44 protein-coding genes and 1 rRNA gene (1 of these 45 only partly in view) are annotated in these 46,322 nt (G+C 53.0%); 4 read left to right on the top strand and 41 right to left on the bottom strand.

Features of this window, described 5'->3' with window-relative positions:
* The 30 genes from DFQ01_RS22550 to yabP form a co-directional block, all read right to left on the bottom strand.
* Nucleotides 1-241 (bottom strand): 16S ribosomal RNA (locus tag DFQ01_RS22550); the annotation flags it as partial.
* Between the two features lie 382 nt (nt 242-623).
* The gene (gene lysS, locus DFQ01_RS22545; protein ID WP_110046174.1) at nt 624-2,141 is read right to left on the bottom strand and encodes a lysine--tRNA ligase; all 1,518 of its coding nucleotides are present in this window, start codon (nt 2,139-2,141) and stop codon (nt 624-626) included.
* Between the two features lie 140 nt (nt 2,142-2,281).
* A complete protein-coding gene (gene greA, locus DFQ01_RS22540; protein ID WP_110046173.1) occupies nt 2,282-2,758 on the bottom strand; it encodes a transcription elongation factor GreA in 477 nt (158 codons plus the stop codon).
* A 211-nt stretch (nt 2,759-2,969) separates the two neighbouring features.
* Nucleotides 2,970-3,998 carry a tRNA dihydrouridine synthase DusB gene (gene dusB / locus DFQ01_RS22535; protein WP_110046172.1) on the bottom strand — a complete coding sequence of 343 codons (1,029 nt, stop codon included), beginning with the start codon at nt 3,996-3,998 and terminating at the stop codon, nt 2,970-2,972.
* Between the two features lie 277 nt (nt 3,999-4,275).
* Nucleotides 4,276-4,488: a helix-turn-helix domain-containing protein gene (locus DFQ01_RS22530; protein ID WP_110046171.1), complete on the bottom strand. Its 213-nt coding sequence runs from the start codon at nt 4,486-4,488 to the stop codon at nt 4,276-4,278.
* Nucleotides 4,470-4,997, bottom strand: a complete 528-nt coding sequence (gene folK, locus DFQ01_RS22525) for a 2-amino-4-hydroxy-6-hydroxymethyldihydropteridine diphosphokinase (protein WP_110046170.1) — start codon at nt 4,995-4,997, stop codon at nt 4,470-4,472. The genes DFQ01_RS22530 and folK overlap by 19 nt, the downstream gene beginning before the upstream one ends.
* Nucleotides 4,975-5,361, bottom strand: a complete 387-nt coding sequence (folB, locus tag DFQ01_RS22520; RefSeq protein WP_110046184.1) for a dihydroneopterin aldolase — start codon at nt 5,359-5,361, stop codon at nt 4,975-4,977. The genes folK and folB overlap by 23 nt, the downstream gene beginning before the upstream one ends.
* A 197-nt stretch (nt 5,362-5,558) precedes the next feature.
* Nucleotides 5,559-6,416 (bottom strand): dihydropteroate synthase, encoded by an 858-nt coding sequence (folP, locus tag DFQ01_RS22515; RefSeq protein WP_245946829.1) that lies wholly within the window; start codon nt 6,414-6,416, stop codon nt 5,559-5,561.
* 10 nt (nt 6,417-6,426) lie between these two features.
* Complete coding sequence (locus DFQ01_RS22510) at nt 6,427-7,305, bottom strand: aminotransferase class IV (RefSeq protein ID WP_110046169.1); 879 nt, start codon at nt 7,303-7,305, stop codon at nt 6,427-6,429.
* Nucleotides 7,302-7,883 carry an aminodeoxychorismate/anthranilate synthase component II gene (gene pabA / locus DFQ01_RS22505; protein WP_110046168.1) on the bottom strand — a complete coding sequence of 194 codons (582 nt, stop codon included), beginning with the start codon at nt 7,881-7,883 and terminating at the stop codon, nt 7,302-7,304. The genes DFQ01_RS22510 and pabA overlap by 4 nt, the downstream gene beginning before the upstream one ends.
* Nucleotides 7,884-7,897: 14 nt before the next feature.
* Nucleotides 7,898-9,466 carry an anthranilate synthase component I family protein gene (locus DFQ01_RS22500; protein WP_425452431.1) on the bottom strand — a complete coding sequence of 523 codons (1,569 nt, stop codon included), beginning with the start codon at nt 9,464-9,466 and terminating at the stop codon, nt 7,898-7,900.
* A gap of 169 nt (nt 9,467-9,635) precedes the next feature.
* On the bottom strand, nt 9,636-10,574 hold the full coding sequence (cysK, locus tag DFQ01_RS22495; protein WP_110046167.1) for a cysteine synthase A: 939 nt from the start codon (nt 10,572-10,574) through the stop codon (nt 9,636-9,638).
* Nucleotides 10,575-10,769: 195 nt separating this feature from the next.
* A complete protein-coding gene (locus DFQ01_RS22490) occupies nt 10,770-11,720 on the bottom strand; it encodes a peptidylprolyl isomerase (RefSeq protein ID WP_110046166.1) in 951 nt (316 codons plus the stop codon).
* 18 nt (nt 11,721-11,738) lie between these two features.
* Complete coding sequence (gene hslO / locus DFQ01_RS22485) at nt 11,739-12,638, bottom strand: Hsp33 family molecular chaperone HslO (protein ID WP_110046165.1); 900 nt, start codon at nt 12,636-12,638, stop codon at nt 11,739-11,741.
* 99 nt (nt 12,639-12,737) lie between these two features.
* The gene (locus DFQ01_RS22480) at nt 12,738-13,529 is read right to left on the bottom strand and encodes a type III pantothenate kinase (protein ID WP_110046164.1); all 792 of its coding nucleotides are present in this window, start codon (nt 13,527-13,529) and stop codon (nt 12,738-12,740) included.
* Nucleotides 13,530-13,532: 3 nt separating this feature from the next.
* On the bottom strand, nt 13,533-14,390 hold the full coding sequence (gene nadC / locus DFQ01_RS22475) for a carboxylating nicotinate-nucleotide diphosphorylase (RefSeq protein ID WP_110046163.1): 858 nt from the start codon (nt 14,388-14,390) through the stop codon (nt 13,533-13,535).
* Complete coding sequence (nadB, locus tag DFQ01_RS22470) at nt 14,383-15,996, bottom strand: L-aspartate oxidase (RefSeq protein WP_110046162.1); 1,614 nt, start codon at nt 15,994-15,996, stop codon at nt 14,383-14,385. The genes nadC and nadB overlap by 8 nt, the downstream gene beginning before the upstream one ends.
* A 36-nt stretch (nt 15,997-16,032) precedes the next feature.
* Complete coding sequence (nadA, locus tag DFQ01_RS22465) at nt 16,033-16,971, bottom strand: quinolinate synthase NadA (RefSeq protein ID WP_110046161.1); 939 nt, start codon at nt 16,969-16,971, stop codon at nt 16,033-16,035.
* Between the two features lie 412 nt (nt 16,972-17,383).
* Nucleotides 17,384-19,414 (bottom strand): ATP-dependent zinc metalloprotease FtsH, encoded by a 2,031-nt coding sequence (gene ftsH, locus DFQ01_RS22460; RefSeq protein ID WP_110046160.1) that lies wholly within the window; start codon nt 19,412-19,414, stop codon nt 17,384-17,386.
* Nucleotides 19,415-19,525: 111 nt separating this feature from the next.
* Complete coding sequence (hpt, locus tag DFQ01_RS22455) at nt 19,526-20,065, bottom strand: hypoxanthine phosphoribosyltransferase (RefSeq protein ID WP_110046159.1); 540 nt, start codon at nt 20,063-20,065, stop codon at nt 19,526-19,528.
* Nucleotides 20,066-20,289: 224 nt separating this feature from the next.
* The gene (gene tilS, locus DFQ01_RS22445; protein ID WP_110046157.1) at nt 20,290-21,738 is read right to left on the bottom strand and encodes a tRNA lysidine(34) synthetase TilS; all 1,449 of its coding nucleotides are present in this window, start codon (nt 21,736-21,738) and stop codon (nt 20,290-20,292) included.
* Between the two features lie 46 nt (nt 21,739-21,784).
* On the bottom strand, nt 21,785-22,717 hold the full coding sequence (locus DFQ01_RS22440) for a serine/threonine protein kinase (protein ID WP_110046156.1): 933 nt from the start codon (nt 22,715-22,717) through the stop codon (nt 21,785-21,787).
* Nucleotides 22,701-23,426, bottom strand: coding sequence for a vWA domain-containing protein (locus tag DFQ01_RS22435; protein WP_110046155.1), 726 nt, complete (start codon nt 23,424-23,426; stop codon nt 22,701-22,703). The genes DFQ01_RS22440 and DFQ01_RS22435 overlap by 17 nt, the downstream gene beginning before the upstream one ends.
* 156 nt (nt 23,427-23,582) lie before the next feature.
* Complete coding sequence (locus DFQ01_RS22430) at nt 23,583-25,052, bottom strand: S-layer homology domain-containing protein (RefSeq protein WP_110046154.1); 1,470 nt, start codon at nt 25,050-25,052, stop codon at nt 23,583-23,585.
* A 207-nt stretch (nt 25,053-25,259) separates the two neighbouring features.
* Nucleotides 25,260-25,859, bottom strand: coding sequence for a hypothetical protein (locus DFQ01_RS22425; protein ID WP_110046153.1), 600 nt, complete (start codon nt 25,857-25,859; stop codon nt 25,260-25,262).
* A 1-nt stretch (nt 25,860) separates the two neighbouring features.
* Nucleotides 25,861-28,338 carry a stage II sporulation protein E gene (gene spoIIE, locus DFQ01_RS22420; RefSeq protein ID WP_110046181.1) on the bottom strand — a complete coding sequence of 826 codons (2,478 nt, stop codon included), beginning with the start codon at nt 28,336-28,338 and terminating at the stop codon, nt 25,861-25,863.
* A 384-nt stretch (nt 28,339-28,722) separates the two neighbouring features.
* Entirely contained in the window at nt 28,723-29,205 is a 483-nt protein-coding gene (locus DFQ01_RS22415; RefSeq protein ID WP_110046152.1) for a S1 domain-containing RNA-binding protein, read from the bottom strand.
* A gap of 222 nt (nt 29,206-29,427) precedes the next feature.
* Entirely contained in the window at nt 29,428-29,739 is a 312-nt protein-coding gene (locus DFQ01_RS22410; protein WP_110046151.1) for a septum formation initiator family protein, read from the bottom strand.
* Between the two features lie 20 nt (nt 29,740-29,759).
* Nucleotides 29,760-30,380, bottom strand: a complete 621-nt coding sequence (yabQ, locus tag DFQ01_RS22405) for a spore cortex biosynthesis protein YabQ (RefSeq protein ID WP_110046150.1) — start codon at nt 30,378-30,380, stop codon at nt 29,760-29,762.
* Nucleotides 30,377-30,661 carry a sporulation protein YabP gene (gene yabP, locus DFQ01_RS22400; RefSeq protein ID WP_110046149.1) on the bottom strand — a complete coding sequence of 95 codons (285 nt, stop codon included), beginning with the start codon at nt 30,659-30,661 and terminating at the stop codon, nt 30,377-30,379. The genes yabQ and yabP overlap by 4 nt, the downstream gene beginning before the upstream one ends.
* 231 nt (nt 30,662-30,892) lie before the next feature.
* On the opposite strand from yabP, the gene DFQ01_RS22395 reads away from it, so the two are divergent.
* On the top strand, nt 30,893-31,537 hold the full coding sequence (locus tag DFQ01_RS22395) for a histidine phosphatase family protein (RefSeq protein ID WP_174812907.1): 645 nt from the start codon (nt 30,893-30,895) through the stop codon (nt 31,535-31,537).
* Between the two features lie 25 nt (nt 31,538-31,562).
* The gene (locus tag DFQ01_RS22390) at nt 31,563-32,171 is read left to right on the top strand and encodes a class I SAM-dependent methyltransferase (protein ID WP_245946827.1); all 609 of its coding nucleotides are present in this window, start codon (nt 31,563-31,565) and stop codon (nt 32,169-32,171) included.
* 150 nt (nt 32,172-32,321) lie between these two features.
* Here DFQ01_RS22390 and DFQ01_RS22385 read toward each other — a convergent pair whose 3' ends face one another.
* From DFQ01_RS22385 to DFQ01_RS22370, 4 genes are all read right to left on the bottom strand, one after another.
* Nucleotides 32,322-32,603, bottom strand: coding sequence for an RNA-binding S4 domain-containing protein (locus DFQ01_RS22385; protein WP_110046146.1), 282 nt, complete (start codon nt 32,601-32,603; stop codon nt 32,322-32,324).
* Nucleotides 32,604-32,606: 3 nt separating this feature from the next.
* Nucleotides 32,607-32,879 (bottom strand): HU family DNA-binding protein, encoded by a 273-nt coding sequence (locus DFQ01_RS22380; protein WP_006038139.1) that lies wholly within the window; start codon nt 32,877-32,879, stop codon nt 32,607-32,609.
* A gap of 190 nt (nt 32,880-33,069) precedes the next feature.
* Complete coding sequence (gene yabN / locus DFQ01_RS22375) at nt 33,070-34,569, bottom strand: bifunctional methyltransferase/pyrophosphohydrolase YabN (RefSeq protein ID WP_110046145.1); 1,500 nt, start codon at nt 34,567-34,569, stop codon at nt 33,070-33,072.
* A 13-nt stretch (nt 34,570-34,582) separates the two neighbouring features.
* Nucleotides 34,583-36,280, bottom strand: a complete 1,698-nt coding sequence (locus DFQ01_RS22370) for a polysaccharide biosynthesis protein (RefSeq protein ID WP_110046144.1) — start codon at nt 36,278-36,280, stop codon at nt 34,583-34,585.
* Between the two features lie 210 nt (nt 36,281-36,490).
* Between DFQ01_RS22370 and DFQ01_RS22365 the strand changes: the two genes are divergently transcribed.
* Both DFQ01_RS22365 and DFQ01_RS22360 read left to right on the top strand, forming a co-directional pair.
* A complete protein-coding gene (locus DFQ01_RS22365; RefSeq protein ID WP_110046143.1) occupies nt 36,491-37,090 on the top strand; it encodes a hypothetical protein in 600 nt (199 codons plus the stop codon).
* A 98-nt stretch (nt 37,091-37,188) separates the two neighbouring features.
* The gene (locus DFQ01_RS22360) at nt 37,189-37,917 is read left to right on the top strand and encodes a metal-dependent hydrolase (RefSeq protein ID WP_110046142.1); all 729 of its coding nucleotides are present in this window, start codon (nt 37,189-37,191) and stop codon (nt 37,915-37,917) included.
* Nucleotides 37,918-37,998: 81 nt separating this feature from the next.
* Here the strand turns inward: DFQ01_RS22360 and spoVT are convergent, their stop codons facing one another.
* The 7 genes from spoVT to uca all read right to left on the bottom strand — a co-directional run.
* Nucleotides 37,999-38,541: a stage V sporulation protein T gene (spoVT, locus tag DFQ01_RS22355; RefSeq protein WP_110046141.1), complete on the bottom strand. Its 543-nt coding sequence runs from the start codon at nt 38,539-38,541 to the stop codon at nt 37,999-38,001.
* A gap of 409 nt (nt 38,542-38,950) precedes the next feature.
* Nucleotides 38,951-40,693 carry a cobalt ECF transporter T component CbiQ gene (cbiQ, locus tag DFQ01_RS22350; RefSeq protein ID WP_146216914.1) on the bottom strand — a complete coding sequence of 581 codons (1,743 nt, stop codon included), beginning with the start codon at nt 40,691-40,693 and terminating at the stop codon, nt 38,951-38,953.
* Nucleotides 40,650-41,006, bottom strand: coding sequence for a PDGLE domain-containing protein (locus DFQ01_RS22345; protein ID WP_110046139.1), 357 nt, complete (start codon nt 41,004-41,006; stop codon nt 40,650-40,652). The genes cbiQ and DFQ01_RS22345 overlap by 44 nt, the downstream gene beginning before the upstream one ends.
* Nucleotides 40,978-41,637, bottom strand: a complete 660-nt coding sequence (locus tag DFQ01_RS22340; RefSeq protein ID WP_110046138.1) for an energy-coupling factor ABC transporter permease — start codon at nt 41,635-41,637, stop codon at nt 40,978-40,980. Before DFQ01_RS22340 ends, DFQ01_RS22345 begins: the two co-directional genes overlap by 29 nt.
* A 240-nt stretch (nt 41,638-41,877) precedes the next feature.
* Complete coding sequence (locus DFQ01_RS22335; protein ID WP_110046137.1) at nt 41,878-42,702, bottom strand: ABC transporter ATP-binding protein; 825 nt, start codon at nt 42,700-42,702, stop codon at nt 41,878-41,880.
* Between the two features lie 12 nt (nt 42,703-42,714).
* On the bottom strand, nt 42,715-44,559 hold the full coding sequence (gene atzF / locus DFQ01_RS22330; protein ID WP_110046136.1) for an allophanate hydrolase: 1,845 nt from the start codon (nt 44,557-44,559) through the stop codon (nt 42,715-42,717).
* On the bottom strand, nt 44,559-46,322 hold the 3' end of the coding sequence (uca, locus tag DFQ01_RS22325) for an urea carboxylase (RefSeq protein WP_110046135.1). The gene runs 1,929 nt beyond the window's last position; only the last 1,764 of its 3,693 coding nucleotides appear in the window; its start codon lies off the right edge, out of view; the stop codon is at nt 44,559-44,561. Before uca ends, atzF begins: the two co-directional genes overlap by 1 nt.

Genomic DNA, 46,322 nt, shown 5'->3' with positions numbered 1-46,322 from the left:
CCATCCACAGGTGACAGATTGCTCCGTCTTTCCCGATCTCCTCATGCGAGGAAATCGCGTATCCGGTATTAGCATTCGTTTCCGAATGTTATCCCGGTCCTGCAGGCAGGTTGCCTACGTGTTACTCACCCGTCCGCCGCTAAGCGTCAGAGGTGCAAGCACCTCATCAACTCCGCTCGACTTGCATGTATTAGGCACGCCGCCAGCGTTCGTCCTGAGCCAGGATCAAACTCTCCATAAAAGAAGTGCTTGTTTAGCTCATTTAAAACATTTAAACTGACAGTTTCGCTCGTTGTTCAGTTTTCAAAGAACAATATCATTTTTGACAACTTTTACATCTTACCAGATGTCAATCAGTGTGTCAAGTATTTCTTTTTGTTTCGTTTCAACAACGTTCATTATCGTATCACATGATCGTTTGTTGTGCAAGCTTTTTTTATATCTTATTTTCAAAGTTATTTACTTCGATTTCGATTTGCTTTAAGCTCGCCGGCGTCGTGTTTCTCGGCCGGAATTAGAATATACCATAGTCGAACAACCAATTGCAACCCCTAATTTCAATGAAGTCGAGATTTCATATAAAAAGCCGACTGCACAAGGCAGTCGGCTTCTATAATCAGTGTTTACTCACCTGCGCGGTGGCGCATATGAGGGAACAGCAATACGTCGCGAATCGACGGCTGGTTTGTCAGCAGCATGACGAGACGGTCAATACCGATACCTAGACCACCTGTAGGTGGCATACCGTACTCAAGCGCACGGATGAAGTCATCGTCCATCTCGTGTGCTTCGTCGTTGCCATGCTCACGCTCAAGAAGCTGCGCTTCGAAGCGTTCACGTTGGTCGATCGGATCATTAAGCTCCGTGAAAGCATTCGCATGCTCACGCGCTACAATGAACAACTCGAAACGATCCGTAAAGCGTGGATCTTGTTCGTTCTTTTTAGCCAGAGGCGATATTTCAACTGGATGTCCTGTAACAAACGTAGGCTGAATAAGCGTATGCTCGCAGAAATGCTCGAAGAATGCATTCAGGATGTGGCCTGTAGCCCAATGCTTCTCAACAGGCACCTTGTGCTCACGCGCAGCCGCATGTGCTTCTTCGTCCGTAATTTGCGATGCAAAATCAACGCCTGTCGCTTCCTTAACGAGATCCACCATCGACACACGGCGCCATGGCGTACCGAGGTCAACTTCATATTCTCCATAAGGAATAACCGTCGAACCAAGTACCTCTTGTGCGATATGCTTCACGAGATTCTCTGTGAGTGCCATGATGTCCTTGTAGTCAGCATATGCTTCGTACAGCTCGATCATCGTGAACTCTGGATTGTGGCGAGTCGAAATGCCCTCGTTACGATATACGCGGCCGATTTCATACACCTTCTCCAGACCGCCAACAATGAGACGCTTCAGATGAAGCTCGATCGCAATACGCATGTACAGCTGCATGTCCAGTGCATTGTGGTGTGTAATGAACGGACGTGCAGATGCTCCGCCTGCAATGCTGTGCAGTGTAGGCGTCTCAACCTCCAGGTAGCCAAGCGAATCCAGGTAACGACGCATCGATTGAATAATGCGCGAACGCGCAATAAACGTTTGTTGGACGTCAGGGTTCGTGATCAGATCGACATAGCGCTGGCGGTAGCGAAGCTCTACGTCCTTCAAACCATGATGTTTGTCTGGTAGCGGCAGAAGCGATTTCGTCAGAACGACGATTTCTTTGGCCTTAACAGACGTCTCGCCCGTGTTCGTCTTGAAGACAACACCACGCACACCAACAATATCGCCGATATCGAGCAGATCGAATGCCGCATATTGCGTCTCGGAGAGCGTGTCTTTACGCGCGTAGATTTGGATTTTGCCGGACAGGTCTTGGATATGTGCGAACGACGCTTTACCCATACCGCGTTTTTGCATGATGCGGCCAGCAAGCGCTACTTCGACATGCTGCTCCTCAAGTTGTTCTTTGCTTGCTTCCTCATTCGCCGTAATGATGTCTTTGGCAAAATGTGTCCGCTCGAACTTGCTGCCGAACGGGTCTACGCCAAGGGCGCGCAGCTCGTCCAGTTTGTCACGACGAATTTGCAAAAGTTCACTAAGCTCTTGTTGCTCTTGTTGTTGCTGTTGGTTCTGATCCAATGTAACCACTCCTAAACGGTTGACGCCGACGCTGCAGCCTGATCGGGGCAAGACGAGGAGGCGCAAATCTACACGCGAGCCTCACTTACGAACGAAAAAGCTTCCAAGGGAAGCTTTTTCGAAAGGGCCGTACGTAAACCTTATTTTTTGATTTCAAGAATTTTATATTGAATGATGCCGGCAGGGACGTTTACTTCGACAGTTGCGCCGACTTTTTTGCCCAGAATCGTCTTTCCTACCGGGCTTTCGTTGGAAATTTTGTTGTTAAGCGGATCGGATTCAGCCGTACCGACAATCGTATATTCCAAAACGTCGCCGAACTCCATGTCTTGCACGGATACCGTAGCACCAATGCTTACCGTGTCCGTATCGATATCGTCGTTGTTGATGATACGCGCGTTGCGCAGCATTTTCTCAAGTGTAATAATACGACCTTCGATAAAAGCCTGCTCGTTCTTCGCGTCCTCGTATTCCGAGTTCTCACTGATGTCACCGTAGCCAATGGCAACTTTGATCCGTTCAGCCACTTCACGGCGTTTCACCGATTTGAGGTTTTCAAGTTCCTCTTCCAACTTCTTCAGACCTTCTTGAGTCAGAATAACCTCTTTATCGCTCATCTTGTGATTCTCCTGTCGTGTGACATATTTTCATACACCTTCGTTTGCCTGTATGAATTCACCATTACTTAATATATTACGCAAAGCTGGCCCCATGACGCATCCGTTGGACACGTAATGAAGCGCTTGCTCGGGTTTATATTGCTTGATTATATTGCAGTATCACATCAAATGTCAATCAAAGCCAGCCCCTTGTGGGACATTCCTTGTCCTACTGTGCAGCCGCTTCGTCATCCGACCATTTAGCGGATATCGGCTTATGCGCATCCTCTGGAAGCGACTCGATATATTGGTTCAAAACCGCCACCATATTGTCGCGGCTCGTCTCCTCCATAATGTTGTCCTTGATGCGTGCCGATCCCGGCAAACCTTTCATATACCAAGCCATATGCTTGCGCATCTCGCGTACCGCAGTCGATTCACCCTTCAGGCTGCAAAGACGGTCCATGTGCAGAATCGCGATCTCCATCTTCTCCTTTGGCGTCGGATCCGGAAGCAGCTCGCCATGTGTCAAATAATGAACTGTACGATACAGCATCCACGGATTGCCGAGTGCGCCGCGTCCGATCATAACGCCGTCCACGCCTGTATGCTCGAGCATTCGCTTCGCATCCTCTGGCGAGAATACGTCTCCGTTGCCGATGACTGGAATGGATACGGCTTCTTTAACTTCTTTTATAATGTCCCAATTGGCTTTACCTGTATACAGCTGCTCACGAGTACGGCCGTGCACACTAACCGCGCTTCCGCCAGCACGTTCAACAGCGCGTGCATTCTCAACCGCGAAAATATGCTCATCATCCCAGCCAATGCGCATTTTCACCGTTACCGGCTTGTCGACCGCTTCTGTTACAGCAGAAACCATCTCATAAATCTTATTCGGATCAAGCAGCCAACGCGCCCCCGCGTCGCACTTCGTTACTTTCGGAACGGGGCAGCCCATATTGATGTCGATAATATCAGCATTCGTCTGTTTATCGACGATCCTCGCAGCTTCGACGAGCGATTTGCGGTCGCCACCGAAAATTTGCAAGCTAAGCGGCTTCTCGCGCTCATCGACAAAGAGCATCTCCAACGTTCTTTTGTTACCGTGCAGAATCGCTTTGTCGCTTACCATCTCTGCACAGACGAGTCCTGTTCCGAACTCCTTGGCAATAAGACGAAAGGCCGGGTTGCAAACGCCGGCCATCGGCGCAAGTACGACATTGTTCTTCATCTCGATGTTTCCGATTTTCAGCATGCTACTCGTAACTCCTTCCGTTATATTACGTGTTCAAAAAGTCGGGTTTTCAGCCCGAGAAGATTGCGAGAACCTGAAGGAGCTTATGCTTACGAAGCTGTTATTTGCTCGCAGGCTGTAACTTTGGAAGTATCGTAAATAACTTCTAGGAACGGAGTGTAGGCAACACCTACATGAGTACCGGACTTCGAAGGTGAACACAAGCTTCGATGTCGAAACGGCTTCCTTACTTACTTCGTGATCAAAAGACGACTTTTTGAACTACCTCTTATATTACCTAGGTGCCGCTAATACGAATTAACTCATTGTAGTCAATCCCGAGCGTATCCGCAATGTTTGTAAGCAGCTTCGGATCAGGCTTGCGTGTTCCCCGCTCCAACGAACCGAGTACTGCTACCGAAACCTCGAGCCGCTGTGCCAGCTCCTGCTGGGTAAATCCTTTCAACTTGCGAAAAGCGCGGATGCGCTGTGCTAACAGATCGTTATCCATCGCTTGATGCCTTCCTTTCCGTCCTGACAGGCCAATGTGGCAGACTGCTCTACCGCCGCGCGAAGCGGATGTGCCATCGTCAGCACGTCGCAAAGCGGCACCAATACAAAAGCTCTCTCCATCATACGGGGATGCGGCAGTATGAGCCGCTCCGTATCCATCGTAACCCCTTCATACAAGAGCAAATCAAGATCGACCGTCCGTGGACCAAAGCGGATATCACGCACACGGCCGAGGTGATGCTCAACATCAAATAATACACTCAGCAAATCATCCGGTGTAAGCGACGTACGAATGGCGACCGCCATGTTCAAAAATGCCGGTTGATCTGTGTAGCCGACCGGGTCGGTCTCATATATATCAGATACACGCTCGACCTGAATACCCTCTGCCGCTGAGAGTTGTTCAATCGCTTGCCGCAGCGTCTGCTCCCGGTCACCCAGGTTAGAGCCAAGCGCTACGTAAGCTTCATAAAGTCCCGCCTGATCAGACGGGAACGATTGTACCATGCTCATCCCGCTTTCTGCGAAGCTCGACCGTTACCCCATCGAAGTAAATTTCGAATGGCGGATTCGGTTTCGTGACACGAACCGTCACTTCATTGAGATTAGTATAAGACTGTAGAAGCCGCGTTGCAATGGCGCCAGCGAGCGCTTCGATCAACTTGAACGGCGGTCCTTCTACGATTTCTTTCGTTACAGCATGCAGCTCAGCGTAGTTAATAGTGGCATCCAAATCGTCTTCCATCGCAGCCCGCGACAGATCCAGCTTCAGCTCCAGCTCTACCTCGAACTTCTGCCCGAGCTTATTCTCTTCTGCGTATACGCCATGATACCCGAAAAAACGCATCGCTTTCAACGTCATTGTGTCCATCTTCATGTCTCCTAAAAGCAATTTGCTTGCTTCTTCGATTCTACTGCCCGTTAAGCAAATTGCTTGCATCGTAAGCATACACCTAGCAATTTGCTTGCTTCTTCGATTCTACTGCCCGTTAAGCAAATTGCTTGCATCATAAGCATACACTTAGCAATTTGCTTGCTTCCTCGATTCTACTGCCCGTTAAGTAATCCTTAGCCGCGCTGGCGGTCCCGGTAAACGATCGCATCGGTCATCATTGCTGTCCGCTTCATGGCCCGAACATCATGAACACGGACGATTCCGCATCCTTGTGCAATGCCAAGCGTTACAGTAGCGGCTGTACCTTCTACTCGATCATTCACCGGAACGCCTCCGAGTGCCTGGCCGATGAATCCTTTGCGCGAAGTGCCGAGAAGCACAGGATACCCAAGTGCGGCCAGGTCCGACAGCCTGCCCATCATCGCAATATTCTCCGCATAGTCCTTAGCGAAGCCGATCCCCGGATCGAGCCAAATCTGCTCATCGCGGACGCCCGCTTCATGTGCAATTCGAACGCTCTCCTGCAGGTCGGCAAGAACATCCGCAACAAAATCAGTATAGTCCCGCTCCGGTCGATTGTGGTTAACGATGACAGGGCAGCCGAATTCGGCTACAACCTTCGCCATCTCTGGACTGTACTGAAGCGCCCAAATATCGTTCACGATATGAGCACCTGCTTCTAAAGCATGACGTGCAGTCTCCGCCTTATAGGTGTCGATCGACAGTGCCATCTGCGGAAGCGCTTCTCGCAGCGCACGAATAACCGGCACGACCCGACTTATTTCTTCTTCCTCTGACACTGGCGTAAATCCCGGACGAGTCGACTCACCGCCTATATCGATAATATCTGCGCCTTCTTCAGCCATCTGTTTCGCCCGTTCTACGGCTGCCGATACGTTAGCGTAGCTCCCTCCATCCGAGAAGGAGTCTGGCGTTGCATTCAAAATGCCCATGATGAGCGTGCGTCTCCCGAGCTCAAGTGTAACTCCGCCGCTCAATTGGACGGTGCGCACGGCTGGTTGATGTTCAATGATGTTCACGCTAATCCTCCTTACTGCATTCCTGCCGATAGTTGGTCAACAATTGACGATGTATAGGACCAGCATGTCCGCTGCCAACGCGATGGATATTGCCATCCCAATCGGTCAGCGTGGTTATCGGAACAAGCTCTTGAATAGAGCTCGTCATCCATATCTCTTCCGCTCTCACAAGATCATCCCAGCCATAAAGCCCTTCCTCTACAGGATGACCCACAACGGCCGCCAGTTCCATCACACGTTCACGGGTAATGCCTGGCAGGATTCCGGCGTCGAGTGATGGTGTGCATACTTGATTGTTGCGGACAAAAAACAGATTGCTGACGATCCCCTCCGACAGATAGCCTTCCTTCGTCAGCAGAAGACCCTCCGCCCCTGTTGATGCGCCAGCATGCAGCAGCTCCTGCTTGGCGATTATATTATTCATATAGTGCAGCGACTTTAAGCGAATATCACCCTCCGGCGTATTCCTTACCGTCTTCAGCAATCGCAGCTCCCGTCCCTGCTCATAGACGGACGGCGGGGTTGCTGGCAGCTGCTTCACAAGCAGCCATACGTTCGGTTTGCCGTAGGCGCCCGTAGGCAGACCAAGTCCCTCATCGCCGGCCGATACGGTCATCCGTACATAAGCGTCCGGCAGATCGTTAGCTTCCATTACCTCTGCAAGCCAATCCCGAATTGCCTGCCCATCCGGTATGTAGTTGATCTGCAGCGCCTTGCAGCCATCCGTGAGCCGACGAAGATGCCGATCCAGCAGGTGCGGCAGCCCGTTGTATGTACGGAATGTCTCGAATAAGCCTAGACCGTACAAAAAGCCGTGGTCGAATACGCCGACCACAGCTTTCTCCGCATCTATAACGGAACCGTTGTACCCGACCTTCATCGCGTTGCGCCCGCTCGCAAAGAGAGGAAGTTGCGCAGCATGTTCAGGCCGTTCTCAGTAATAATCGATTCCGGGTGAAATTGTACGCCTTCAATCGGATACTCTTTGTGACGCAGACCCATAATCTCGCCTTCCGCCGTCTCTGCCGTAATCTCGAGGCAATCCGGAAGCGTCTCCCGCTTCACGATAAGCGAGTGGTAGCGAGTTGCAGTGAATGGGGATGGAATTCCTTCGAAAATCTTCTTGCCGTCATGCAAAATCTCAGATGTCTTGCCATGCATCAGCTTCTCCGCACGAACGACGTCACCGCCAAATGCTTGTCCAATCGATTGATGGCCTAAGCAGACGCCGAAGATCGGAATCTCACCTTTGAACCGATCGATGACTGCAAGGCTGATACCGGCTTCATTCGGCGAACAAGGCCCTGGGGAGATAAGAATGTGGTCTGGTGCAAGTGCAGCGATGTCGTCCAAACCGATCTCGTCATTACGTTTGACGATAATGTCTTCCCCCAGCTCACCCAAGTATTGCACCAGGTTGTACGTAAAAGAATCGTAGTTGTCGATAACAAGAATCATGTCGACTCCCCCTTCTATTCCACTTTGTCAAAGCGTTCGCTAAGTTGAATGGCTTTCCACTGTGCCTTCGCTTTGTTAAGGGATTCATAATATTCCCGCTCCGGAATAGAATCGATGACGATACCTGCTCCAGTCTGGATATGAACAACACCGTCTTGTACGGTCATCGTTCTAATAATTATATTAAATTCCATATTGCCACAGTAGTCAATCCATCCGAGGGAACCGGTATACGGTCCGCGGCGTGTTGGCTCCAGCTCTTCGATGATTTCCATCGTCCGAATCTTAGGCGCACCTGTAATCGTTCCGCCCGGGAAGGTCGCTGCAATGACATCGAATGCATCCTTGCCATCCGCAAGCTGACCATCGACCTGGGAGACCAGATGCATCACATGCGAGTAGCGTTCAATGACCATCAGTTCCTTCACATGCACCGATCCATACTTCGAGATCCGTCCAAGATCGTTGCGCTCCAGATCGACAAGCATAATATGCTCTGCCCGCTCCTTCTCCGATTCGAGAAGCTCCCGCTCCATCGCGGCATCCTCCTCGGCTGTCTGCCCGCGGCGGCGCGTGCCGGCAATAGGCCGCGTAGCCAGCAGTCCATTGCGCAGCTCGACGAGTAATTCGGGCGAGCCGGATACAAGCTGGAAGTCTGGGCTGCGCATGAAGCCCATGTACGGCGACGGGTTTACAAGCCTTAGCCACTCATAAAGTTCCTCAGCGGGCACCGCGGCCTTTTTACTCTGACGAAGCGATAAATTGACCTGGAACACATCACCTTGACCAATATACTGTTGAATGCGGCGAACGGCGTCCTCATAAGCATCCCTGCCAAACGGCGAGAACGTATCCTGCACCGCTTCGACATTAACGGCTAGCGATTCATGGTCCAGCGTGCGCAGGCGCCGCTCACGCAGCTTGACAGCCTCTGCTGCAGCCTGCTCCTTACCGAACAGCTTAACCCAAAAGGCCGCCATCGCCTCCGTCCTTGCACAAGCCTGTTCGTACTGTAAACGAAGCTCCTGCTCGGTCAAGTCGGAACGTACTCCTGTGTTGACTGCGCAGTAGAGCGCTCCCTCTTCACGATCCACGATCCACAGCTCGTCGAAGCGCATAAATAAATAATCCGGCAGTCCTAAATCGTCGCTTGCCTGTACCGGCAGCCGTTCAATGGAACGAATAATGTCGTAGCTCCAAAAGCCCGCACAGCCGCCCGTCCATTTGGGACCGTTATGAAGCGCTGGCCCGATGTATGGCTTCATCCACCGCCGAACGACATCAATCGGTTGGCCCTGCCACTCTATCGCATCTCCGGCCTTCTGACCCATCCACTCGGTCGATGTCGCATGCTCGTCCTTGCCTTGGATTACCGATACCGGATGAAGCCCCAAATAGGTATACCGGCCCCCCTTGCCGCTCTCCAGCACGATCGAATAAGGAGCTGCGTTCTGCCATGCCGATTCCCATGAAGCAACTGTACTGCTCTCTAAGCCGACCAACGGCTGCTTATGGAGCATCGGCAGGGTCGTAAATGTCCGTTCATTATGCCACTGAAGCCACTGCTCCCAGTCGATGACCACTCTTGTCTACCCCCCGTTCATCCATGCCGATTCCGGCTATTTCGCCTAGTATACAGAATCGACAACAAAAAGAAAAGCCGCTCCCCACCTGTGCTCGCAGGCTATGCAAGCAAAAAAGGCCTCCATTCGGAGGAATGGAGGACCTTGAAAGGTTTATCGAAGAAATGAATTAGTTCTCGAAGTTGAAGAGCGGCGTGCTCAGGTAACGTTCGCCGTTCGAAGGAACGATTGCAACAACACGTTTGCCTTTGCCAAGCTCTTTCGCCACTTGCAGAGCTGCGAAGATCGCTGCGCCGGACGAAATACCGCACAGGATGCCTTCTTCACGAGCAGCGCGGCGCGCCGTCTCGAATGCATCGTCGTTCTCAACTGTGATGATGCCGTCATAGATCTCACGGTTCAGGATATCAGGAATGAAGTTAGCGCCGATACCTTGAATTTTGTGAGGACCTGGTTTGCCACCGGACAGAATTGGCGATGCAGATGGCTCAACAGCGTATACTTTGATGCCGTCGAAGTTATTCTTCAGCACTTCACCAGCACCGGAAATCGTACCACCCGTACCGATACCTGCGATGAAAGCATCCAGCTTGCCGTCAAGCGAGTTGATCGCTTCAACGATCTCAGGACCTGTCGTTTCGCGGTGGATCTTCACGTTTGCTTGGTTCTTGAATTGTTGCGGCATGAAGTAGCTTGGGTTTTCTTGCGCAAGCTCTTCTGCTTTCTTAACTGCACCGTTCATACCTTCGGATCCTGGCGTCAGCACGAGGTCTGCACCGTAAGCGCGAAGCAGGTTGCGGCGCTCAAGGCTCATCGTCTCAGGCATAACGAGAATCGCTTTATATCCTTTAGCAGCTGCTACCAATGCAAGACCGATACCCGTGTTACCGCTCGTTGGTTCAACGATCGTAGCACCTGGCTTCAGAATGCCTTCCTGCTCTGCTGCTTCAATCATGCTGATTGCAATACGATCCTTAACGCTTGCGCCTGGATTCTGGTACTCCAGCTTTACATAGATTTCAGCGCTGTCTTCCGGCACAAGACGGTTGAGACGCACAAGCGGTGTATCCCCGATCAGTTCTGTAACACTTTGAACAATCTTAGCCATTGATAAACTGCCTCCTTATTCCGACTAGTTCAGTAGGTTTTACTAATTCCAATCTTATCAACGCCATATGAAATTGTCAATACCTTCTTTCCTGTCGATTCCAGATGAAACGTAACAGTACAAGGGCGTTTCGTTCTAGGGAAGTATAAACTTACATATGCACAAACATATAAAGGATTATATTTCCAGAAAGGTTTAAGGCATTGTCGATCGTGCATTGTATCTGGCAAGCAGAGCATCTTCTACCTGAGGCAGTGGATCTGCATGCTCAAGGGCAACACGACGCGAAGCTTCTTCTACCAAACGGTCACCGACTAAGCCCCCATGCTCCCGGCGTTCGTCCAGACGAATAACAGCATAGCCGCCCTCCGTCTTAATTGGCCCGCCGATCTCACCGACCTCCAGCGCTTCCGCTGTATCCAGCAGCGCTTGCTCGATGAATGGATCATCCGATTCGATCAGACCCAAATCGCCGCCGCTATCGGCCGTAAACGTATCGATGGATTCAGACTGTGCTAGTTGCTCGAAATCTTCGCCATTTTGGAGACGTTGAAGAATTGTACTCGCTGTGGTTCGTGTCGACAGCAATATCCAGCGAAGATGAAGTTCCGTTTCCCCTGCAAATTCAGCTTCGTGCTCGTTTATGTATGTATCCACCTGTTCGTCTGTCACGTTCACGTTACGAATCGCGATTTGCTCGAGAAGCAAATTGTATCGGGCGTCGTCCGCAATGTCCTGCCGCGATAAACCGAGCTGGGTCCTCATTGCTTCATAGTAATCCGTTTCTGATTCATAACCATCCATCATTCGAGACAGCTCCAATTGGAGCTGCTCCGATGTGATGTCGAGGCCATCTGCTGCAGCCTCCTGCTGGACCGCTTCGCGAAGCATCATCTTGCGAAGCATGTCCTCCCCATATCGGCGGCGTAGTTCATTATCGAGTTCCTGCTCGGTAAACGTACGGCCGCCAATCGTACCTACTGTTGCATTGCCTCCCAGCCCCTTGTTCGCCCCCGGCTCTTCAGAAGGCTCTACCGCCTTCACCCGCAGAAACGGCACATAATGGCTCGTAACAACGACAGCAACGACTATCATACATAACGCCTGCAGAGATACCAGTCCCCGCAGCAATCGGTCTTTCTTCATCCCCGTCAAGCCTTTCGATTATTGGAGGGGCTTCGGTTTCGCTTGCTCGAGCAGATGCTGCAGCTGTTCACTATTAAACGTGTAGGTCTCATTGCAGAAATGGCATACGACTTCGGCTTTTCCGTCTTCCTCTATGATTTGTTGCAGCTCATGCTGACCCATGCTGATCAGCGTCCGTTCCGTACGCTCCTGCGAGCAGCGGCAGCGGAAATGAATATCCGTCGTATCGTGAATCGTCAGATTGTCCCCAACGAGGAACTTCAAAATTTCTTCCGGCGTTTCACCTTGGTCAAGCAGCGCTGTTACCGGCGGCATCACACTTACGGCTTGTTCCAGTCGCGTAAGCTCTTCTTCCGTTAGACCCGGAAGTACCTGGACAATGTAACCGCCCGCATGCAGCACCGAACCATCCGTATCTACCAGTACACCAAGTCCGACAACCGACGGTGTCTGCTCAGATACAGCGAAATAATAGGTGAAGTCTTCTGCCAGCTCGCCTGACACAATAGGAGAACTGCCGCGGTATGGCTCTTTCAAGCCTAAGTCTTTAATGATATGGATAAACCCGCTGCGGCCGACCGCGCCCGCTACGTCCAGCTTACCCTTCGAGTTGCTGGCCATATGCACTTGGGGATGATCCACATAACCGCGCACGTTGCCCTTCGCGTCAGCATCGACCACGATCTGACCAATCGGACCGTCGCCTTTGACTTGAATCGTCAGCTGTTCTTCGCCCTTCAGCATCGAACCCATCATTGCGCCTGCAGCGAGTGTACGACCAAATGCAGCCGTCGCTGTCGGGAATGTGCCATGTCTGCGCTGCAGTTCACTTACTAGGTTAGTTGCCCGAACTGCGAACACCCGAATACGGCCGCCCCATGCGGTACCCCGCAATAAAATGTCTTGTTGTGCTTCCATGATCGGATGCCTCCTAACATCAGGATCTTTGAACGGAGTTTCAAAATCATTCTGCCTATTCAATGTCACTCTGATTTCTTCTATAGATTTATTAAACCATTAAACTTCATTTGTCCCAGTAGTGTTGTCTTGATTCCGTTCATATATAATACGTAGTCCTTCAAGCGTCAGCAGCGGATCGACTTCTTCGATCGTCTCCGATTCTGCCGCGATCAGATCGGCCAGCCCGCCCGTTGCTACGACGCGCGGCGTAACGCCAAACTCGGATTTAATCCGACGAACGATGCCATCCACCTGACCGGCGTAGCCGAAAATAATACCGGCCTGCATCGACGTGATCGGATTGCGGCCGATGACACTCTTGGGACGGACGAGCTCAATGCGAGGCAGCTTCGCTGCGCGCTGATACAGCGCCTCCGTCGAGATGCCAATGCCCGGCACAATCGCGCCGCCAAGATAGCTGCCTGTAGCGTCGATGTAGTCGAACGTAGTTGCCGTTCCGAAGTCGACGACGATGAGCGGCTTGCCGTATTTTTCGATACCAGCAACAGAGTTGACAATCCGATCCGCCCCGACTTCGCGCGGGTTCTCGTACCGGATGTTCAGACCCGTCTTCACCCCAGGACCGACGACGAGCGGAGCTTTACGCATATATTTGATGCACAGCTGTTCGAGTGTACGCATGAGAGGCGGTACGACGCACGAAATAATGACGCCGTTCACCTGCTCAATGGACAGACCCGACAGATGAAGCAGATTGTAAATCGAAAGACCATACTCATCAACGGTTGCAGATCGATTCGTGCTAAGACGCCAGTGGTGCAGCAGCTCTTTGCCGCGATAAACGCCAAGCACGATATTGGTATTGCCCACATCTACTACGAGAATCACGGTTTAAGCCCCGCCCTTCTTCTCATTCAAGTCGAGACTAATATCGAGCGCCTGGAATGAATACGTCAGACCGCCAACACTGATCACATCAACACCCGTCGATGCGATGCCGCGGACTGTCTCCAGTCGAACCCCGCCAGATGCTTCTGTTATTACATGTGGAGACCGCGACTTTACATAACGAACAGCCTCGGCCATTGCGTCTAGACTCATATTATCGAACATGATGATATCGGCACCGCTATTCAGCGCTTCTTCAATCTGCACCATCGACTCGGTCTCGACTTCAATCTTCATTGTATGTGGAATGCGAGCGCGTGCACGTTCAACGGCATCACGAATGCTGCCCGCCCCTTTAATATGGTTGTCCTTAATCATAACGGCATCATACAAGCCAAAACGATGATTCGCACCGCCCCCGACGCGAACCGCGTACTTCTCCAGCATTCGGTGACCTGGCGTCGTCTTGCGTGTATCAACGAGGCGTGTCGGCAGTCCTTCAAGCGCATCGACGAATGAGCGAGTCTTTGTCGCAATGCCAGACAGCCGCTGCATCAAGTTAAGGGCAAGCCGCTCGCCAGTAAGCAGACTATGCGTGCTGCCTTCTGCTTCTGCGATGACCGTACCCTTCGTTACATGGTCCCCGTCTTGTACAAGCGCTTGGTATACGAGGTTGGGATCTACAATCTCGAACACCAGCTTCGCAACATCAAGACCGGCAATGATGCCGTCTTCCTTCACATGAATAACAGCCTTCGAATGACTGTCCGCCGGAATCGTCGTCTCTGTTGTAATATCGCCCATACCAATATCTTCAGCCAGCCAAGCACGAATCTGCTCGCGCAGCGCATAATCATACATCGTGAACCCGCTCCTCTGTTACTCCATATTCCCGATGAACCACTGTATGCTTCCGCCAATTGTTATCGTCCCGTTCCGGGAAATCTTCGCGGGCATGTGCCCCACGACTCTCCTCACGCGCAATGGCACCTTCCGTGGTCAACATTGCACACGTCAGCAGGTTCGCAAACTCGTATTCCTCCCGCTTCGTGAGCACGCTTTGGAAAATCGGCAGCTGACGTTTCAGCTCGTCGAAGCCTTTGGCCAAGCCTTCGCCATTGCGGCGCAGGCCAACGTAGCGTACCATCACCTTCTGCAGCTTCAGCCTGCGTTCGACGACAGCCTGTATCGGCACGCCGCTGCGTTCTGTTTCATAATGAACCGAAGGCGTGAACGTCAATGGTGACAGCCCCGCAATCCGATCTACAATCCTTCTGCCAAACACAATCGCTTCGGACAGCGAGTTACTCGCCAGACGGTTCGCGCCATGTACACCGGTCGACGATACTTCACCGCAGGCGAACAGCCGCTTAATATTCGTCTCGCCGCTCAGATCCGTCTTCACGCCACCCATCGTATAATGCATCGCCGGCGCAACCGGTATCCAGTCGGTCGTCAGATCAAGGCCATATTGTAAGCAGTATTCGTAAATCGTTGGAAAACGATGCTTCACCATCTCTTCCGACTCATGCGTAATATCCAAGTAGACGAACGTCGATTTGGTCTCTTCCATCTCGCTGACGATTGCGCGTGCAACAACGTCACGCGGCGCAAGCTCCAGCTGCTCATGATAGCGATGCATGAATCGCTCGCCTTTGATGTTGCGCAGATAAGCACCTTCGCCACGAACTGCCTCTGAGATCAGGAAGCGTGGCGCGCCCGGATAACATAACGATGTCGGGTGAAATTGTAGAAACTCCATATCTCTTATGTAGGCACCCGCACGGTAAGCCATCGCCACACCGTCGCCAGTTGCCACGTCAGGATTGGTCGTATACCGATACAGCTGACCCGTTCCGCCCGAGCACAGTACGGTTGCTTTGCCGCGCACGAACAGACGGCTGCCGTCCGGCTTCTGTACGATCGCGCCGCAGCACTCGCCATCCTGCGTCACGAGGTCGATGACGAAATGGTCGTCCCACACCTCAATGCCATCCATCGCTATCGCCTTCTCCGAAAGCGCACGAACGATCTCATAGCCCGTCGCATCGCCGTTGGCATGCAAAATGCGGCGCTGGCTGTGCGCCCCTTCCTTCGTCAGGGCGAATTCGCCGTTCTCACGGTCGAACTGCGTGCCCATCCGAATCAGATCGTTTACACCATCTGGTCCTTCATGCACGAGCACCTCGACTGCATCACGGTCACAGAGACCTGCGCCTGCAATGAGCGTATCCTCGCGATGATAAGCCGGGGAATCGTCCTCGGAAATGACCGCGGCGATTCCCCCCTGCGCATAACGTGTATTGCTATCCATGAGCGACTTCTTCGTGATCATGAGCACGGAGCCTTGCTCACTTGCTTTAATAGCGGTAAAAAGACCGGCGATGCCGGCCCCAATAACGATTACATCTTTATCTACAACCGGCAGTTCATCCAGCCGAAAATCAACAAGATAATTAGGAATCATAATGACAGATGCCTCCAGGTCACTAGGGTGCGATCACTATTTCACTTGCAGCATACGCTCGAGCGATTGCCGAGCCGAATCAGCGACTGCAGGCGGCACATAAACTTGCGGCTGCATCGTCTCCAGGCATTTGACAAGCTTCTTCAAGTTGTTGACCTTCATGTTCGGGCATACCAAGTACTTCGTTGCAAAATGGAACGTCTTGTTCGGGCTGTCTACCCGCAGCTGATAACCTGTTCCGTCCTCCGTACCAACGATGAACTCTTGGCAGTCGGAGTTTTTGCAATATTCGAGAATGCCAGTCGTACTGCCGACGTAGTCGCCAAGCGCCACAACTTCTGGGCGGCATTCTGGGTGAACGACGAATTGTGCGTTCGGGTACTTCGCTTTCATTTCTTCTACGTCTTTAACGGTCAGCATATCATGCGTGTTGCAGTAGCCTTCCCAGATGATCATTTTCTTGTCCGTATGCTGCTGGACGTAGTGACCGAGGTTCTTATCCGGTACCCAAATGATCTCGTCGGACTCAACCGAGTTAATGACCTTCAGCGCATTGGACGACGTACAGCAAATGTCCGTCTCCGCCTTAATTTCTGCCGAAGAGTTAATGTACGTAACAACCGTAGCATTCGGATGTTGTGCCTTCAGCTTGCGAAGACCATCAACGTTAACCATGTCCGCCATCGGGCAGCCTGCGCGTTCATCCGGGATAAGGACTGTCTTGTTCGGTGCAAGAATCTTCGCGCTCTCGCCCATAAAATGCACGCCGCAGAACACAATAACATCCGCGTCCGTTGCCGCTGCCTTCTGAGCAAGCAGGAACGAATCGCCTCGGAAGTCCGCTACCTCTTGAATTTCATCACGCTGATAGTAGTGCGCAAGAATAATGGCGTTACGCTCCTTCTTCAATTGCATGAGTCGTTCGCGCAGCTCGCGGTTCTGCTCTGCTTTCCGTTCCAGTGCCAATGCTTCCATCGGTAGGTCTCTCCTCTTCGCGCGGTCTATTCATTCATAAAATATGATGGACTATGTGAATTCGTGCACATACTTTGCCGCCGCATAATTGATAGTGTGAACAAAAGATGAATGTTTTTTATAGTTAACATTAAATGTACACATTGCGACGAACGCTGTCAATTGCTAGATCATAGCAGAGACGTCCAACTTTTAAACCAAATCCCCTGTCTGCAAAAAGTCGCCGTCGCTTCTACCGTCGAACCGCTGATCGAGCGGTAAGTAGAACGCCTCACTTATTAACTGGAGAAGACCCAAATGCTAGGAGTAGGAGTGGATTGGCCATGCTTATACCGGATGAATACACCCTAACGCACAAAAAAGCTGCTGTTTGGTTCTTGCGAACCGAACAGCAGCTTTATGTGGTTGGTGTTTATTCGTTCTTATCCGTGCCAGGGTTGCCAGAGCCATCGTCGTCGCCGGCTTTGTCGGTCGTGTCGCTAACAGGCGTTGGGGATTCCTCGGAATCCTTCGTCTGAATGCGAACTTTCACGCCACCGATCGTATCGACCTTCACATCGGAACGGAATTCTTCCGTGGATGCTGTCGACTCTCCCTCAGGCAGTTCACCCGTCAGCGAGCCCGTCTCGATCAGACGTTTGATCTGATCCAGTTCGAGTGTCTCTTCGCTAAGCAGCGTCTGTGCGATGAGGTGCATTTCCTTGGACTTCTCGGTAAGAAGCTTCTTCGCCCGATCGTAGCACTCGTTGATAAAGAACTGCATCTCTTGATCAATTTCGTACGCGATCTTATCCGAGTAGTTCTGCTCGTGACCAATATCACGTCCAAGGAACACTTGGCCTTGGCTGCTGCCGAACTGCATCGGACCGAGCTTATCGCTCATACCATATTCCATGATCATGCTGCGCACGATGCTTGTTGCTTGTTTAAAGTCACTGTATGCACCCGTGCCCACTTCGCCGATGAAAATTTCTTCTGCGACGCGGCCGCCGAGCAGACCCGTTACTTTATCAAGCAGCTCCTGCTTCGTGACGAGCATACGGTCTTCCTTCGGCATCATGATGACGTAACCGCCAGCCTTGCCGCGAGGAATGATCGTAACCTTGTGAACCATATCGGCATGCTCCAAGAAGTAGCCGACGATCGTATGGCCTGCTTCGTGGTAAGCAACGATGCGCTTCTCGCGGTCACTAATGACGCGGCTGCGCTTCTCTGTACCAACGATGACACGGTCAATTGCTTCATCGACCTCAACCATAGCGATATCTTTCTTATTACGGCGTGCTGCGAGGAGCGCTGCTTCATTGAGCAGGTTCTCCAGGTCTGCACCTGTGAAGCCTGTCGTACGTTTAGCGATGATGTCCAGCTTAACATCTTTGGACAACGGCTTGTTGCGGGCGTGTACTTTCAGTACCGCTTCGCGGCCCTTCACGTCTGGACGGTCAACCGTAATTTGACGGTCGAAGCGGCCTGGACGGAGAAGTGCAGGGTCTAGAATATCAGGGCGGTTCGTTGCTGCGACGATAATGATGCCTTCGTTCGCGCCGAAGCCGTCCATCTCAACGAGCAATTGGTTCAGCGTCTGTTCGCGCTCGTCATGTCCGCCGCCGAGGCCTGCGCCCCGCTGACGACCAACGGCGTCAATCTCATCGATAAAGATAATACAAGGAGCGTTCTTCTTCGCGTTCTCGAACAAGTCGCGAACACGCGATGCGCCGACACCGACGAACATTTCGACGAAGTCAGAACCCGAAATGCTGAAGAACGGTACGCCAGCTTCGCCTGCAACTGCGCGGGCAAGCAGCGTCTTACCTGTACCTGGAGGGCCCACGAGCAGGACACCTTTAGGAATACGTGCACCGACGGCTGCGAATTTGCGAGGATCCTTCAGGAACTCAACAACCTCGACGAGCTCTTGCTTCTCCTCATCAGCACCCGCAACGTCCTCGAACGTTACACGCTTCTTCTCTTCGTTATACAGACGTGCACGGCTCTTGCCAAAGTTCATCACCTTGCCGCCGCCACCCTGCGCTTGATTCATTAAGAAGAAGAACAGGATAAAGATGATCACGAAAGGAATGATGGATGTTAGCAGCGTGAGCCACATGCTCTCGCCCTTCATCTTCTTGTACTCTAGCTCGAAGTGGTTCTTCTGAGCTGCATCGTCAATTTCCTTCGTTACGAATTCATCAACGTTCGTGCGAGTATAGAATTGTTTCTTGTTGGCTTCCGGCGGCTTCTTATATTCACCAGTGACCAAATAGGAATAGCCATCAAATTGAAGTTCCAAGCTCGCGACATTGTCCGTTTGAAGTGCTGTCCTAAACTCATCGTATCGGATTTCGGCCGATGAGTCGTTTTGGCTGCTAATAAATTGGACAATCCCCACGGTCACCAAAAAAATAAGTAGATAAAATCCAGATGTCCGGATGATTCGATTCATCCCCAACCTCCTCTCGAGACGCTCTAAATATTTTACCATAGCATGACTTTCCATCACAATAGAACGAGGTGAGGTGAAGTCATACTGAGGCGATCGCTAATCGGGTGCTTCTTACTTGCTGTATACTTCCGGCTTCAAAATACCAACGAACGGCAGGTTGCGATAGTGCTCGGCAAAGTCGAGACCATAACCTACAATAAATTCGTCAGGCAGCGAGAAACCTTTGTAGTCTGCCTCAAGCTCAACGGTACGGCGTGCAGGCTTGTCGAACAAGGTGACAACCGTTACCGATTTTGCGTTGCGGCGTTCCAGCACATCGATTAGGTAGCTGAGCGTCAAACCGCTGTCAATAATATCTTCGACGACGAGCACCTCGCGTCCTTCGACCGTGACATCAAGATCTTTAATGATTTTGACAACGCCGGACGATTTGGTCGAGGCACCGTAGCTAGATACCGCCATGAAATCAAGCTCTACGGGTATACTTAATTGTTTAACCAGATCTGCCATGAAAATAAACGCGCCTTTCAAGACGCAAATAACGAGCGGGTTACGCCCTTCAAAGTCTTGGCTAAGCTGCTCGCCAAGCTCCTTGACCTTGTTCTGAATCGTCTCAGCATCAAACAGTACTTCTTGGATATCGTTTAGCAATTTAAAGCCTCCTAAAGGTTTTGCGGAATACTACTGCGATCCGCTCAAGGATCGCATGTGAAGCAAAAGCTGCTTCGTAAGCATATGCTTAGATTTTGCGATAGCTGCGGTCTGATTATAGTCAAAGATGTTGTGAATTTCAAATGCGACTCCGTAGAATGGCATCGCGCAGTGAAACAAGTTCAATCGCTCGTAGCTTATATGTATGATCATACAAGGGCCGCTTATTCAAGGTTCATGGTGCAGGGCACGGTTTGAATTCGCAATACGTTCGTCGTGCCCGCTCCCGTCAATGCGATTGCGGAGCGTCTTGCTCCCGGAATCCACAGCACTTGACCAGCCGCATCAAGGACCAACGGCATTCGATCTCGCTCTGATGGCGGGATTTTCAGATCAACGAACATATCTTGCACTTTTTTCGTACCGTTTAATCCAATTACGCTCATCCGATCGCCAGGCCTGCGATTGCGGACGGTTAACGGAAACAAGAGCTGGTCCGCATCAAAATCGGCACAATACCGCCCTCGCTCATCGGCTGCTGCGACTGCATTCGTCAGCCGAAACGACAATCCCCCCTCTGGAACGTCCAAGACGTCGTCCATTGCTTCAATTGTGTACGCGTATGGCGGCCAATAAGAATGCGATAAATGCGGCTCACCGGTCAACCATCTCAGCCGGTCATACTCGCGATAAAACCGAACTCCTCCGCCTGCATCTGTCTGCCATGTAGTCGGGGAAGGCGCGAGCGCAGCGTGCCGAATGGCTTCGATTCGCTCGAAATCCGCTTTATCGCCAGGCTTTAACCCAGCTGTTTCCATCGAGAGATAGTTTAATATTAGTTTAATCAATCTTCTTTGTAAAGCAACCGGGAGGCTGGACAAATCGGCTCTTCGCAGCTCACAGAACGTCCCGGATGAACGGCTCACCAATCGCTCGAAGGCGCGGCTTGCTTCGTCCTGCATCCATTGGTCTTCTACCGATGCAATCTCAGCTAGTCGGTTCAAGGAAGCGCTCAGCTGCGGATTATACTGTTCCAAATACGGCAGCACATCCAGCCGCAGCTCATTGCGGAAATAATCGCGCTTCATATTACTGCTGTCGATTGCATACGGGATGCTGTGAAGCTCCGCGTAGGCAGTGAGCTCCGCTTTGTTTATACGAAGCAGCGGGCGAATCAGTTCCACATTTTTATCTCTGCGCTTCGCCTGAATTCCGGCTAATCCAGATGTCCCTGTCCCTCGCAGCAGCCGCATCAGCACAGTCTCCGCCTGATCGTCGGCATGATGGGCAAGCGCGATGCGGGAAGCCCCATACCGGTCCGCCACTTCATGTAGGAATTGATACCGTTTCAACCGTGACGCCTGCTGACTGTTCATTCCTGTTGCTTCAATATAGGAAGGCATATCGAGCGTGGTGGCTTCGAATGGAATGCCAAGCTTCGCTGCAAACGAACGCACCAGCTCGGCCTCATCCTTTGATTCCTGTCCACGGAAGCCATGATCGACATGAGCCGCCACCACTCGCAACTGCTCGGCACCCGATAGCGCATGCAGCAGATGCAGCATGACCATCGAATCCGGTCCGCCTGAAACGGCGACTACAATACAGTCTCCCTCGTGCCATAGCTCATGCTCTTCCTTGAATGCCAGCAGGCGTTTCAACCAGTCGTCCATGCTACCCTTCCCCTCGATGTCTTGCTGTTACACTGCTATCTGCCGCCTACCACTCAATCCATAGATAGAGGACCGCACTCGCGGCAGCACCTGCCGACAGCATGAACATCCATTTCAACCAAGCCGGCACAGCCTGTCCGCTCTTCAGCGTATCGGATCGGCTGACGAGCCGCTGCCACGAAGCAGCCGCTTCACGGGCATTAGCGAACCCGCCTGTCATTGCTTGGTTAAGCCAGCCCGTGAACGGCCGCAGTGTCGGCTGCTGCTGAATAAGCTTCAGCAGCTCCTCCGGCGAGCGGTTCTGCGGCAGCAGTTGACGGGTCAGCAGCTGCAGGTGCTTGCTGTCGTGCAGCTGGATGCACAGCAGTGCGAACGAGAACAGGTCATAGCCGGCATCCGCTGTTCGGCTGCCAGCATTCCAATAACCGCGGTCATAAATTTCCGTAAACTGTCGAACGCTCTTGCCGAAGCCTGTAAGACCACCGTAATCGACGAGCTCGACCCGGCCGTATTCGGCTACGAGAATATTTTCGACCTTCAGGTCGCCAAACGCCCAGCCTGCATCATGCAGATCGGACAGCATACGAAGCAAATTATAACCAACAAGCGGAAACCACTCGGAGCCTTCCTTGGCCAAAAACTCCGCCAGCGTGACGCCCCGCACATAACGCATCACATAAAACGGATATTCACGACCGTCAGGCATGACCAAATCATCTACATCGACAAGAAACGGCTCGGTTTCCGGCCGCTTCGATCTTTTCTGCAAATCGAGCGACTGCAGCACATTAATCTCCGATTGCAGGTCCACCGCATCGGCACCCACCTTCAGCGCATACCACGCTTTGTGCCGCTCGACGAGAAATACTTTGCCATTGGCGCCTTCCCCCAGCAATCGTTCGACCCGGTACTGCTTCCCTTTCCACTTGCCGGTCGCAACCGACCCGCGGTTAAGACTGAACTTAAACGACGTAGTCACTCATCATCCCGTCCGTTTCATCTCTGCTCTTTCTACCATAATCGCCTTGCCGGTAAAAATCAATGACCTGCATGATCGCCGGTCCCGTTGGTGTCGTGCCGCGCATTTGCAGCTTAGGGAAGATCGCCTGCACGCCAGAGAGATTATTCGTCCAGTCGAGGTCGAGCGTACAGTCATCACCATAAGATGAGCCTGGAAAATGAAACACAGACAGCTCGCTTGCTCCCTGTCTCGCCTGCAGACTAAGCATCAGATCGCGGATTGCTTCCTCAACGGCCGACAGCTTCGGCTTCATGCTGGCACTCGCATCGATCAACAGCGCAACGCGCAGTTTCGATGTCTCACCGAGCTCATCGATGACACGAACGACCTCGCCGCGCTTCTCCGGTGGCAGCGATTCGATCGACGTCTGTCCGAAAACCTGACGCAGCTCCTTCTGCACCGCCTGCTGAATCGTCTGAACGACCGTCTTACGTGTCATCATCTGTACCGTCTGTGACAGCTGCTTCGTATTGACGAGCCGACTCATGCCGCCGCCCGCACGCGCAATCTCCTCGATCTCAGTTGCTCCGAAGTCACCAACCTCACCTCTATCAACGACACCAACCACATTCACCGTAATGCCTTCCGCATACGCATGTGCAGACGCGACTACAGGGCTGACACCTACATTCGAACAGCCGTCCGTAACGAGCAATATTTGTTTCATACCATCGCCTCCTAAAATGCAAGTCTATGCTTCTCTCTATCAGCTTTGCCCGAAATGAACGCTTTTAGACGGTTGCAGCAGGCAGAAGAAGGCCCCCACCAGCTTGCTGGTGGAGGCCTTCTTCGTTTCTATAGGAATCTATCGATGTAATCCATATTATTCGTCAGCAGATTCATCCGCAATCGTCAGCAGCGTGTTTAGCATCGTAGCGATTTCGGCACGGGTAACGGTCTTCTCCGGATTGAACTTGCTGTTGCTGTCGCCTTTAATAACACCAAGCTCGACAGCGGTCGCTACATACGGAGCAGCCTCGTCAGCAATTTGATCGGCATCCTTGAAAGTGTTCGCAAGCAAATCAACCGCTTCGTCTTCACCCATAAGCGTATAGTCGTCATTTTGGTCAAGGAACGCCTTAATCAGCGTAACGACGACATCCGATCTATTCATTGCTTCCGTAGGCTTGAAGCTGCCACCGTTTTCATCAGAGAAATAGCCACGCGTCGTTTCGACGTAGCTGTAAGACCAACGGTTTTGCGGAACGTCACTGTAGTCTTGATCGCTTGCCGAGGTCGTCGTTATATCGAAGCCTTTCGCCAGCATAGTAGCGACTTGCTCCTTCGTCACCGTTCCACTCGGATTGAAATTTGAATTCTGATCGCCGGTCAGCACGCCTCTTGCAACGAGTGCGTTCACGTTTTGCTCCGCCCAGTGGCCTTTCATATCCTTAAGCTCGACCTTCGTGCTGCTGGCATTGTTATTGTTCGATCCTTTGGTGGTACTGCTCTTGTCTGTTTCGCTGCTTTGGTTATTGTTATTGTTGATGCCCGGTTGCTCGCCGCCGCGCATCATTCCGCCTTCGCTCTCGATTTGCTGCTGCAGACGCTCCGACAGATTGTCCAGCAGCTGATCAGCCTGATCATCCGTCAGCGTGCCGGCATCAACGGCATCTCCGATCGCATCCGTGACCGCATTAACCAAGTCGGCCAAGAAATCAGCCTCGTCCACACCAGCGTCCTCCGCAATTGCTGCGAGCGTCTGACCGTCCTGCAGCGAGGCCATGATCGTATCCTCATCCAATTCAAGGATAGCGGCGGCAAGTGTAGTCAAATTGTACACTTGTTGGCCCGTCTGCTGGCCCATTGAACCAATGCCGCCTTCCGGCATATTACCCTTAACGCTTAATCCTTCTGTTTCAATCAGCTTCGTCAGCTGCTCTTCTAAAGTAGATTTCAGCGTATCAGCCTGGTCGTCCGTAACCGTTCCCTCATCAACCTGATCATCGATTTGCGCTTCAAGCACGGCGATCAGCTCAGCCAGAAAATCGTCTTCATCCGTCCCCTTATCTTCCGCGAATGCTGCGAGCGTTCCGCCATCCTCCAGCGCTGCCAGCACTTCGCTTTCTTCAACGTCCAATATATTCGCGGCCGCCGCAATAACGTCGTCAATCCGTAGTCCGAAGCCGTATCCTCCTTGTTGCTGTGGTTGGTTATGTCCCGATATGGTCGAACTGCTGCTAGTCGTAGCCGCAAATGCAGCCGGATTCAACGCAGTGCCTACAAAGCCTGTACCAAGAAGGAATGAAGTCGCGATGCCGCCAGCAATCATTTTTTTGCCAAATGATTTCATAAGATTGTTTCCACCTTTCCCACGAAAAATTTGTTTACTGGGTAAAAGTACCACGGGAGTCTTAAAGCATGCTGAACTTGTACTGAAGAAAGGTTGAGAGACAACTTAATAAAAATTCATAATTAGTTGGTAAACGAATAGAGGTGTGCGAGTGGACCCGTTGCCCGCTCGCACACCTCTATTCATTTCAGCCTAATGAGTGCTGCGTTAATGTCCTGCAGAGTACCGATCGGTATCGACTGGCGGCACCCGAATGGGTGAGTTAAATCGTCGCATTCTATCAGAGAGGATCCTATAAACGGCTTGATGGGCTGAATTGACCTGCAGCCTTGCAGTGGTCGGCTCCACCATACGAAACCGCGAATAGCTTCGTGATAGAAACGTCTTCGGCTGAAGCCGCTTCAGCACCCGATCGGAGGAACGCGCCTGTACCATCGCCTGCCTCGAAGCCTCCATAATCGGCAGTACCGCCTCAATTGTCGGCAGGCTCATTTTATTCAGAAGCTGTTCAGGCAAGCGGATCTCCTTCCTGATTGGTGTATAAATAAGGGCTGTCTGTCTCGGAGGCAGCATGCGGAACGCCACTCTCGTTCGCGTCCGCTTGCGGCTTCGAGCTTGTATGCGTATATGATGAGGCTGGACCTGTTTCTGCTGCCCGATATGCGCCTGACGCTGAGTATGTTCCTCCGGCTGGCTTGCCACCTCGTCCACCATTATGGCCTGCGCCTGCAGGCGCTCTACATGTCGATCACGGCTAACCTGCTCTCTCGTTCTGCGCTTTCCATTCACACTCACTCTATACTTCATATTAGCTCACCGTCCTTGGGCGCTCGAAGCGCGGGATGCCTGTCCAACGGAAGGTTGCCCATTCCGGCTGGTGGCGTTCGACACGTGCGACAACAACCGTCATATCATCAACAATGGCACCTTCATGATAGCGAACGACCTTATCGAGCAGTGAGTCGGCAATAGCCTGCGGCTCGGTCGCGCTAATCTCCTGAATCATTCGCTTCATCCACATCTCCTTATTGACCGCATGGCCTGGTGCATCATAAATACCATCGGTCATCATAATGAGCGTATCCCCTGGCTGCAGCTGCATCGTAATGAGATCAACATCAATATCTTGTAAAATACCGACCGGCAAATTGTTCGCCGTAACCGGAATAACCTCCGTTCCTCGTTTAATGAAGCTTGGCGTTGAACCGATCTTCAAGAAAGTCGTCTTCGCCGTGTACATATCGATTAACGCAACGTCGACTGTCGCGAATACTTCGTCAGGGGAACGGAGCAGAAGCACGGAGTTGACGGACTTGATCGCCAGACGCTCGTCCATTCCCGATTGGAGCAATTGTTGTAAAATCGTTAGCGCCGTGCTGCTTTCCAGCCTTGCACGCTCGCCATTGCCCATACCGTCGCTTATCGCGACAGCGAATTTACCGTTGCCAAGCTCAACGGTGCTGAAGCTGTCTCCCGACAGCAGGTCGCCGCCCTTCGCAAGACCGGCAATACCGGTTTCGACCTCGAACTCCTTCGCCGAGCCGAACGTAACCAATGCAGGCTCACCGTGACGTTCCGGATAACGCTCTGATTTCACGGCAATATTTTCGCCCAAAATGTCCGTCAGCAGCGGTGCGATAATTTTACGACATTCGTCATACCCCCTTGCGAATAGATGATAAACCTCGATCTCCACATTGCCCTCTTCCAAACTTATAATATCGATGCTCTGAATGGACAAGCCTAGCCCCTCCAGCGCCTCGCGAATTTGCTCCTCCTGCAAATGCAGCGTTTGTCCTTCCCGCTTAATCTCCTTCGCCAAATCTTCCATGACTTGTGACACGCCCGACAGCTGATCAGCGACGAGCTGGCGCGAATCGATAATTTGCTTCTTCCAATGACGGTCATTCTTATACAGCTCGTACTGCTGCGACATGACGCCGAGCACCTGCTGAGGCTTCACGCAATGCGAAGTCCACGACTTCGGCATTTCCTTGCTGGTTGGCTTCCGTCCCTCCTCGACCGATGTCATCATCTCGGTCATCAGCTTGTACGTCTGATAAAACTTCGCATCCCAGCACATACTCCGGCGATGGCACGATTGGCAGCTCTTCTCTGCCACCGCATTCATGAAATGATTGAATTCCTCCTCTCGTTTCACTGCCTCAACGGCACCGTTAAATTGTCCGAAGCTCTTCGACAGCTGGCGGAACACTTCGGAGAACTGCTCCACCCGCTCCGCCGTCACTTGACGGACGCGCCTTGCATATTCATGCTGCGATTTCACATGCTCCTGCGTTCCCGGCACATAACGGGAGATCGTCCGAATCATCAGACGTGGTGTGAGCAGGAACAACGTTGCTGCAATAAGTGATTCATAGGTCGATGCCATGACATCAGATTGACTTCCTATATATATAGATAGAATAGAAGTGCCAAGCAGCATACCGAACGAAACCGCCATTTTCCCTCCGTCTCTCATCAGGCCAGCCAGCAGACCCGCAAACGCCAACAGACTCATCTGCACGATCGCATTGAAATCAGCCAGACTCAGAATCAATCCCGCTACAACGCCAACCGATGCGCCCAGCGGTGCACCGCCAGCGAAAGCGAACAGCAACAGCATATAACGTGACATCACATGTTCAGCAGACATTCCATAGATGCCCCAGCCCACGGTCCCCGTCATAATCGAGGCCATCAGAATCATCAAACAAATAATTTCTTCATTACGAAGCCCACTCGACCTCTTCGTCATTGTCAGCACCGGGATTGCTTGTACAAACACAAGCGTCAAGACAAACGATAAAGCGGCTTCAACGGCGATCATCATCAGGTCATACCACCCCAGTGTATGTGCCAATACCGCTCCGAACAGCTTCACGAGCAAGGTAGAGGTGAACACGAGCAGCGGCGCGAACGATAACTCAGCTTTCTCGTAAGACTCTAGTCCTTTGATTAGCAGGAACACGACGGCCAGCTCCATGGCGATCCAACCCGGAGAGGGCACCGGTGCGAAGAAGCTGCCTGCAACGAGGGCGAGTCCTGCCCAGAAGCTAGCCTCTCTTCTTAAAAAATAAAGGACAGCGAAATACGCAGCGGCGAACGGCATGAGCGATTCAAGAATGACAGCGCGACCAAGCAAGAACCCGACGGCAACAAGAAGGATTGTCCATTTCTTGGCAGATACCATTTGTACAAGCTTACGACCGGCAGCCCATTCGCGGCCTTTGCGAACCGCGTTCTGGACAGCTGCTGTTCCCGCTTGCTGTGCACCTGGAAACATAACCAGCTTGTTCTTCTCCCTCACGAGATACACCACCATTTCCGAGTTAATGTGTTTCCCATTATAGAAGCGCGGATTTATGAAGTTTGTCACAACTCGCTTTATGCCTAAAATTTTTTTGCGACAAAACACCCGCCGTGCCGCACCCTTGTCGGGAACCGCGTTCGTGCAGGCCCAGCCTGGGATTGAGCGCTGTTCACGGCTCATGCTTCCGAATGTATCGACAAGCCATGTAACCGCTGACGCTTGGCGAATTAGGGTCTCCTCTGTCGGGATAGCTGGACTTTCGGGGGAAAGTAATTGGTATACCGCCGCAAAACGCAAAAAAAGCAGAACCTGTAAGGTTCTGCTTCATTATGCTAATCATATGCATTTAAACCCGCTCTATACTCGCTTAGCTCCGCGTCCGCCGCGTTTGCCTTCGGTGTTCTTCTTGAGGGAAGAAATACGCTCTTCGCTATCTTTCAGGAAGCGCGACATTTTGTCTTCGAATGACGGTTTTCCATACGGCGCTTTACCAGAGGATGATTTAAATGGACGTCCGCCGCGGTCTTGTCCACCGCCGCCGCCCCGGTTGAATCCGCCCGCACGTGGCTCACGCTGCTGCTGAGGCGCTGGCTGTCCCTCCGGCCGGTCGATTGCCTGTTTAATTGATAGTCCGATCTTGCCGTCCTTGTCGACATTAATGACTTTAACCTTGACGACATCTTCCAGCTTCAGGTGGTCCTTGACGTCCTTGACGTAGTTGTCGGCTATCTCGGAGATATGAACCAGTCCTGTTACGCCTCCAGACAAATCGACGAATGCACCAAAATGCGTGATGCCTGTCACTTTACCCTCTAACTTCGCGCCCACTTCAATTGCCATAAAAGAAAATGTTCCTCCCTAAGGAATTATACATGTTGGTCAGATGTGAAACGGCTGACGCGCGATCGCGCGATCGTTTCATTCCAGAGACGATAAGCAGCAGTGCCATGCACTGGCTTAAATCTCAGGAAAGACCTTACTAGAAGTAATTATAGCTTAACGTAGAAAGCAAGGTCAACAGACGAAGATCCCGATTTTACCCCATTTCATAAGGTTCATCGACTATTCCGCTGACTGGATGATCTTCTCACCGTCACGTGTCATGCCTTGCTGGTTTGCCAACTGGCCGATATATTCGGGGTCACTGAGACGTTCGATTTCTTGTTTGAGATCGGCCATCTGTGCTTCGGAAGCAACCTTCTGTGCTTTCGCATCCGACAATCGTTGCGACTCGTTATTCATGCTGAATTCCTGATTAATTAGCGTATACAATGCCCAGCAAGCGAAAATTACAACGCCCGCCCAGTAAAACCGCATGCGGCGCTTCGAACCGGCCGATGTCGCCTCGGATCTGCGCTGCCTCTCATTCGCCAAGAACACTGCACCACCTTTCTTCAGGTTTTACGGCCAAACGTCCGCTTCCACCACGCAGCGGTCTTGTTCACTGCGTTAGCGGTTTTCTCACCGATTCGCCAACGTGCAACGATCGGCGTTAGCCAATTCATCAACGGCCGCAGCAACGGCTTAATAATCCACCGTGTCAATAGCCAGAATGGACGGATCAATTGTAACACAATTTTGTAGCAGAAAATAGTAAGGGCCAGCAAAAACCCAAGCAGCACCTTGCACAGCTTGTACAAGATGAGCAACGGCCGAATGATGAATATATGGAACAGCTTTATGAACAAGCCGATCAGATAACGAACCGCTCCGATCGTCCAACGGACAGTCGCAATGACGGCTCGACTGAGCAGCAGGAAGTAGACAATAACGCCAAGAGCTAGTCCCAGAAATACGTACGCCCGCACCTCGCCATTGTTGCCGGCGGACAGCACCTGGAATACGACAAGCGTCGCCGCTGCCCAATAGAGCAGATCGAACACGGGTAGCGTCCACTTGGCGAAGCGCAGCTCGTGCGAGACTACGCGGTAGCCGTCGAATACAATCCCCATGCCGATACCGGACAGCAGCATCAGGCTCATCGTGAGCCACTGTTCACTAAGCGATAGATTCACTTGAACAGCTTCCCGAACAGGCTCTTCGATTTCGTCTGCGGACTGCCATCCAAATAGGCGAGAGAATGGATCAATCCTTCAATGGCGACTTGCCCTTGCTCTAGGCTGAGATGCTTCATATGCAGATTCTGGCCCCGAACCGTAAGAAATCCAAGCTCGGTTTCCAATAAAAATTCCTCACTGTCGAAGCTTTCCACGTTACGCACGCCAGATAGCTCGAGCAGTTTGCGGTTTTGCATCTTCATTTCTTGCCGTTTCTGACCTTTACCTTGATCCTGCATGGCCGCGTCCCCTCCTTCGAGACTAGCCTATGAAGGAGCGATAGCGATTAGAACGACTGTATAGCTGTAACTGTATGACTGTATACAAAACCGATCAGGTATCGTCCTTCACTTGTATCGGCAGAACCTGTGCAATCTATGAGAGCTGCCGCAAGAAACGTATGTCACCAGATGGGGATGGGCATTATGACGTTAGAGATGTGATCCGCATTTAGGAGAGTTACTATGCTTATGACAATGATTCGCGCAAAGCAGCAGCATGCGGACGCCGGAAATGTATGGAGCGAAACTATGCCGAAGGTCATCGGGCTCGTCCATCATTATCCCGTCTCGCCGCCGTCACGTCCTAGTCGGTGCGACGCTGAGCAGTACGCCCGCTGGTGTGATCATTACAACAGTGCCGATGTTCGGCTGCCGGAAGTGCCGCCGTTCCCTATGGCAGATTGGGATATCTGCCTATCAAGTGACATGCGGCGTGCTGCGCACACGATCCGCCATCTATGGGGTGAAGGGAATCCTATCGTCTACTCTTCCGCGCTGCGCGAAGTAGAGATCGCCCCTTTCTGCCAGACTAAGCTGAAGCTTCCCCATCAGATATGGAGCGCAATAGGCCGTGCAGCTTGGTACACTTCGCATCGATCGCAGCCCGAGACGCTGCAGCAGACAAGGGCTAGAGCGGCGGCCATTGTCGATCATCTGCATGCCTTCGGCTCGGATCAGCGCGTGTTGATCGTCTCGCACGGCTTGTTCCTGCGTGTGCTTCGGCAGGAGCTGCGGAAGAGAGGCTATCGCAGTTCACGTGCTTCCAGTCCACATGGGAGGATCGGAGAACCTTCCGTGTGGAAGCGAAGCGCAGGAAGTCGTATCATAAAGTAATGGTGAGCTAGGGCAGACAGGAGAGATGCGAGTGGGCAATACGGATAAATTTGAAATGATCGCTCAAGTATATGACACCCCCGAAAGAATCCATACGGCAAAGGTGTCATCAGATGCCATTCGCAACTATTTGGTCGACGCCGAGAGCAAGAGTGCGATTGATTTTGGCTGCGGAACGGGTCTAGTTGGCATGAACCTGTTAGACGAATTTAAATCGATGCTATTTCTAGATACATCACCGAAAATGATTCAGCAAATCGAGCAGAAGATTTCGGATGCTAACCTTCAGAATGTCGATACTTTATGCTTCGATTTCGAGAAGACCGATCTATCGGATCTTCGTGCCGACTATATTTTGATGGCCCAGGTGCTGCTTCATATTCCAGATGTCGAATTCGTTCTATCCCGTTTATTTGATGTTCTCAATGAAGGGGGACATTTGCTAATCGTAGATTTTGATAAGAACGAAAAAGTCGTATCCGAATTCGTTCATAACGGATTCCGTCAGGCGGAGCTGGCGTCCATCATGACTAGATTAGGGTATAAAAATATTCAATCCGAAACCTTCTATACGGGAAGCGGCATATTCATGGGGCAGGATGCATCGATGTTTATTCTTGATTCTCGGAAGTGAGACGTCTTGAGACGTAGAAAGCTAATAAGAGATTGGCGTTAAGCACTGCATTATAGACCATATAGATCGACATCATAGAGATTGTTAGGTTGTAAAAGCAAAAAGAAGCTGTCACCGGTACGCAACGCGCTCGGGGACAGCTTCTTTCTATTAATTCCAATCCAGACCATTGTCCGGTTGGCGCGTTTCTTCTTTCACCAAAGTATAGAGTGTACCGGCTTCGTCTTTGCGGGTCGTCTCCGTCAGCCGTTCGACACGAACGGTGACCAGCTTCGTCCCATATTGGATCGTCAGCTCGTCTCCAAGCTTCACCGTACTGCTAGGCTTTGCCTCTCGGCCGTTCAGCCAGACGCGCCCCTGCTCGGATACGTCCTTCGCCACGGTGCGCCTCTTGATCAGCCTCGATACTTTGAGAAACTTATCTAAACGCATCTATTACTTGATTGCATCCTTCAGTTTGTTGCCAGCTTTGAATGCAGGGACTTTCGATTCTGCGATCTCGATTGGATTGCCCGTTTGTGGGTTGCGACCTGTACGGCCGGAACGCTTGCGCGTTTCGAACGTGCCGAAACCGATCAGTTGTACTTTGTCGCCGCTTGCGAGAGCGTCCGTAACTTCACCGAGGAAGCCGTTCAGAACTGCTTCTACGTCGCGTTTCGTCAAACCGCTCTTTGTTGCAATGTTGTTAATCAAATCCGTCTTGTTCATTAGTAATGCCTCCTATAGTTCATGGGTTAGAATCATAGAAATGGCCCCGCATGTTCATGCGTTCCGGTGATTCGCCGTTTGGCTTCCTAGTAATTCTGCCTAGTGCTAAAAAAATCCTGCTAAAAGTTTAAAAAAATTTGCGAATTATGAAGAATAGCGCCGTAATATAGCGAATACGGGCGAATTACGCCTATTCTTTCGCCTTGGCTTCCTCCCAGAATCGGTCCATTTCTATTAAATCAGTCTGGTCAAAAGTTCGGCCTTCTATACGGAGCCGTTCTTCAATATACGCGAATCTGCGCATAAATTTTGCATTCGTGCGCGCCAATGCTTCTTCTGGGTCGGCGTCTACGAAACGTGCAGCGTTGACGACAGCAAATAGTAGATCACCAAGCTCGCCAATTCGCTCGTCCGGCGTACCTTCCGCAGCGGCTTCACGAAGCTCGCCAAGCTCCTCTTGGATTTTGGCCAGAACAGGCTCTAGATCGTCCCAATCAAACCCGACCTTCGCAGCCTTCTTCTGAATCTTGTAAGCTCGCATGAGCGCTGGTAGATCCTTCGGAATGCCATCGAGCAGCGACTTGCGCTTCTCTGCTTCGCCTGTACGCTTCTTCTCTTCTGCCTTCATCTGCTCCCAGTTGCCAAGCGCTTCCTCGGCATTGCTGGCACCGCGGTCACCAAACACATGCGGATGACGGAAAATGAGCTTCTCGTTCAACGTCTGAATGACATCATAGACGCTGAAGGAACCAACCTCTTCTTCCATCTGGCTGTGCAGCATGACCTGCAGAATGACGTCGCCGAATTCCTCGCGCATGCCGTCTGGATCGTCATTATCGAGCGCTTCAAGCGCTTCGTACAACTCTTCGATGAAGTTCTTGCGAATCGATTGATGCGTCTGCTCACGGTCCCACGGACAGCCTTCCGGGCTGCGCAAAATGGAGACGATCTCGTGCAAACGGTCGAACGATCGATTCTGGAGCGCCTCATCTTCAGAGCGTGGAATCCAGACGAGCGACAGGTTGCCGTAGCCCTCGATCCGATCCAGCTCATAGAGCGGAACCGATACGATAGACTCTTCGCCCGCAACGCCCAGCGCATGGCCAACGACGACCGGATGTTCATCCGGATAACGTTCCATTAGCGTAAGCTTCAGGTCAGAAGCAGTGAACACATCGTACACCTGACCGATGACGGTATGCAGCTTCGGCTGCAGCTGCGACGGGTTCAGATCCGATGCATCAAGCAGCTGGAAGCCTTCGATCGGGTCGAAGCCAAGACGCACGAACGCCTGATCCAGGAAGCTCTCGCCGCCGAGGATGTCGAGCTGGATGCCCGCATCGCCGCAGCGCTCGCGAAGCAGCTGAACCGTGCGCTCTGCGACCATCGGATGGCCAGGTACTGCATATAGAATGTCGGATGCGCGATCCGCTTGGGAAGCAAGCGAAATAAGCTCCGAGGCTATAGCCTCGTATACATCCGGAAAGCTATCATGCGCTTCGTAGAAGCGATCGAACGATTCATATTGAATGCCATTCTCATGCAGCAGGCTCATCATCGGATGATGCTCGGTCCGAACGTACAGACGGGAAGCGCCCTGCAATCTGCGCCATACGCCGAGTGTCAATTGTTCCACATCGCCCGAGCCAAGTCCAACGACCGTTATTGCAGGTTTCTGTTGCAGCGTCATTGCTTCAACCTCCTCATCGATGCAGCTTCGGTATGAGCCGCAGCTTCACTAACCGGGCGGCAATTCGCTCGCCGCCCGGGAGCGCGCGCCATTCGCGCGCGCCAATGCCGCCGCTGCGAAGCAGCGCGGCGGCGAAGACGCAGGCGCCGACGGCAACGCCCGTCAGCGCCTGCAGCGCCGCTGCCGCCCGTGGCGGCAGCCCGGCGCCGAGCGCGTGCGTCGCGCGCTCGGTCAAGGCGAGCGCCGCGGCCATGCACGCGAGCGCGAAGCCTAGGCGGCACGCCGCCGCAAGCGCGCTGCCGCTCTGCGCAGCAGCGCCAGGGGCGGCGGTGCCGCCGGCGCCAGCGCGAGCGGGCGAAGCCGCGAGCGCAGCGCGAGCCGCCAAGGCGGCGACGATCGCGGCGGCAGTGAGCGCGATCGCGCCCGCGGCGGCTGCGCCGGCGATGCCGTGCGCCGGCACGAGCGCGGCGTTCAGCGCCGCCTTCAGCGCAGCAGCGCCAAGCAGCAGCAGCGCCGGCAGCTTCACGCGGCCGCAGCCCTGAAGCACGGCCGCAGCCACCGTCGAAACGGCCGCCGCAAGCGCTGTAAAGCCTATCAGTGCAAAGGTTCCCGTCGCATGATCGTCGGCGAACAGCATAACATTGATTGGCCTTGCAAGCAAGGCAATGCCTAGTGCGGCGCCCGTTCCGATCCACCACGCGGCCTTCATGGCCATGCCCGCCTGTGACCGTGCCTCCTGCCAATGCCGCTGCCCGTGAGCGAGCGCCAGCGAGGGCACCATTGCAGATGCGGCGGCACCGCTAATCATCGCGACAAGCTGGACGAGCGTCTGTCCTCGGCCATACATGCCGAACTGCGCCATCGCCGCCGCGTCCTGCATCCCCGCGCTAATTAATAACCGCGGCACCATGAACACGTCGACAACAGCCGCCATCGGTACAGCAATCGCGCCGAAGGCCATTGGGAAGGCGAGCTTCGACAGCTCCTTCATCTCGACAGCGAGCCGCCGCTGCTTCCGCCCCTGTCCACTTCCTTCCGTTACTGCCCCAACTGCATCCCGCTCCCGGCGCTGCCGCCAAGCCATCAACGCCATGGCCGCCACTGCGCCTGCACCAGAGCCGGCCATCGCGCCAGCGGCCATCTGCGGGTCTTGCCAAGCGTTCGATAAGCCCCATGCGAGCAATGCCGCCATGACGGCAACCCTTATGAATTGCTCGACGACTTGCGACAGTGCCGAAGCGGACAGCTCATTCTTCCCTTGCGAGTAGCCTCGAAGCGCCGACAGCGCGGGGACGAACCAGAGCGCAACGGCAACGGAGCGAATCGCTCCCGATGTCTTCGCATCGCCGATCGCTGAGGCAATCAGCGGCGCGCCAAACCAGAGCAAAGCGAAGCCAACTGCGCCGGAGGCGCCAAGCAGCCAGAGCGCAGCACGCCTCGCATGCAGCGCACCTGCCTGGTCTCCATCGGCAAGCCGTCTGGCGACGACGATCGCAACCGCCGGCGGCAAACCCGCCGTTGCCGCCACGAGCAGAAGCTGGTAGAGCGGGTAGACCGCGTTATAAATGCCGAAGACACGGTCGCCGGCGAGATTTTGCAGCGGTATTTTTTGAAGCACACCAAGCAGCTTGGACACCATCATCGCCGCAGCCATCAGCAGGGCGCCGTTCCAAACCTGCTTATGCGCATGTTGTCCCGTTACACTGTTCATTCTGATCGGTTACCTTCCATTCCATACGATTCCTTCAATTATAACAGGTATTTGCTCATTATCGCCTTATTTGACGCCAAAATGTCCAAAAACGACACCTAGACAAGCCGTAAAAACTCATGTGGAAAAATAGCCAATTTTGTACAACTTTTTACCGATTTATGCATCTAACTAAATGTTCAAACAATTTGTGAATAAGGAGGTGCTCCATTGAGGGCCAAGACGTTCAAAACCGTCCTCGTTTCGGTCGTTGCGCTGTGCTGCTTCGGCACCAGTATGGCGTATGGGGATGCTTTGACTAAAAAAATTCGCGTTTTCATGAACGGTCAAGAGCTGTTCAACCTTGGCGTTGTGGTCGATGACAAACCGTATCTGGCGGTTGACGCTGTCGCTAAACAATATAAAGGAATTACGGCATGGGATGAGAAGAAGCAGACTCTCAGCATTGACACGCCTAACGTCCACATGGCTACGAGGGAGACGAAGGAGGGCGGCTCGATTTTTGGTGCTGTGGCTAAGAACCAGAAGGTTTCCTTCAACGTATTCACCCAGATTGACTCCCTTGATACCGACATTTCTTCTTTCAAAATTACGCTCGTCGATCCATACGGCAGCGAGACGCTGATCGAAGAACGCAAATCCGGACAAAGCAATTTCCCGGAGAAAGGGAAGACGAGCTTCTGGATTAACAGCGCTGAAATTACATACAAATTTACCGTCTCCGGCGATTATACGGTCCGCTTCTACATGAAACCGGTCGGGGATGTCAATTCGTATGTTGTATCGGAGAAATTGATTATTTGTACGTAACGCCCATATGCAAACATATGTTTGCATATGCCGACTATTTCCACTACAATAGGGATATTCGCTTACGCGCCATTGAAAGTTGAAAGGCGGTGTGCCCTATGAAAGGCTCCTCGCATCTTGTCGTCAGCACCGGCATATCGCTTGCATTAACTGCACTCATCCAACCATCTTTAACACCTATGGCGGCAGCGGCCGCCGTCATCGGCAGTCTGCTGCCGGATCTTGATGAACCAAACGGGCTGCTCGCGAACCGTACGTTTCCGAAGGCGGCTATTCGAGCACTGCAGGTAGTTATCCTGCTCGCAGCAGGCGCTGTTGTCTGGCTGACGAGCACACAGTATCCATGGAATTGGGCAGCAGGTTCTGTCATTGGACTAACCGCATTCGCCTCCATCCGCTGGCTTCGCACGCTGCTAATGCTCATTGTTGGCGGTGCGCTTACAGTAGCTGGCGTCATCTACGACACGCGCCTATCCGCCGCTGGATTGACGCTCGTCGTCAGCGCACTAGCGCCCCATCGCGGATTTACGCATACGCTGTATGCAACCGGATTATGGACCGCAGCACTGTATTGGATGGCGCCGGATGAACTTAGCGTTCCGATTGCAGGCGGTCTATCGTACCTGCTGCATCTGCTCGCCGATGCCTTATCCCAGCGTGGCATTCAGCCATTGCCGCCCATTCCTTGGAAGCTTCGCGTCCCACTCATGCGCTCGGGAAAATTCAGTGCGGCGGTCGTCGAGACGACCGCGGTTGGCTTTACCTTCATTCTCGTCTGGATCGTATTCGTCCAGATGGGCCACTGGCGGGTATGGATTGGCTTCTAGCCGCCGCACACAACAAACAGCCTTCTCCTTATACCCGGTCTATGACTCGGCAAGGGGAAGGCTGTATATGTGTATGAAACTTTATTGCTCCATTTGCTTGCCGAGGAAGCCGGCAGCAGTCTCCGCCATCTTTTGTTCCATTTGCGACATCTTGACGCCATCTTCCTTCGAGAGCAGGACAACCGTTCCGATCGGGTCGCCGCCCGCAATAATTGGTGCAGCGACGTAAGATGCGAACGTTTCATTCATGTCCTTGATCAACTCGATGTTGCCGCTTGATGTCTCGATGACCGTTTTACGATTTTCCATACAATTCTCAAGCACGGATCCAACTGACTTGTCCAGAAATTCCTTCTTGGATGCGCCAGCGACAGCAATAACGGTATCCCGGTCCGAAATAATCGTCACATGCCCTGTGCTCTCGGACAACGATTCCGCGTACTCCTTCGCAAAGTCGCCCAGCTCACCAATCGGGGAATACTTCTTCAAGATGACCTCGCCGTCGCGGTCCACGAAAATTTCGAGCGGATCACCTTCACGGATGCGAAGCGTCCTCCGTATTTCTTTCGGGATTACTACACGGCCCAGATCGTCGATGCGACGCACAATACCAGTTGCTTTCATGTCTTGTTGCCCCACTTTCCCTGAAGATTTTAAGTCCACTGGTTACCTGCCGCCGGTAATCGCATTGTGAAGCGTGTCCTGATGACAAATGTATAAGCGTGAGAAAACCTCTAACGATGTCATCCAAAAATGTGCGACCGCGTTTAGAGGAGGGTTTTATCACCAATAAAAATTTATTTACCCCTGAAGCCCGGGATTTTAACAATTCTTATGTGGTAGAAAACCGCCGCTTAGTCCGTCCGCTTATATCGAAGAAGGGATGCTTGGAACTTGACCATAGTATTCATCCCCTCCCATATTCTTATTCGTCGCCTCGCTGGCGACAAGTAAGGCGAGGTGTTCGCCGCCTGACAGCATTTGTGCAGCTCGTCGTGCCAGCTGGCAATTCAATGCTCCATTGGGCTCGCTGTTATCCTTCCCGCTGGCGTGTTTCTCCATCCATCCGATTAACAGATCTTAATTTCAACGCTTCGCCGCCCCGCATGACCAGCTGCCAGATCGCTTGCGCGGCGTCCTGCACCGTTCTTGGCTGAACATGGCCTTGATCTTGCAGCAGCCGGAACGGCCGCGCCAGTCGAGGCAGGTGAAGATCCGCATTCGATAACAGCTCTGGTTCAAACAACAGCTCTGGCGAGCCGGACGCAAGCAGCTTGCCTTCCTTCATCATAAGCACATCCGTCGCCCATTCCGCTGCAAAATCAACATCATGCGTCGCAACGATGACCGTCAGTCCATCGCTGTGCATCGCCTCCAATAGCTGCTGCAGCTGATCCCGACTCTTCGGATCAAGAAACGCCATCGGTTCATCGAGGACGATAACGTCCGGCTTCATCGCGAGTACGCCTGCGATCGCAACTCGACGTTTCTGACCATAACTCAGCTCGAATGGCGAGCGACTGTCGAAGCCCTCCAGCCCGACTGCGTGAAGAGCTTCGGCTACTCGCTGCTGCACGGATGTCTCATCAAGCCCTAGATTACGCGGTCCAAAGGCAACGTCTTCACCAACCGTCGGCGAGAAAATTTGATCGTCCGGGTCCTGATAAACGACGCCGATCCGTCTTCTAAGCAGCTGCGCATTGCTGCTCGACATCGGCTCGCCGAATATCGTCACCTCACCGGAAGATGGCTGTTCAAGACCGTTGAGCAGCGCGATCAATGTGGACTTGCCCGCGCCGTTAGGCCCCATGAGCGCCACCTTCGCTCCTTGTCTGATGCTGAACGATAAGCCGTTAAGCGCCTGCCGACTTCCATAATGGAATGTGGCCTCCCGCACCTCAATGGCTGGCTTCATGTAACAGCCCTCCTTCACAGCTTTATTTGATGTATCGGTTGTGTTTGAGTTGCCCTCTACTAATGAATCAATGTTATTCACGCGACGTACCTCGTTATCGCTGAGAGCTGACTGCGTAATGCCCATACTTCCGCTGAAGCCGCCTCGCGCTGCGATCGACTGATAAATCCGCCCGCTTCGGCTGTACGCTCGAACGAACAGAACGCCAAGCAGCTCGCCCAAGCGATTCCACGTCCGGCTTCTCCAGCGCCAATCCTTTAATTGAAGGCCGCGAGCGCGCTGCGCATGCAGCATTCCCCTTGCTTCCTCTCGAAGAAGCCCGCTATAACGCATCATAAGTACGGTCATCTCAAGCAGCACCGCAGGCATGCCGATGGCACGGAGGCTTGCGATCAGCTGATACACAGGCGTAGACAATAGGAGGGAAGTGAGAAGCAGATTCGCACCTATAATTTTGAGCAATAAAACAAATGCATGTCGGACTCCCTCCTCCGTCGCCGTCCAGCCGCCTACATGCAGCAGCGCGGTGCCGCCAGCAGGATGCTGGAACGGAACAAGGACAATCGTGCCGAGTGCAAATGGGATGATAAGCAGCATGCGGGATGCGATTGCTCGAGGAGAATGTCTGCACCATAGCAGCATCCACAATAATAAACATCCTGCCGCTCCAACGAGAACGGCAGGATGTCTGAATAACATCAATGTTGCTAATAAGCCGAGCACCGACAGGACGCGTCTGCGTGACTGCCGAAGCGGCTGCTGTGGAGCTGATCCTGCAGTTGCAGCACCGTCAGCATTGTCAGATGCTTCTATCGGGTTAGGTGCGATCGATTCCTTCCAATCCATTTGTTCGTCGCTCAATCCGATCCCCTCCACTTCTCGTTAACGAACGAGTCACGCCGAATAAAACACCAACCATAATGACAATACCGATTCCGCCCGCCAATCCAATGCTAACGACCGACCAAGGAATGCCCGCTACTTCATAATCCGGAATGACGGCAAGCTCATTAACGGCCGTCCCCTTATCCAGAAACCCGTGATCCTCTGCCACCCGCTCCAGTCCGTCTGGATGCGGCGATGCCCAAGGCGATAATAAACAAGCAATGACAATCGTAATAAGGGCCAGCACGATCCAGCGTCTTTTATGCTCGGTTACGCGATACGCGCTCATGTCCCAGGCCCCCTCTCGTCATGACTGCACTTCGTTCCATGAGGTAGCCGGTCACCAACATTGTAATGAAGCCTTCACCGATGCCGATCAGCATGTGCCAGCCGACCATAGCCGTCAGCGCGGTAGCTAAATTGAACGTACCGGAGAAAGCAAGCAGTATCGCTACGCCTGCCGATGCCGCTACAATGGACAGCCAAGCTGACATCCAAGCGATGATTGCCCTACCTTTCCCCTTAAATAACCTCATAGCTGACATATAACTACCATAACCTACGAAGCATCCGATGAATCCCGTACAAAGTACATTCGCACCAAGCGCCGTAATGCCGCCATCCTGATAAACGATTGCTTGCACAAGCAGCACCGCCGTCATAACGATCGAACCAATCCATGGACCGAACAGAATCGAAACCATCGTCCCGCCGAGAAAATGGCCAGAAGTCGCACCCGCAATAGGGAAATTGATCATCTGCGCAGCGAACACGAACGCTCCGACGAGCGCGATAAGCGGCACACGCTTCGGCTCCAGCGCAAGCTTCGCTTGGCGAAGGCTGTAGGTGACAGCACCCGCTCCGACTACTGTCGTCGTAATCCACGTCTTCGCGTCTAGAAACCCATCCGGAATGTGCATACGTATAATCCCTCAAATCTTATGTTAGATTATCTAACATCCTTGTTTTCCCATTATCAAGCATCCCTTCCCATTCGTCAAGTAGTTTGAAAGGATCATTTTGGTTACGATTAGCTACCGCCCTATTGGAAAATAGCGTCAAAACGAAGCATGCACCAACCTCACTGCTGTCGATTAGCTGTTCAAGCTAACCTCATCAGTCTTAGATTGGTGCATGCATTCGTCATCACGGTTTCCGCTTTAGTCATGCTTCAGCAGCTGCGCCAGCTCGCGTTTCATCTGTAGAAAGGCAGGCAGCTCACGCACGTCCGCTGTCCGCTCTGTCGGGAGATCGACGCGGAACTCTCGGATGATTCTTCCCGGATGAGCGCCCATCACGACAATGCGCTGCGACAAGAAAATCGCCTCGTCGATATCATGTGTAATGAACAAGACCGTCGTTTTCTCCTTCTCCCACACCTCGAGCAGCATCTCCTGCATCTCGACCTTCGTCTGCGCATCCAGCGCTCCGAACGGCTCATCCATCAGCAGTACCTTCGGTCGATTCGCCAATGCGCGTGCAATCGCGACGCGCTGTTTCATCCCGCCCGACAGCTGCTTCGGATAGCTGGATGCGAACTTCTCCAGACGGATGATGCGCAGCCAGTGGCTGGAGATGCCACGCCGTGCAAGCGTCGGAACGCCTTTGAGCTTAAGCCCATACTCGATGTTCTCCCGCACGGTCAGCCAAGGGAACAGGGTGTAGCCTTGGAACACCATGCCCCGCTCCGCCCCAGGGCCGATAATGTCTTCACCATCTAAGGTCAGTTCACCGGATGTCAGATCCTCAAGTCCGGCAACGATGCGCAGCAGCGTCGACTTGCCGCACCCCGATGGACCCAGAATGGTCACAAACTCATTCTCGCCGATCGTCAGGTTAATGTCCTTAAGCGCTTGGAACTGGCTCGTACGCGATTCATATACCTTCTGCAGGTTCTGAATGTCGATTCTTCCACGGTCGGCGCTTGTACTTTCCTGTGAACGCTGCTCATTCACCACTGCTACTGCTTCGCTCGTCGTTTGCATCCGAACCCCTCCTTAAGATGTGACACTGCTCCGTTCGTTCATATAAGCTCGCCAGCCGCCCCATGCCGTAATATCTGCCGCCGTTTGCTCGGCATATCCTTCGCAGATGAAGCCCGTTACCTCTGTCCCGTCCGCCAGTTCAATCTTGCCAATACCGAGCGGTGCCGGAATTGCAGCCGTGAAACCGCCGAATGCCGCAACGGGCATCTCCCATATTTCCACGGCGATCGACGCACCGCCATCTGGCAGCTTTATGAGCCCCGGCTTTATCGGTGTCGTCGCTAACTCCAGAAGCTTATATCGTGCTGCCGTATAGGTTTCTTCTATAAAATGTGCTCCGCACGCTAGCATCTGAGGCTCCAACGGGAACCCGCGCATATGCAGGCCAGCCACCGCAACTCGCATTGTAGCCCCCGCTGCTGCCGCCGTGTCTGCACAATCGGTACGAGAATGGATGCTCGCCGTTTCAACCGCCTTCGCCTTCGTTTCACCGTTAGTACGGGGCACCTCTTGCTTACCCGCAAGCCTTTCGGCCACCCCGCGAACGAGGCCCTCTTGCTCCGCTACGCTGAATAACGTAATGCCGAACGGCAGCCCTTCGTCAGCCAATCCCGCCGGAATTGCGATAGCACATAGATCAAGCAGGTTGCAATGGTTCGTATAGCGGCCCATGTCACGATTCGTTGCCAGCGGGTTCTCCCGTACCTGCTCACGTGTCCACGTACCGCCTGCGGTTGGAAGAATAACGACTGCATCCCGTAATAATTCCTGCGCCTCTCGCTTATAGCGCTGCAGCTTGTGCATCGCCCCGAATAAAGATGACGCCGAGTACCGCTCAGCCCCGGATCGAACAATTTGTTCCGTTACGGGATGCGTAGAGCCCGGGTTCGCTTCAATGAAGCCGTGAAGTCCCGACCAGCGCTCTGCTACCCAAGGACCTTCATATAACAACGCCGCAGCAGCGGCAAAAACGGCTGTATCCACATATTCGACCGGAATATCGATCATCTTCAATTGCTGCACAGCCTGCGCCCAAGCTCCTTCATACTCAGCAGCGAACGGCCCATAGAATGACGGCGTCTCGACTGGCAGCAGCAGCTTCAGTGGTACAACCGGCTCGGGGTCCGACAGACGGCGCGACCACGCATCTTCGGCATGATAACCGCGTGCGACAGCATCAACCGCATAGACATCATCCAATTCGGCCGCGAATACCGTTACGCAGTCGAGACTTTCGCAGGCGGGCACAACCCCCTTCACCGGCCAAGCGCCAAGACTTGGCTTGTAGCCGACCAGCCCGTTCAGCGCTGCAGGTACACGGCCGGAGCCAGCCGTGTCTGTTCCGAGCGAGAATGCGGCTTGGCCGCGTGCCACCGCAACGGCCGAGCCCGAGCTCGAGCCGCCGCTGATTAGCTCCGGACGAAGCGAATTGTGCGTCTCGCCGTACGGACTACGCGTGCCGACGAGACCGGTGGCGAACTGGTCGAGGTTTGTTTTGCCGACAGGAATCGCACCCGCTGCAAGCAGCCGCTCAATCACCGCCGCATGATCGTCCGGCGTATACGCAAAGTCCGAGCAAGCAGCCGTCGTTGGAACACCCGCGAGATCAATATTGTCTTTGATCGCGAACGGAATGCCCCATAACGGGCAATCGGATGGATCGAGCGTCCGAAGCCATTCGAGATAAGGCCGAATCCATTCCGCCGAAGGCGGCGTAATCCAAATATTCATGTCCGCATCCGCTTCAGATCGGCGAATGATCTCTGTAACGACTTCCTCCGGCGTAATCGTTCCGTTCTTATACTGCTCCTGCAGCCACGATATCGTCAGTTGCTCAGGCAGGATCGTCTTCGTCATCAGACTGTCACCTCCGCCTCAGATGGCTGCATCGCAACGATCAGCTGTCCCGCTTGCACGGCATCGCCCGGTTTTACATAATGGGCACTTACGATAAACCCGTCGCAAGGCGCCTGCTGGGAAAACTCCATTTTCATACTCTCTACAATAAGAAGCGTGTCGCCCTTCTTCACCTGTTGACCCGGCTCGATGAGCACCTTCCACACACTGCCCGGCATATTGCAGCGTACCGCTTCCGTACCGTCCGGCAGCTCTTCGTCCCCCGCGTTCTGCTGGGTTTCCGGCTCCGAAACATACCCCGCTAGGCCAAGTTCATGCCACCGTTCCCTCTCCGCTTGGAATGCAGCTTGCTGTGTGGTGCGGAATGTATGCGCACTGTCTTCAATCGAGTCCAAGAACTGCAAGTATTGACCGAGGTCGAATGTCGTCTCTGTAATCGATACCTCATATCGACCGCGCGGGAAGTCCTCCCGCAGCTGCAGCAGTTCATCGGCGCTAACCGGATAGAATTGAATTTGGTCAAAAAATCGGAGCAGCCACGGTTTGCCGTCCTTGAAGCTATCGGTCGCACTTCGCAGACGGTTCCACATTTGAATCGTGCGCCCCACGAACTGATAGCCGCCCGGACCTTCCATGCCGTATACGCACATATAGGCGCCGCCGATCCCAACAGCATTCTCCGGTGTCCATGTGCGGGCCGGATTGTACTTCGTCGTGACGAGTCGATGACGGGGATCGATCGGCGTTGCCACTGGTGCGCCAAGATAGACATCGCCCAGTCCCATGACGAGATAGCTTGCATCATAGACGATACGCTTCACGTCTTCGATCGAATCCAGCCCGTTGACGCGGCGGATGAATTCTAGATTGCTCGGGCACCAAGGCGCGTCCGGACGTACGCCCTGCTGATAACGCTCAATCGCGAGCTGCGTCGCCGGATCATCCCACGACAGCGGCAGCTTAATGATGCGGGAAGGAACTTGAATCGATTCAAGCGGCGGCAGCTGGCGATCCAGTTCCAGCAGCCGCGCGCACGCCTCTTGCATCGTCATATGATTACGGTCGATGTGCACCTGCAGCGAACGAATACCTGGCGTCAGGTCAACAACTGGAATCGCTCCATCTGCCACAATCGCCTGCATAAGAGCATGTACTTGGAAGCGCAGCTTCAGATCGAGCTCCATCGGACCATATTCAACGAGCAAGTTCTCGTCGCCGCTGCACCGAATCGTAATCGGGAATGGACGATTTCCACTTTCCTGCACGAGAATCGGATACTGCGGATCAAACGGCCGTTCAGCCGGAAGCTTCATTGCCCGGGCAATAACGGCAGCCGTGTCCGCCAACATCTGCGGTTCCCCTAGCGCATCTTCACCAATCGCATTAAGCCACACATGCTGCGCTTCACGAAGTCCGTCCGCCTCCTCAAGCGTCAGCAGTCGGAAGCGAACTTTATCGCCGGGACGCAGCTGGCCGAGCTTCCAGAACTCCGCCGAAGCCGTCGTTACCGGACAGACGAAGCCACCCAAGCTTGGGCCATCGGGTCCAAGCAGAATCGGCATATCACCCGTCAGGTCAAGCGTACCAACTGCGTAGGCGTTGTCGTGAATGTTCGATGGGTGAAGCCCCGCTTCCCCACCATCTTCACGCGCCCACAGCGGAGCAGGCCCGATCAGTCGCACGCCCGTACGGGAGCTGTTGAAGTGCACCTCATAGCTCGTAGCCGCTAGCTCGGCAAGGAATGCCGGCTTCAAATATTCCTG

Origin of the sequence: Paenibacillus cellulosilyticus (genome assembly GCF_003182255.1) — a bacterium.
GTDB classification, from domain to species: Bacteria; Bacillota; Bacilli; order Paenibacillales; family Paenibacillaceae; genus Paenibacillus_T; species Paenibacillus_T cellulosilyticus.
The sequence above is the reverse complement of the archived record's forward strand: the minus strand, read 5'-3'. Positions and strand labels throughout refer to the sequence as shown.

Coding starts and splice junctions, on each gene's coding strand:
- greA (WP_110046173.1), bottom strand. CDS start 2,758: ATGAGCGATAAAGAGGTTATTCTGACTCAAGAAGGTCTGAAGAAGTTG.
- dusB (WP_110046172.1), bottom strand. CDS start 3,998: ATGCTGAAAATCGGAAACATCGAGATGAAGAACAATGTCGTACTTGCG.
- DFQ01_RS22530 (WP_110046171.1), bottom strand. CDS start 4,488: ATGGATAACGATCTGTTAGCACAGCGCATCCGCGCTTTTCGCAAGTTG.
- folK (WP_110046170.1), bottom strand. CDS start 4,997: ATGGTACAATCGTTCCCGTCTGATCAGGCGGGACTTTATGAAGCTTAC.
- folB (WP_110046184.1), bottom strand. CDS start 5,361: ATGGACACAATGACGTTGAAAGCGATGCGTTTTTTCGGGTATCATGGC.
- DFQ01_RS22510 (WP_110046169.1), bottom strand. CDS start 7,305: ATGAAGGTCGGGTACAACGGTTCCGTTATAGATGCGGAGAAAGCTGTG.
- pabA (WP_110046168.1), bottom strand. CDS start 7,883: ATGATTCTTGTTATCGACAACTACGATTCTTTTACGTACAACCTGGTG.
- cysK (WP_110046167.1), bottom strand. CDS start 10,574: ATGGCTAAGATTGTTCAAAGTGTTACAGAACTGATCGGGGATACACCG.
- DFQ01_RS22490 (WP_110046166.1), bottom strand. CDS start 11,720: ATGAAGAAAGACCGATTGCTGCGGGGACTGGTATCTCTGCAGGCGTTA.
- hslO (WP_110046165.1), bottom strand. CDS start 12,638: ATGGAAGCACAACAAGACATTTTATTGCGGGGTACCGCATGGGGCGGC.
- nadC (WP_110046163.1), bottom strand. CDS start 14,390: ATGTATGATTATGCGCTGCGCGAGCAGATTCGTGCTTGGCTGGCTGAA.
- nadB (WP_110046162.1), bottom strand. CDS start 15,996: ATGATTCCTAATTATCTTGTTGATTTTCGGCTGGATGAACTGCCGGTT.
- nadA (WP_110046161.1), bottom strand. CDS start 16,971: ATGGAAGCATTGGCACTGGAACGGAAAGCAGAGCAGAACCGCGAGCTG.
- ftsH (WP_110046160.1), bottom strand. CDS start 19,414: ATGAATCGAATCATCCGGACATCTGGATTTTATCTACTTATTTTTTTG.
- tilS (WP_110046157.1), bottom strand. CDS start 21,738: ATGGACGACTGGTTGAAACGCCTGCTGGCATTCAAGGAAGAGCATGAG.
- DFQ01_RS22435 (WP_110046155.1), bottom strand. CDS start 23,426: ATGAAACAAATATTGCTCGTTACGGACGGCTGTTCGAATGTAGGTGTC.
- DFQ01_RS22430 (WP_110046154.1), bottom strand. CDS start 25,052: ATGAAATCATTTGGCAAAAAAATGATTGCTGGCGGCATCGCGACTTCA.
- DFQ01_RS22425 (WP_110046153.1), bottom strand. CDS start 25,859: ATGAAGTATAGAGTGAGTGTGAATGGAAAGCGCAGAACGAGAGAGCAG.
- spoIIE (WP_110046181.1), bottom strand. CDS start 28,338: ATGTTTCCAGGTGCACAGCAAGCGGGAACAGCAGCTGTCCAGAACGCG.
- DFQ01_RS22415 (WP_110046152.1), bottom strand. CDS start 29,205: ATGGCAATTGAAGTGGGCGCGAAGTTAGAGGGTAAAGTGACAGGCATC.
- yabP (WP_110046149.1), bottom strand. CDS start 30,661: ATGCAGGATCAAGGTAAAGGTCAGAAACGGCAAGAAATGAAGATGCAA.
- DFQ01_RS22395 (WP_174812907.1), top strand. CDS start 30,893: ATGACAATGATTCGCGCAAAGCAGCAGCATGCGGACGCCGGAAATGTA.
- DFQ01_RS22390 (WP_245946827.1), top strand. CDS start 31,563: ATGCGAGTGGGCAATACGGATAAATTTGAAATGATCGCTCAAGTATAT.
- DFQ01_RS22385 (WP_110046146.1), bottom strand. CDS start 32,603: ATGCGTTTAGATAAGTTTCTCAAAGTATCGAGGCTGATCAAGAGGCGC.
- DFQ01_RS22380 (WP_006038139.1), bottom strand. CDS start 32,879: ATGAACAAGACGGATTTGATTAACAACATTGCAACAAAGAGCGGTTTG.
- yabN (WP_110046145.1), bottom strand. CDS start 34,569: ATGACGCTGCAACAGAAACCTGCAATAACGGTCGTTGGACTTGGCTCG.
- DFQ01_RS22370 (WP_110046144.1), bottom strand. CDS start 36,280: ATGAACAGTGTAACGGGACAACATGCGCATAAGCAGGTTTGGAACGGC.
- DFQ01_RS22360 (WP_110046142.1), top strand. CDS start 37,189: ATGAAAGGCTCCTCGCATCTTGTCGTCAGCACCGGCATATCGCTTGCA.
- spoVT (WP_110046141.1), bottom strand. CDS start 38,541: ATGAAAGCAACTGGTATTGTGCGTCGCATCGACGATCTGGGCCGTGTA.
- DFQ01_RS22345 (WP_110046139.1), bottom strand. CDS start 41,006: ATGAGCGCGTATCGCGTAACCGAGCATAAAAGACGCTGGATCGTGCTG.
- DFQ01_RS22340 (WP_110046138.1), bottom strand. CDS start 41,637: ATGCACATTCCGGATGGGTTTCTAGACGCGAAGACGTGGATTACGACG.
- DFQ01_RS22335 (WP_110046137.1), bottom strand. CDS start 42,702: ATGCAAACGACGAGCGAAGCAGTAGCAGTGGTGAATGAGCAGCGTTCA.
- atzF (WP_110046136.1), bottom strand. CDS start 44,559: ATGACGAAGACGATCCTGCCTGAGCAACTGACGATATCGTGGCTGCAG.